Source organism: Barnesiella sp. ET7 (genome assembly GCF_024733785.1).
GTDB lineage: Bacteria > Bacteroidota > Bacteroidia > Bacteroidales > Barnesiellaceae > Barnesiella > Barnesiella merdigallinarum.
On record NZ_JANRHM010000001.1, the window covers coordinates 230,686 to 288,356 of the forward strand.

At 54.0% G+C, this 57,671-nt stretch carries 51 protein-coding genes and 1 tRNA gene (2 of these 52 only partly in view); 19 read left to right on the plus strand and 33 right to left on the minus strand.

Annotated elements, in window-relative coordinates; translation table 11 throughout:
* Positions 1–460: the 5' portion of an NAD-dependent DNA ligase LigA gene (gene ligA / locus NW211_RS00830; RefSeq protein WP_258326588.1), read on the minus strand. It extends 1,544 nt beyond the left edge of the window; 460 of the gene's 2,004 nt are visible here — the first part of the coding sequence; its start codon is at positions 458–460; its stop codon lies off the left edge, out of view.
* A 135-nt stretch (positions 461–595) separates the two neighbouring features.
* Here ligA and NW211_RS00835 point away from each other — a divergent pair, with 135 nt between their 5' ends.
* From NW211_RS00835 to NW211_RS00845, 3 genes are read left to right on the plus strand one after another with little or no spacing between them, the layout of a single operon-like run.
* On the plus strand, positions 596–1,375 hold the full coding sequence (locus NW211_RS00835) for an alpha/beta fold hydrolase (RefSeq protein WP_258326589.1): 780 nt from the start codon (positions 596–598) through the stop codon (positions 1,373–1,375).
* Positions 1,372–2,934, plus strand: coding sequence for a UDP-N-acetylmuramoyl-tripeptide--D-alanyl-D-alanine ligase (gene murF / locus NW211_RS00840; RefSeq protein WP_258326590.1), 1,563 nt, complete (start codon positions 1,372–1,374; stop codon positions 2,932–2,934). Before NW211_RS00835 ends, murF begins: the two co-directional genes overlap by 4 nt.
* A 49-nt stretch (positions 2,935–2,983) precedes the next feature.
* Positions 2,984–4,165 carry a D-alanine--D-alanine ligase family protein gene (locus NW211_RS00845; RefSeq protein WP_258326591.1) on the plus strand — a complete coding sequence of 394 codons (1,182 nt, stop codon included), beginning with the start codon at positions 2,984–2,986 and terminating at the stop codon, positions 4,163–4,165.
* A gap of 92 nt (positions 4,166–4,257) precedes the next feature.
* Here NW211_RS00845 and NW211_RS00850 read toward each other — a convergent pair whose 3' ends face one another.
* The 11 genes from NW211_RS00850 to ruvX form a co-directional block, all read right to left on the minus strand.
* Positions 4,258–4,953 (minus strand): hypothetical protein, encoded by a 696-nt coding sequence (locus tag NW211_RS00850; RefSeq protein WP_258326592.1) that lies wholly within the window; start codon positions 4,951–4,953, stop codon positions 4,258–4,260.
* A gap of 33 nt (positions 4,954–4,986) precedes the next feature.
* A complete protein-coding gene (locus tag NW211_RS00855) occupies positions 4,987–5,649 on the minus strand; it encodes a hypothetical protein (protein WP_258326593.1) in 663 nt (220 codons plus the stop codon).
* Between the two features lie 346 nt (positions 5,650–5,995).
* Positions 5,996–6,145 (minus strand): hypothetical protein, encoded by a 150-nt coding sequence (locus NW211_RS00860; RefSeq protein ID WP_258326594.1) that lies wholly within the window; start codon positions 6,143–6,145, stop codon positions 5,996–5,998.
* A gap of 90 nt (positions 6,146–6,235) precedes the next feature.
* Positions 6,236–7,057, minus strand: a complete 822-nt coding sequence (locus NW211_RS00865) for a hypothetical protein (RefSeq protein WP_258326595.1) — start codon at positions 7,055–7,057, stop codon at positions 6,236–6,238.
* Positions 7,058–7,077: 20 nt separating this feature from the next.
* Positions 7,078–7,524, minus strand: coding sequence for a hypothetical protein (locus tag NW211_RS00870; RefSeq protein ID WP_258326598.1), 447 nt, complete (start codon positions 7,522–7,524; stop codon positions 7,078–7,080).
* A 573-nt stretch (positions 7,525–8,097) separates the two neighbouring features.
* Positions 8,098–8,439, minus strand: coding sequence for a hypothetical protein (locus NW211_RS00875; protein WP_258326599.1), 342 nt, complete (start codon positions 8,437–8,439; stop codon positions 8,098–8,100).
* 39 nt (positions 8,440–8,478) lie between these two features.
* Positions 8,479–8,685: a hypothetical protein gene (locus NW211_RS00880; protein WP_258326600.1), complete on the minus strand. Its 207-nt coding sequence runs from the start codon at positions 8,683–8,685 to the stop codon at positions 8,479–8,481.
* Positions 8,686–8,898: 213 nt separating this feature from the next.
* A complete protein-coding gene (locus NW211_RS00885; RefSeq protein WP_087408217.1) occupies positions 8,899–11,052 on the minus strand; it encodes a leucine-rich repeat domain-containing protein in 2,154 nt (717 codons plus the stop codon).
* Positions 11,053–11,462: 410 nt separating this feature from the next.
* Positions 11,463–13,148, minus strand: coding sequence for an energy-dependent translational throttle protein EttA (ettA, locus tag NW211_RS00890; protein WP_087408218.1), 1,686 nt, complete (start codon positions 13,146–13,148; stop codon positions 11,463–11,465).
* 33 nt (positions 13,149–13,181) lie between these two features.
* Entirely contained in the window at positions 13,182–13,748 is a 567-nt protein-coding gene (gene def / locus NW211_RS00895; protein WP_258326603.1) for a peptide deformylase, read from the minus strand.
* 3 nt (positions 13,749–13,751) lie between these two features.
* Positions 13,752–14,168, minus strand: coding sequence for a Holliday junction resolvase RuvX (gene ruvX / locus NW211_RS00900; protein WP_087408220.1), 417 nt, complete (start codon positions 14,166–14,168; stop codon positions 13,752–13,754).
* A gap of 375 nt (positions 14,169–14,543) precedes the next feature.
* Here ruvX and NW211_RS00905 point away from each other — a divergent pair, with 375 nt between their 5' ends.
* From NW211_RS00905 to NW211_RS00915, 3 genes are read left to right on the plus strand one after another with little or no spacing between them, the layout of a single operon-like run.
* Entirely contained in the window at positions 14,544–16,829 is a 2,286-nt protein-coding gene (locus NW211_RS00905; RefSeq protein WP_258326604.1) for a GH92 family glycosyl hydrolase, read from the plus strand.
* 33 nt (positions 16,830–16,862) lie between these two features.
* Positions 16,863–17,813 carry an endonuclease/exonuclease/phosphatase family protein gene (locus NW211_RS00910; protein WP_258326605.1) on the plus strand — a complete coding sequence of 317 codons (951 nt, stop codon included), beginning with the start codon at positions 16,863–16,865 and terminating at the stop codon, positions 17,811–17,813.
* A gap of 46 nt (positions 17,814–17,859) precedes the next feature.
* Complete coding sequence (locus NW211_RS00915; RefSeq protein ID WP_258326606.1) at positions 17,860–19,305, plus strand: glycoside hydrolase family 125 protein; 1,446 nt, start codon at positions 17,860–17,862, stop codon at positions 19,303–19,305.
* Between the two features lie 482 nt (positions 19,306–19,787).
* Here the strand turns inward: NW211_RS00915 and NW211_RS00920 are convergent, their stop codons facing one another.
* The 7 genes from NW211_RS00920 to NW211_RS00950 all read right to left on the minus strand — a co-directional run bounded on the left by NW211_RS00920 (position 19,788) and on the right by NW211_RS00950 (position 27,245).
* The gene (locus NW211_RS00920) at positions 19,788–21,146 is read right to left on the minus strand and encodes a T9SS type A sorting domain-containing protein (RefSeq protein WP_309249691.1); all 1,359 of its coding nucleotides are present in this window, start codon (positions 21,144–21,146) and stop codon (positions 19,788–19,790) included.
* Between the two features lie 97 nt (positions 21,147–21,243).
* Entirely contained in the window at positions 21,244–21,753 is a 510-nt protein-coding gene (locus NW211_RS00925) for a hypothetical protein (protein ID WP_258326607.1), read from the minus strand.
* Positions 21,741–22,160: a hypothetical protein gene (locus NW211_RS00930; RefSeq protein ID WP_258326608.1), complete on the minus strand. Its 420-nt coding sequence runs from the start codon at positions 22,158–22,160 to the stop codon at positions 21,741–21,743. The genes NW211_RS00925 and NW211_RS00930 overlap by 13 nt, the downstream gene beginning before the upstream one ends.
* A 340-nt stretch (positions 22,161–22,500) precedes the next feature.
* A tRNA-Leu gene (locus tag NW211_RS00935) sits at positions 22,501–22,585 on the minus strand.
* An 87-nt stretch (positions 22,586–22,672) separates the two neighbouring features.
* Positions 22,673–23,707 (minus strand): S41 family peptidase, encoded by a 1,035-nt coding sequence (locus tag NW211_RS00940; RefSeq protein ID WP_258326609.1) that lies wholly within the window; start codon positions 23,705–23,707, stop codon positions 22,673–22,675.
* A 14-nt stretch (positions 23,708–23,721) separates the two neighbouring features.
* Positions 23,722–24,603 carry a DUF3316 domain-containing protein gene (locus tag NW211_RS00945; protein WP_087408224.1) on the minus strand — a complete coding sequence of 294 codons (882 nt, stop codon included), beginning with the start codon at positions 24,601–24,603 and terminating at the stop codon, positions 23,722–23,724.
* 2 nt (positions 24,604–24,605) lie between these two features.
* Entirely contained in the window at positions 24,606–27,245 is a 2,640-nt protein-coding gene (locus NW211_RS00950) for a DNA gyrase/topoisomerase IV subunit A (protein ID WP_375379562.1), read from the minus strand.
* A gap of 251 nt (positions 27,246–27,496) precedes the next feature.
* Here NW211_RS00950 and NW211_RS00955 point away from each other — a divergent pair, with 251 nt between their 5' ends.
* The 3 genes from NW211_RS00955 (at position 27,497) to NW211_RS00965 (ending at position 30,218) form a co-directional block, all read left to right on the plus strand.
* Positions 27,497–29,041, plus strand: coding sequence for a glycine--tRNA ligase (locus NW211_RS00955; protein WP_087408225.1), 1,545 nt, complete (start codon positions 27,497–27,499; stop codon positions 29,039–29,041).
* A gap of 18 nt (positions 29,042–29,059) precedes the next feature.
* Positions 29,060–29,638, plus strand: a complete 579-nt coding sequence (locus NW211_RS00960) for a LemA family protein (protein ID WP_087408226.1) — start codon at positions 29,060–29,062, stop codon at positions 29,636–29,638.
* 61 nt (positions 29,639–29,699) lie between these two features.
* Positions 29,700–30,218: an FKBP-type peptidyl-prolyl cis-trans isomerase gene (locus NW211_RS00965; protein WP_258326611.1), complete on the plus strand. Its 519-nt coding sequence runs from the start codon at positions 29,700–29,702 to the stop codon at positions 30,216–30,218.
* A gap of 122 nt (positions 30,219–30,340) precedes the next feature.
* Here the strand turns inward: NW211_RS00965 and NW211_RS00970 are convergent, their stop codons facing one another.
* Together NW211_RS00970 and NW211_RS00975 are read right to left on the minus strand one after the other, a co-directional pair.
* Positions 30,341–30,760, minus strand: a complete 420-nt coding sequence (locus tag NW211_RS00970) for a hypothetical protein (RefSeq protein ID WP_143241064.1) — start codon at positions 30,758–30,760, stop codon at positions 30,341–30,343.
* Entirely contained in the window at positions 30,744–31,007 is a 264-nt protein-coding gene (locus tag NW211_RS00975) for a hypothetical protein (protein ID WP_258326612.1), read from the minus strand. The genes NW211_RS00970 and NW211_RS00975 overlap by 17 nt, the downstream gene beginning before the upstream one ends.
* Before the next feature lie 94 nt (positions 31,008–31,101).
* Between NW211_RS00975 and phoU the strand changes: the two genes are divergently transcribed.
* The 3 genes from phoU to NW211_RS00990 all read left to right on the plus strand — a co-directional run bounded on the left by phoU (position 31,102) and on the right by NW211_RS00990 (position 33,303).
* Entirely contained in the window at positions 31,102–31,773 is a 672-nt protein-coding gene (gene phoU / locus NW211_RS00980; protein ID WP_162611673.1) for a phosphate signaling complex protein PhoU, read from the plus strand.
* Positions 31,774–31,974: 201 nt separating this feature from the next.
* Entirely contained in the window at positions 31,975–32,673 is a 699-nt protein-coding gene (locus NW211_RS00985) for a DUF4919 domain-containing protein (protein WP_258326613.1), read from the plus strand.
* A 66-nt stretch (positions 32,674–32,739) separates the two neighbouring features.
* The gene (locus NW211_RS00990) at positions 32,740–33,303 is read left to right on the plus strand and encodes a peptidylprolyl isomerase (RefSeq protein ID WP_087408230.1); all 564 of its coding nucleotides are present in this window, start codon (positions 32,740–32,742) and stop codon (positions 33,301–33,303) included.
* A gap of 89 nt (positions 33,304–33,392) precedes the next feature.
* On the opposite strand, the gene NW211_RS00995 is transcribed toward NW211_RS00990, so the two are convergent.
* The 4 genes from NW211_RS00995 to NW211_RS01010 form a co-directional block, all read right to left on the minus strand.
* Positions 33,393–34,103: a DUF3667 domain-containing protein gene (locus tag NW211_RS00995; protein WP_258326615.1), complete on the minus strand. Its 711-nt coding sequence runs from the start codon at positions 34,101–34,103 to the stop codon at positions 33,393–33,395.
* A 77-nt stretch (positions 34,104–34,180) separates the two neighbouring features.
* A complete protein-coding gene (locus tag NW211_RS01000) occupies positions 34,181–34,678 on the minus strand; it encodes a hypothetical protein (RefSeq protein WP_258326616.1) in 498 nt (165 codons plus the stop codon).
* A gap of 5 nt (positions 34,679–34,683) precedes the next feature.
* A complete protein-coding gene (locus NW211_RS01005; protein WP_258326617.1) occupies positions 34,684–35,148 on the minus strand; it encodes a hypothetical protein in 465 nt (154 codons plus the stop codon).
* The gene (locus tag NW211_RS01010; protein ID WP_143240913.1) at positions 35,145–35,549 is read right to left on the minus strand and encodes a hypothetical protein; all 405 of its coding nucleotides are present in this window, start codon (positions 35,547–35,549) and stop codon (positions 35,145–35,147) included. The genes NW211_RS01005 and NW211_RS01010 overlap by 4 nt, the downstream gene beginning before the upstream one ends.
* Before the next feature lie 215 nt (positions 35,550–35,764).
* On the opposite strand from NW211_RS01010, the gene NW211_RS01015 reads away from it, so the two are divergent.
* Positions 35,765–36,754 (plus strand): GSCFA domain-containing protein, encoded by a 990-nt coding sequence (locus tag NW211_RS01015; RefSeq protein ID WP_258326618.1) that lies wholly within the window; start codon positions 35,765–35,767, stop codon positions 36,752–36,754.
* Positions 36,751–39,219 carry a bifunctional UDP-N-acetylmuramoyl-tripeptide:D-alanyl-D-alanine ligase/alanine racemase gene (locus NW211_RS01020; RefSeq protein ID WP_258326619.1) on the plus strand — a complete coding sequence of 823 codons (2,469 nt, stop codon included), beginning with the start codon at positions 36,751–36,753 and terminating at the stop codon, positions 39,217–39,219. The genes NW211_RS01015 and NW211_RS01020 overlap by 4 nt, the downstream gene beginning before the upstream one ends.
* Positions 39,220–39,430: 211 nt before the next feature.
* On the opposite strand, the gene NW211_RS01025 is transcribed toward NW211_RS01020, so the two are convergent.
* Both NW211_RS01025 and NW211_RS01030 read right to left on the minus strand, forming a co-directional pair.
* Positions 39,431–41,005 carry an Rne/Rng family ribonuclease gene (locus NW211_RS01025; RefSeq protein ID WP_087408237.1) on the minus strand — a complete coding sequence of 525 codons (1,575 nt, stop codon included), beginning with the start codon at positions 41,003–41,005 and terminating at the stop codon, positions 39,431–39,433.
* Between the two features lie 350 nt (positions 41,006–41,355).
* Positions 41,356–41,628, minus strand: coding sequence for an HU family DNA-binding protein (locus tag NW211_RS01030; protein WP_025278206.1), 273 nt, complete (start codon positions 41,626–41,628; stop codon positions 41,356–41,358).
* 388 nt (positions 41,629–42,016) lie between these two features.
* Between NW211_RS01030 and NW211_RS01035 the strand changes: the two genes are divergently transcribed.
* From NW211_RS01035 to queF, 3 genes are all read left to right on the plus strand, one after another.
* Positions 42,017–43,297 (plus strand): hemolysin family protein, encoded by a 1,281-nt coding sequence (locus NW211_RS01035; RefSeq protein WP_087408238.1) that lies wholly within the window; start codon positions 42,017–42,019, stop codon positions 43,295–43,297.
* A 242-nt stretch (positions 43,298–43,539) separates the two neighbouring features.
* The gene (locus NW211_RS01040; RefSeq protein ID WP_258326621.1) at positions 43,540–44,223 is read left to right on the plus strand and encodes a queuosine precursor transporter; all 684 of its coding nucleotides are present in this window, start codon (positions 43,540–43,542) and stop codon (positions 44,221–44,223) included.
* Positions 44,224–44,232: 9 nt separating this feature from the next.
* Positions 44,233–44,688, plus strand: coding sequence for a preQ(1) synthase (queF, locus tag NW211_RS01045; RefSeq protein ID WP_258326622.1), 456 nt, complete (start codon positions 44,233–44,235; stop codon positions 44,686–44,688).
* A 153-nt stretch (positions 44,689–44,841) separates the two neighbouring features.
* Here queF and NW211_RS01050 read toward each other — a convergent pair whose 3' ends face one another.
* Positions 44,842–46,590, minus strand: a complete 1,749-nt coding sequence (locus tag NW211_RS01050; RefSeq protein ID WP_258326623.1) for a choice-of-anchor J domain-containing protein — start codon at positions 46,588–46,590, stop codon at positions 44,842–44,844.
* Between the two features lie 72 nt (positions 46,591–46,662).
* Positions 46,663–50,361 carry a T9SS-dependent choice-of-anchor J family protein gene (locus tag NW211_RS01055; RefSeq protein ID WP_258326624.1) on the minus strand — a complete coding sequence of 1,233 codons (3,699 nt, stop codon included), beginning with the start codon at positions 50,359–50,361 and terminating at the stop codon, positions 46,663–46,665.
* A gap of 444 nt (positions 50,362–50,805) precedes the next feature.
* Here NW211_RS01055 and NW211_RS01060 point away from each other — a divergent pair, with 444 nt between their 5' ends.
* Positions 50,806–52,557 carry a tetratricopeptide repeat protein gene (locus tag NW211_RS01060; RefSeq protein WP_258326625.1) on the plus strand — a complete coding sequence of 584 codons (1,752 nt, stop codon included), beginning with the start codon at positions 50,806–50,808 and terminating at the stop codon, positions 52,555–52,557.
* A gap of 12 nt (positions 52,558–52,569) precedes the next feature.
* On the opposite strand, the gene NW211_RS01065 is transcribed toward NW211_RS01060, so the two are convergent.
* From NW211_RS01065 to NW211_RS01080, 4 genes are all read right to left on the minus strand, one after another.
* Complete coding sequence (locus NW211_RS01065; RefSeq protein ID WP_087408244.1) at positions 52,570–53,502, minus strand: TIGR01212 family radical SAM protein; 933 nt, start codon at positions 53,500–53,502, stop codon at positions 52,570–52,572.
* A 2-nt stretch (positions 53,503–53,504) separates the two neighbouring features.
* Positions 53,505–54,863 (minus strand): dipeptidase, encoded by a 1,359-nt coding sequence (locus tag NW211_RS01070; RefSeq protein ID WP_258326626.1) that lies wholly within the window; start codon positions 54,861–54,863, stop codon positions 53,505–53,507.
* A gap of 14 nt (positions 54,864–54,877) precedes the next feature.
* Entirely contained in the window at positions 54,878–55,951 is a 1,074-nt protein-coding gene (aroC, locus tag NW211_RS01075; protein WP_258326627.1) for a chorismate synthase, read from the minus strand.
* A gap of 215 nt (positions 55,952–56,166) precedes the next feature.
* Positions 56,167–56,556 carry an IdeS/Mac family cysteine endopeptidase gene (locus NW211_RS01080; protein ID WP_087408247.1) on the minus strand — a complete coding sequence of 130 codons (390 nt, stop codon included), beginning with the start codon at positions 56,554–56,556 and terminating at the stop codon, positions 56,167–56,169.
* Between the two features lie 527 nt (positions 56,557–57,083).
* Between NW211_RS01080 and NW211_RS01085 the strand changes: the two genes are divergently transcribed.
* A protein-coding gene (locus NW211_RS01085) for an OmpA family protein (protein ID WP_258326628.1) crosses the window boundary here: on the plus strand, positions 57,084–57,671 show its 5' portion. It continues 126 nt past the right edge of the window; 588 of the gene's 714 nt are visible here — the first part of the coding sequence; it begins with the start codon at positions 57,084–57,086; its stop codon lies off the right edge, out of view.

Here is a 57,671-nt window from a genome sequence, read left to right on the forward strand (position 1 = left end):
TGCTGCGTATGGTCTTCACATTCTCGGTCACATCGTCGCCCCGCGTGCCGTCACCCCGCGTCACCGCCTGCACCAGCCGGCCATGCTCGTAGATGAGCGAGATGGAGGTACCGTCGAACTTCAGTTCGCCCACCAGCTCAAACTCCTCGCCCATCAGCCCCGTGCGCACCCGGTCGTAAAAGGCAGCCACCTCTTCGATCGAATAGGTGTTGCCCAACGACAGCATGGGGTAGCGGTGCTCGACCTGCGTAAAGGCCCGGTTGATGTCGTTGCCCACCCGCTGCGTGGGCGAGTTGGGGTCGAAATACTGGGGGTAGGCCTCCTCGAGCTGCTGCAACTCGTGCATCATCTCGTCGAAGGTGCGGTCGTCGATGGTCGGGGCATTCAACACATAGTAGTTATAGTTGTGCTCGTCGAGCTCCTTGCGCAGGCGAGCTATCTTTTCCTGGGGAGATTCCATGTAACAGTGAGGTTTTTAATTCTACACAAATGTAAGATTTTTACCCAGAAAATCGGGTATAATTTGCCAAGAATGTTATACGCCGATAGCCATAAATAACTTATCTTTGCGGGTAAAATCATCAAGCGCAAAAAAATGCTGCAAACAAAAAATTTGTGTGGAGTGACGCTGCAATACAACGTCGAAGGCGAAGGCCTGCCCGTGATACTGATGCACGGCTGGGGGTGCAACCACACCACCGTGGCCTCGATCGAACGGCTGTTGACGCCTCACTTCAAGGTCTATAACCTCGACTTCCCGGGATTCGGCGGCAGCAGCACGCCGCCGGCCGTGTGGGGCGTAGAGGAGTATACTTGCCTGGTCGAGGCTTTTGCCCGGGCCGAAGGCATCGAGCGTCCCATCCTCATCGGCCACTCGTTCGGCGGCCGGGTGTCGATACTCTTTGCCTCGCGCAACGCCACCCGCAAGGTGATTCTGGTCGATGCCGCCGGCGTGAAACCCCGCCGTCCGCTCAAATACTACGTGAAGGTCTATTCGTTCAAACTGTGGAAACGGCTGCTCCCCCTCGTCGTGGGCCGCAAACGGGCCGACGAAACCATCGAGGCCTATCGCCGCAAATCGGGGTCGGCCGACTACAACGCCCTCACCGGCACCATGCGCAACATTCTGGTCAAGGTGGTGAACGAAGACCTCAAGGCGGTGATGCCCCGCATCCAGTGCCCCGTGCTCCTCATCTGGGGCAAGAACGACACCGCCACCCCCCTGCGCGACGCCCGCACCATGGAGCGCCTCATTCCCGACGCCGGGCTCGTGGCCTTCGACGATGCCGGCCATTACAGCTTCCTCGACAAGCCCTACGAGTTTAATGCCGTAGTACAAAACTTTTTACAGCCCGATATAAAACAAAAATCATGACTCAGATACTCTCCATCATCACCTTCCTGGCCCTGCTCTTCTACACCGCAACCGAAGTGAAATTCCAGTTGCAGATGATGCAGCAGAACACCTACCGCAACGACCGCTACAACCGTTGGCTCAAAGGCGAATCGTTCGCCTCGGTATCGCGGCTCGTCGACCTGTTTCTGCTCCTGCTGCTCTCGACCAACTTTCTGCCGCTCTTCGTGCAGATTGTCGCCATCACGGTCGCCCTCTACAAGAGCGTGAACCACCTGAAGGCCAAGTACAAGAAACCGCTGGTATTTACCCGCCGGGCCACCCGCCTCTACGTGGCCGCCCTGCTGCTGACCCTCATCATTGCCGGCCTCTCTGCCGCTACCACTACGCTCAATAACGGCAGCCGCGCCCTGCTGGCTCTGGCCATCCTGGCCCCCTATCTGATGATGGCGGCCAACTGGCTGATGCAGCCCGTCGAGAAACAGATCAACCGCAAATATTACAACGAGGCCAAGCAAATACTGGCCCAAATGCCCGGCCTCACCATCATCGGCATTACCGGCAGCTACGGCAAGACCAGCACCAAGCACTACCTCTACCGCATCTTGTGCGAGCGGTACAACGTGCTGATGACCCCCGGCAGCTTCAACACCCCCATGGGCGTGATACGTACCGTGCGCGAGCAGATGAAGCCCTACCACAACGTATTCATCTGCGAGATGGGTGCCAAGCAGATAGGCGACATCAAGGAGATTTGCGACCTGGTGAATCCGCAGATAGGCATCATCACCGCCGTGGGCGAGCAGCACCTCGAGTCGTTCAAGAGCATCGAGAATGTGCAGCGCACCAAGTTCGAGCTGGTCGACGCCCTGCCCGCCTCGGGCTTTGCCGTGGTCAACAACGACTTCCCCTACATCGCCAACCGCCCCGTCGACAACGTGCCGGTGAAACGCTACACCATCGCCGACACCGGAGCCGACTACCACATCGAGAACATCCGCTACGACAGCGACGCCACCCGATTCACCGTGGTGGGCGGCGGCGAGCGCATCGAACTGAACACGAAACTCATCGGCGAGTGCAACCTGTCGAACCTCATGGCCGCCGTCATCGTGGCCCGGCACCTGCAAGTGCCCGTGCAGTCGATACAATACGGCGTGAGCCGCATCGAGCAGGTGGAACACCGCCTGAACATGAAACGGACTCCCGGCGGCATCTCGATTATCGACGACGCCTTCAACTCCAACCCCGACGGCGCCCGCATGGCACTCGACGTGCTGCGCCGCATGACCCAGGGCAAGCGCATCGCCATCACCCCGGGCATGATCGAGCTGGGCGACAAACAGGTCGAATACAACCGCACGCTGGGCCGCCAGCTCGCCACCGCCTGCGACTACGTGATGGTGGTGGGCCGCTACAACCGCGACGCCATTCTGGCCGGATTGCAGGCCGAGAACTTCCCCGAAGAGAAGCTCTTCGTGGCCGACTCCTTTGCCGAAGCACAGGCCCGCCTCGCCCAGGTAGCCGAAGCCGGCGACACCGTCCTCTACGAGAACGACCTGCCCGACACCTTCAAGTAAACCCGATTATTCACAACACAACAAAACATATCGTTAGCACAGAAAGATTATGAAAACTACCGTTGGTGTTTTTTTCGGAGGCCGCTCGACCGAGCACGAAATCTCCGTCATCTCGGCCCTGCAGGCCATCAATGCCTTTAACAAGGAGAAGTACGAAATCGTCCCCATATACATAACCAAACAGGGCCGCTGGTTCAGCGGCGACGCCCTGCTCACGGTGAAGAACTACCGCGACATGGCCGCCCTGCAAAAGATGTGTACCGAGGTATACATGATTCCCGAATACGGCGACTACAACGTCTACCGCAAGAAGAAACCCCTCTTCGGGAGCGACATCTGGGCCAAACTCGACGTCGTGGTGCCCGTGCTGCACGGCAGCAACGGCGAGGACGGCATCTTCGAGGGAGTGCTCGAGTCGATAGGCATCCCCTATGCCGGTTGCAACACGCTGGCCTCGGCCAACGGCATGGACAAAATCACCATGAAGATGATTATGCAGCAGAGCGGAATCCCCATCGTCGACTACGTGTGGTTCACCGACAAGCAGTGGTTTGCCCAGCGCGACCAGCTTATCGAGGAGATTGAGACGAAACTCGGCTACCCCGTCATCGTGAAACCGGCCAACCTGGGCTCGAGCGTGGGTATCTCGCACGCCGACAACCGCGAGGAGCTCATCGCCAAAATCGACGTGGCCGAGAAATACTCGACCCGCATCGTCATCGAAGATATGGTCGAGGAGCTGAAAGAGATCAACTGCTCGGTACTGGGCGACTGCGACGACTACCGCACCTCGGTATGCGAAGAGCCCATCAAGAGCGGAGACATCCTCACCTATGAAGACAAGTACATGGGCGGCGGCAAGTCGAACAAAGGCATGCAGGCTACCCAGAAACGCATCCCGGCCGACCTCACTCCCGAGGAGACCGCCCGCGTGCAGTTCCTGGCCGGCGAAACCTTCCGGGTGCTCTCGTGCCACGGCGTGGCCCGCGTCGACTTTATGATCGACGGCAAGAGCGGCAACATCTACGTGAACGAAATCAACACCATCCCCGGCTCCCTCTCGTTCTACCTGTGGGAGGCATCGGGCATCCCCTTCGACCAACTCATGGACCGTCTGGTCGACCTCGCCCTCAAACGCAAGCGCGAGTCGGCCATGAAGACCGTCAGCTACGACCAAAATATCTTCAATCTGGGCAAAGGCCTCAAAGGCGGCAAGATGGGAGCGAAATAAGAAACAATCACTATCCTTGTTAAAAAAAAGAGGTCATGGGGATAACAAACGCCCCACGACCTCTTTTTGATTGAAATCCCTATTCAAGCACGTTACTCTCCCGGCGATTCTATCCAGTATTCACGCAACAAGGCCTCGAATTTTATCTTTCCGCAACAAGCCGATTTTTCGGCATTATGAAAACGCCACGAAGCCGGGTGATTTACCAGCTCAATAGCAATTTCCTCCCACACAATCGCTTTTTCTTTACAGTAATTCAAAAAAGAATTGTAGGCCAACTTGCTGAGAAACACAATCAACTCGGGCTCCAAAACCCGGATAATCCCCGTCAGCGCTTCCCCCGCCACATCGAGGTCGACCGGCTGGGGCACAAACTGTTTGCGACGGCCGATATCGTGCGCCGGACGCAAAAAGTAATTGTAAAAGGCCGATTCGCCAAGGGCATATTTATCGTGCGCGATGTGCTGCTCGTCGAGAACCCTGTTCATACAATCATATACCCGGGTGAAAGTCCTGTACCCTTTCCAGTTACTCACATCGGACTTTCGATATTCGGGAATCAACTTTGCATCAGGATTGCAATACCACTCTTGTGGCTTCAAAAAATCGCTATACGGGATATCCGAATCATTGAAATAATTGCTTTCCCCAACCAACAGCATCTTCCTGTGTGCATTATCTTCCCGCCAAAAGCAATCACCTACGGCTGGGACCAACTCGGGGAAACGGACGAAGATGCCCTCTTTGACAATTCCGCCACAACCGATTTCTTCCAACTTGTTTCTCATCACATATTCACAATTAAACGAGAGAGACAGAAATCACAGCTCCGACACCTCTATATAGTAGTTTTCCTCATCGGCTTCGGTCAGCTTTATCAGATAATCGGTTTGATCCATCGTATTCGTCACCGTAAAAGTGGCATACGATTCTTCATCTTTGACCAATACCGGTTTACTCAACACGACTCTTGCATCGACATCCTCGGCCGTATCGAAATAAAACTCGATAAATTCACACACATATCCATCTACGATATCCCCAAAAGGAAATTCTTCTTTGGAAAAATTATTCTTTGCAATATATTGGATTTCTTCCCAAGCCTCACTATACACTTTTTGGGCAGCCTCTTCGACCATTCTCTCATATTTCGCTTGGTCTATATGGTACATACCTCCCGCATAACCACGCAGCAGCCAATTACTTGCATTAGCTTTTCGGGCATATTCTTCTGCAATTCTTCCTCGTATTTCATTATATTTCTCTGGCAATACATCATTCTGATAAATCGTGAGTATAATCAACGGTTTTGCCTCTACCATCATGGAATCCAAATCGATTGTCCCTACCGATTTTAGTGTCATTTGATTGCCACATGAGACTGCGGTCCATGCGACAAATACGACGAATGCGATAAATACCATGCGGTTCATTGCCCGTTTCATAAAAGGCTTGTTCGAACTGGATTCTACATTTATTCCCATATTATTAAATTTTTCGGTTATCATATCATTTCTCACCACTTAAAATTAGTGACAGAGGTGGGCGAGTCTCTCACCCACCTGCTTTTCTCCTACTTTTTAGGAACAAAGGCATAATTCTTTCCACTAATAATTTTTGCCTCTCCTCCCATAAGACGTGCAGCTGTCAATAAATCATTATACGAAGCATAAGTCTGCACATTTCCATTCGGAAAATTCAATGTGTACATAATATATAGATTTAAAATGTCTCCCAATCCCCAAGAGACCTATCCATTAAAGAAATGCAGGATTGCATCACCACTTTATCTGGTAACGACATTTCTATCTCGTAATCTCGTCCCGAGGGCTAAACAGGAGAAGGTTCTATCGTTTCCTGCCGCCGCGCCATCTCTTTGTAAGAAGAGAATTGCTTTTTACCCAAAGAATGTTTAGGAGCTTTAGCATTTAATACATCTGCATCTGTTAATGCTTGGGCAAACTCTTCCATTTCAGGCATGCACTGTGTCCATTTTTGGTCTATAGCTCTTTCTTCTGCAAACCTTTTTTCTTCTGCAATTGAAACCCTCTCATATTCTTTTTGAGCTATTTAATTTAAATAATGCTCTCTTCTGTATTTTTCTGATGCTTCGAAATTACCATATTCATATTCAAACGTATATAGACTTCCTTTATCTTCTCTTGAACCATATAGTTTATGAATATCCATAGAAATAACATTTCCTTTGCTATCGTAACTCAATAATACATCCTTGCCGAGGGGTTCCTCGTCGCTTATGATAGATAATTGACCCTTTGAATTATATTCGTATTTATATTTATAAAGGTTAGCATAACGCTGATCTTCCTGGCGCATAGGTGCTGATTTAATTTCAAAGGCGAATATATAGAGGTAATTTTGTAGATTATGAATATTATCGCCAGGGACTGGATAAGGCTCCCAAAATCCATCATACCGTGGATAGGTATTATATGGAGATAGTCTCCATTCTTCAGTGCCACGCACTCCTTCATAGAGATAACCTACTGTAGTATTATTCTCTTTCACAAGTTTTATTTTGAATTTCAATTCATAATTAGTTGGAGTCAAAACACTGTGCGAATAACAGTCTATAGTAGAAAGAGTTCCATCGTCATTATATTTGTATTCATAAAAATAATTGTATGGATTATCTTCAGACGCAACGTGTAAAAGGCGATGATTTTTGTCGTAATACAGTGTCGCTTTAAGGTTTTTAGTATTATTTACCCGTTCTCCAAATTTAGTTTCCCACCATTGATGGTATATTTTTACGCAGGATACATTCCCATGAAGTCTTAATGCATTTACATAAGGATTTCTTGCTTGACGAGATAGAACTGAGAATATTGTACAAGCAAGTGTAATAAACAAAATTGTGATCCGTTTCATAATTTTATTTGTTAATATAGTTATAGTATTCCAAAATATTTTAAGATAGAATATAGATAATCAGTATATTCTTCATTCGCAATCTCTTGCTTTTCTGGATTGATTTCGTCTTTTTTTAATACGATTGTGGCAAACCTGTCGTATTTCATGGCATCTACAAATGGTTTGAACTTTCGTCCGTGCATAAATCTCATATTACATGCACAGACGATTAGTTCTGCATCAATGTATTTTTCACAACACTCTTGTAACAACTGAGGATAATCACCCCATGTAGATATGATTATCGGTTTTCCCGAGTAATCAGGATTTTTGTAAAAAACATAATCGAAGTCTTTCTGTTGTGGATTTCCTTTGGGAATCTTCTCTTTCAAATATAATCCACTTATTTCAATTTTGTTCGCAAGACTATTAAGGGTAGTGGTCTTCCCACAATTATCTTCCCCTGACAGAATAATAAGTCTCATAATGAAAATATTGTTCGGTCCAACCCCCAATACCGAATTTATATTTAAATAAAGAAAGTGTGAAGTTGATTGCTTATTGAATAGAGGTTCTGGAATAACCTTTGCGTAATAAACAATACCCCACACTTGCTGTTATATATCGGGAATGATATATGACAGAACAAGAGATGAATGTCGTTTCTTCCTTTACGCAATGAAATTTTCCAGATTTCTATTCAAGGGAAGCAATACACTTTCATCAATATGTAATTATCATCTTGCGATGACATTACAAATATACGAAATGTTTTCGACATTCGTGGAGTATTGTAATACAAATTTGCTACTAAATTCGCACAAAATCAATATCGATTTGAATTTTTATTTGGATTCTTTATATTGAAGCATAACCTGCCGCTCTTTTTGCCATCTATTAAAAAAGTGAAGAAAGGGGTAAAGAGGGGGGACTATTATCGAAGGGACCGAGCAAATCACTCCACATCAAAACAAAAAAAAAAATTGCCCGAGGTGCAAGACTGAATATCACCTCGGGCAATCCGTTACGTTGAATACCTAAAACACCTATTTTATCTTTTATCGAAAGAGAGTTTCTACATTTTTTGGGCCTGGCCTGCCCGGTCGGTCTGGTTCGGGTTTGAACCGGAAGGGAGCCATCACCTCATCTTCGAGCCTGAGCCACTGCTCATACTGACCCTTGTCGAGCACCTTCTTCAGCTTCTTGTCGCGCTTCTGAGCCGCTTTCGTCAGGTTCTTGGCTATCTTTTCAGGGTCGGGACGGTCATCATTCCAATCCATTTCTCGAGGAGGCATGGGAGGCCGACCGCCTCCCATACCTTCAAAACCGCCACCTCTGTGCGGTCGGCCGCCTTCCATACGATGGCCCTGGGGCGGCATCTCTCCTGAACCTTTTTCCATACCCCTCTGTGGAGTTGGTCTGTATTTGAATATGGTCTTCTATTCGACAAGCTGAATCTTGTACACCTTCTTGTACTGCTTTTCGGTAAGCCCCAACCGGCTCTGCATGGCCTCGGTAATGAGGCGAGCATTCCGCTCGGGCGAAGGTATATCCTTGTACGATTTGAGCGGTGCATCGGCCCAGACTGCCATCCAAAGGGTCGACAGCACGACGAGTAAAGCTCCTGTTTTCAATCGACTGTTCATCGCGGTTGTCCTTTCTTTTCGCTACAAAGAAATAACAGACTTACGGCCTTTGAAAATAGTTTAGACAACCGGCTCGATTGTCACGACGAACCGTCCCGGGAAGGCCGCAAAACGGGGAATGAAGCCATTCCCCACACAGGCGCCCAATATAACCAAGAGGGCCGTACCCTCAACATAGGATACAGCCCTCTCGCCCTATTCAACAAAAATTATCTACAAAACCACTTTGACAGTCTGCCGTGCTACTTTTACCAGATACATGCCAGAACCCGGGAGTTCGATATTCGAGGCTTCACCCCGATATACCAACTGGCCACCCAAACTGTACACCTCGACCGGCAGGTTGTCGGCAGCGCCCTCTATGCGAATGCGGTTGCCATCGACTACCACCTGCAGGGCAGCATCGGCGCAATTGTCGATACCCGAGGGATTGTTTACCTGTATATTCTTGAACAGTTTCCAGCCATCGCTTGTCTTGTAGGAGTCTACCGAGCCATCGGGCACAAGCAGCTCGGCGGTGTTGTAAACGGTTTCGTCGAAGGCCGACTCGCTCAACACCGGAGCTGTGGTACTCAGCGATACCACCGATGTGATGGACGGACAACCGGCAAACGCCTCGAAACCGATCGCCGTTATCGTCGAGGGCAACTTAACCGTGCGCAAGCCCGTGCACTCGTAGAATACCGAAAAGCCTACCATGGTCGTACCCTCCGGCAACTCGGCCATGGTCAGTCCGGTACACCCGTCGAAGGCTCCGTCGCTGATTACCTTCACCGTCGAAGGCAGTTTTATCGAGGTAAGGGCCACACAACCCTTGAAGAGTTCGGATGAAATTTCGGTTACTCCCTCGGGGATATTCACGCTTACGAGGCTGCTGCATCCTTCAAAGGCGTGCGCACCTATCGACTGAACGGTTTCCGGAATTTGCAGCGAGGTCAAAGCGCTGCAATCGACAAACATATACGACTCGATTGCCGTAAGCGGTGCCTGAATGTCGACCGATTTCAGAGCGCTGCAACCGTTGAATACCGAATAACCCAGCGAACTTACTCCCTTGGGAATTACAATCGACTCCAACTTCGTACAGTTGGCAAAGGCCGACGCACCGATAGAGGTAACCGTAGAGGGAATCGTTATCGACTCCAGCTTGGAACACCCCACAAACACGTTGTAGCTGATGGTCTCCAGCCCCTCGGGCAGGTCGATGCCGGCCAAAGCCGAACAATTCTCGAGCGACGAATACTCCAGTGACTTTATATGAGCAGGCAAATTGATGGAACTCAGCCGGGTACAACCGTAAAAGGTGTGATGCTCCAGGCTGGTCAGCTGGTCGGGCAGGTCAACTTCGGTCAAAGCGATGCAACCGGCAAAAGCCCAGTTGCCTATCGCCGTCACCTTATCGGACAACTGTATGGATTTCAGACTCCGGCACTCGTAAAAGGCCCACTCGCCAATCGAGGTAACCGACTCGCCCATCTCGACCGACTCCAAACCCGTGCAATAATAAAAGACTTCGTCGCCTATCGAGGTAAGGTTTTCAGGGAGCACAATCGACTTCAAACCGGTGCAATCGTAGAAGGCCGAATTGCCAATGGTTCTGATCGAAGTCGGAAATTCGATTTCTTCCAAACCGCTACATCCGCTGAAGGTAGAGGGGGCAATGTGGGCAATGCCATCGGGGATGCGAAAGGTGGTGAGGCCACTGCAATCCCACAAGGCATACTCGCCTATCGAGTCGACACTGGCCGGGAACACCAGCTCGGTGAGCGAACTACAGCCCGAGAAGGCATAATTACCAATCAAAGAGACCCCGTCGGGTACGGTTACATCCGACAGGTTGCCGCAAAATTCGAACACCGAGTCTTCGATTTTCGATACCGTCGACGGCACGGTCACCTTCGTCAGGCTACTGCAACTGGCAAACATCGAGGTGCTAAGCACTTCGATACCCGTGGGCAAAACAACCTCTTCCAACGCCCGGCAGCTATAAAAGGCCGATGGACCTATCGAGGAGACGGCTGCCGGAATGTCCAGAGAGACCATATTGGTACACCCCGAAAAGGCCGACTCGCCAATCGCGGTAACCGACTCGGGAAGGATGACACCAAGCAACGATTCACAATCTTGGAATGCCGTTGCCCCAACTCCCGTTACCGTATACGTTTTACCCTCGAAAGTAACCTCTTCGGGGATTCGCACAGTTCCGGAATAGGCCGGAATCGGGCCCGGGGCCACTTCTACCGTAAGGTCGTCGGCCGAAAGCACATTGTAATATACACCATCGGTCGAGAAGTCGGACGCATTTACAAAAAATCCGATTGACAGGCAGACAGCCACGGAGAACATTTTCAGAATAGATTTTCGCATAATTCAACAATTTAAGGTGGGTTTAAAATAAAGGGGAAATATCTAGCTGAGGATTAGGTTCATAGTATAGAGATTTAGATTTCAATATTTCAAATTAAAATGTTTAGATGATTATTACTATTCTTTTCGATGCCTAAATCTACAAAAAATTATCGAATTGCAAATAATTTTTGTAAAAAAACTGCATTAAGTCAAAAGAAATATACAATAAGACTAAATAATATGAGACTTTCGGGGCCGTATCGGGTGAAAAAAAGATTGAACAGCCACCCGAAAAGGCCGGCCGGAAAGAGCTGTCTCCACAGGGTGAAGGCAGCCATCGGTCCCCTCAAATCCTCCCCTCCCCCCAAAAACAGTCACGGCGAACCTTGCGGCCCGCCGTGACTTTATGCGGTATATAAAACGTATATTTATGCCATAAACTTGCGATAGCGCACCCGGTGGGGCTCCACATCGCCCAGGCGTTTCTTCTTGTTCTCTTCGTACTCGGAGTAGGAACCCTCGAAGAAGAACACCTTCGAGTCGCCCTCAAAGGCGAGTATGTGGGTACAGATGCGGTCGAGGAACCAGCGGTCGTGCGAGATGACAACGGCACAGCCGGCAAAATTCTCGAGACCCTCCTCGAGTGCCCGCAGCGTGTTCACATCGATGTCGTTGGTAGGCTCGTCGAGCAGCAGCACGTTGCCCTCCTCCTTGAGCGCCATGGCCAGGTGCAGGCGGTTACGCTCGCCACCCGAGAGCACCCCGATGAGTTTCTCCTGGTCGGCTCCCGTGAAGTTGAATCGCGACAGATAAGCCCGCGCATTCATGTCGCGGCCTCCCATGCGGAAGGTGTCGAGACCGCCCGACACTACCTGATAGACGGTCTTGGCGGGGTCGATGTCCTTGTGGGTCTGGTCTACGTAGGCAATCTTCACCGTCTCGCCCACCTCGAACGAACCCTTGTCGCACTGCTCCTGCCCCATGATGAGCTTGAAGAGGGTGGTCTTGCCGGCTCCGTTGGGACCGATTACCCCCACGATGCCGTTGGGCGGCAGCACAAAGTCGAGGTTGTCGAAGAGCAGCTTGTCGCCGTAAGCCTTGGCCACACCGTGAGCCTCGATCACCTTGTTGCCCAGACGGGGACCGTTGGGGATAAAGATTTCGAGCTTCTCTTCGCGCTCCTTCTGGTCCTCGTTCAACAGTTTGTCGTAGGAGTTCAGACGAGCCTTACCCTTCGACTGGCGGGCCTTGGGAGCCATGCGCACCCACTCCAGCTCGCGCTCGAGGGTCTTGCGGCGTTTGCTGGCCTGCTTCTCCTCCATCTCCATGCGTTTGGTCTTCTGCTCGAGCCACGAGGTATAGTTGCCCTGCCAGGGGATACCCTCGCCGCGGTCGAGTTCGAGAATCCAGCCGGCCACATGGTCGAGGAAGTAACGGTCGTGCGTGATGGCGATAACCGTACCGGGATACTGGTGCAGGTGCTGTTCGAGCCAGTCGATCGACTCGGCGTCGAGGTGGTTGGTAGGCTCGTCGAGCAGCAGGATGTCGGGCTGTTGCAACAGCAGGCGGCAGAGGGCCACCCGGCGGCGTTCACCCCCCGAGAGGTATTTCACAAGCTGGTCTTCGGGCGGACAGCGCAAAGCATCCATCGCCTGCTCCAGCTTGTTGTCGATATTCCAGGCATCCGAGGCGTCGATATGGTCTTGCAGTTCGGCCTGGCGAGCCATGAGGGCATCCATCTTGTCGGGATCCTCGAGCACTTCGGGGTCGCCAAACGACTCGTTCACCTTTTCATACTCGGCCAGCAGGTCGAGGATAGGCTGCACGCCCTCCTGCACCACCTCCTTCACCGTCTTTTCGGGGTCGAGCTTGGGCTCCTGCTCGAGGTAACCCACCGAGTAGCCCGGCGAGAATACCACTTCGCCCTGGTACGACTTCTCCACCCCGGCGATGATTTTCAGCAGGGTCGATTTTCCCGAGCCGTTGAGACCGATAATACCGATCTTGGCCCCGTAGAAAAACGAGAGATAAATGTCTTTCAATACTTGTTTGTGGGGCGGGAACATTTTGCTCACGCCCACCATCGAGAATATAACTTTCTTGTCGTCGGCCATATAAAAGCAGATAAGAAGATTTTGAAATGAGTTTTATTTTTTGACGGGTGTCGCTTTCACCCGATAGTCGCAACGTACGCGTCCCTTGATGATGTTGACCAGCTTCGACTTGATGAGCTGCTTGCGTATGGGCGAGATGCGGTCGATGAAGACCTTGCCCTCCAGGTGGTCATACTCGTGCTGTACCACACGCGAGAGGTAGCCCTCGATCACCTCGTCGTGAGCCACAAAATCCTCGTCGAGCCACTTAAGATGAATCTTCTCGATGCGGGGCACCGGCTCGTGAATGCCGGGCAAGCTGAGGCAACCCTCCTCGCGGGTCTGTTTGGGACCATCCTCGAGCACCTCGAGCACGGGATTGATAAGGGTCAGCTTCTTGCCCTCGCAGTCGGGGAAGTATTCAGCCATGGGGCTGGCATCGATGACGATGAGCCGTATCGACAGACCTATCTGCGGAGCTGCCAACCCGATACCCTCGGTGGCATACATCGTTTCATACATGTTGGCAATCAGCTCTTTGAGCTGAGGGTAAGAAGCATCGATCTCTTCGGTCTCCTTACGAATGACGGGGTGTCCGTACAGGTAAACAGGTAATACCATATCTTATTGTTTTTTACTTTCCAAATAATCTCTGAGGATAATCGTAGCGCTTATCTCGTCGACAAGCTCCTTGTTGCGGCGGGCCATCTTGGGCAGACCGCCGTCGAGCATGGCCCGATGAGCCAGCACCGAGGTGAACCGCTCGTCGAAAAACTCGACAGGCACCTGCGGGAACAGTTTCTTGAACCGGTTGACAAAGGGGGTGATGTAGCGCATGCTCTCCGACGGCTCGTTGTTCATCTGCCGCGGCAGCCCCACGACCACCCGCTCGACCTCCTCGCGCTGCATGTATTGCGTGAGGAACTCGATGAGTTGCGACGAAGCGACGGTAGTCAAACCGTTGGCGATAATCTGCAGCGGGTCGGTCACCGCAATACCCGTGCGCTTTTTCCCATAATCTATTGAAAGTATTCTGCCCATAATGCTGGTGCAAAGATAGTGAAAGGCGAGAGCAAAGCAAAGTTGCTTGCAAAATTTGCTTGGCCGAGCCGCATCCTGTCTTCGTGGAACAAAGATACAAAAAAGGCGAGAGCAGAGGCAAATGGAAAACAAAGTTTTCAACATTTGACTATGCCGAGCCGAATCCTATCTTATGAAAAGATAGTGAAAGGAAAAGACTGAAACAAACAGAAATCACCGTTTTCATTTGCCTCGGTTCGTCTCTTTCATTATCTTTGAACACTCGTTTGCGGTTGCCTGCCAAGGGGACGGCCGCCTCACCGGCTGCCCACAACCGGGGCTCGTTGAGAATTACAACATTTTTCGCTTATTTTATATTACTTCAATTATCACGCCATGAAGCGACATTCGATTTATCGTAAATTGTTTTTTATCAGTGCTCTCATTTGCGGGCTCCCGCTTTTTGCCAAGTTTTCGCCCGTCGACTATGTGAACCCGCTCGTGGGTACCCAGTCGAAATTTGAACTCTCTACCGGCAACACCTACCCGGCCATTGCCATGCCGTGGGGCATGAACTTCTGGACCCCCCAAACCGGCGATATGGGCGACGGCTGGGCCTATACCTACACAGCCGACAAGATAAAGGGCTTCAAACAGACCCACCAGCCCAGCCCCTGGATGAACGACTACGGACAGTTCTCGATCATGCCGGTGACCGGCGGCGTGGTATTCGACCAGAACCAACGGGCCAGCTGGTTCTCGCACAAGGCCGAGGTGGCCAAACCCTACTATTACAGCGTCTACCTGGCCGACCACGACGTGACGACCGAGATGACGGTGACCGACCGGGCGGCTCTCTTCCGCTTCACCTTCCCCGAGGAGGCCAACTCGTACGTCGTTGTCGATGCCTTCGACCGGGGTTCGGCCGTGAAAATCATTCCCGAGGAGAACAAAATCATAGGCTACTCGACCCGCAACTCGGGCGGTGTTCCCGAGAATTTCAAAAACTACTTTGTCATCGTCTTCGACAAGCCGTTCAAGTTCACGGCCGTGGCTCTCGACAACGCCATCAAGACCAACCAAAACGAGGCCCGGGGCAACCACGCCGGAGCCATCGTGGGATTCTCGACCCGCCAGGGCGAGCAGGTGCACGCCCGGGTGGCCTCGTCGTTCATCAGCCCCGAACAGGCCGAACTGAACCTGAAGGAGCTGGGCGACGGCAACTTCGACCGCATGGTCAAGCTGGGTAAGAAACGGTGGAACCAGGTGCTGTCGCGCATCGAAATCGACGACACCCGCATCGACGACCTGCGCACCTTCTACTCCTGCCTCTACCGCTCGGTACTCTTCCCCCGCACCTTCTACGAAATCGACGCCGTGGGCCGGGCCGTCCACTACAGCCCCTACAACGGCCAGGTATTGCCCGGCTACATGTTTACCGACACCGGTTTCTGGGACACCTTCCGCTCGCTCTTCCCGCTGCTCAACCTCGTATACCCCTCGATGAACCACAAGATGCAGGAGGGGTTGGTCAACGCCTACCGCGAGAGCGGATTCCTGCCCGAATGGGCCAGCCCGGGCCACCGCGACTGCATGATTGGTAACAACTCGGCCTCGATTGTAGCCGACGCCTACGTCAAGGGCATACGCGGATACGATATTGAGAAACTGTGGGAGGCCCTGAAACACGGAGCCAACGCCCACCTCGAGGGGACGGCGTCGGGCCGCGTGGCCTTCGAGGCCTACAACCGCCTGGGCTATGTGCCCAGCAACATAGGCGTGGGGCAGAGCGTGGCCCGCACGCTGGAGTATGCCTACAACGACTGGTGCATCTACACCTTGGGCAAACGGCTGGGCAAACCCGACAGCGAAATCGGCATCTACAAACAGCGCAGCCTCAACTACCGCCAGGTATACAACCCGCAGGAACGGCTCATGGTGGGCCGCGACGACCAGGGCCGCTTCAACCCCCAGTTCCAGGCAACCGACTGGAGCGGCGACTTCTGCGAGGGGAACAGCTGGCACTGGAGCTTCTGCGTGTTCCACGACCCGCAAGGGCTCATCGACCTGATGGGCGGTGCCTCCGTCTTCAACCACATGATGGACTCGGTATTCGTCATGCCCAGCTACCTGGGTATGGAGAGCCGCGACATGATTCACGAGATGCGCGAGATGCAGGTGATGAACATGGGTCAGTATGCCCACGGCAACCAGCCCATCCAGCACATGGTCTACCTCTATAACTACTCGGGCCAACCGTGGAAAGCCCAGAGCCGCATCCGCGAAATCATGCACAAGCTCTACGCCGCCACCCCCGACGGCTATTGCGGCGACGAGGACAACGGCCAGACCTCGGCCTGGTACATCTTCTCGGCCCTCGGTTTCTATCCGGTTTGCCCCGGCACCGACCAGTACGTACTGGGCACGCCCCTCTTCCAGAAGGCTCTCCTCCATCTCGAGAACGGCAAAACGCTCACCATCGAGGCCCCGGACAACAGCGCCGAAACGCCCTACATCCGCTCCATGAAGGTAAACGGCAAGGGCTACGACCACAACTACCTCACCCACGAGACCCTCAGCCAGGGCGGACGGGTGCAGTTCGTCATGGACTCGAAGCCCAATCGCAAGCGGGGAACCAATCCGGCCGATGCCCCCTATTCCTTCTCTTTGGAGAATGAGTAAAATGTCGTATATTTGAACACCAATATTCACATTATGCCAAACCGTATTGTCAAGTGGACGGGAATCGTGTCGGTTCTCGTTCTGGCGCTGGGCCTTTACGGCTGCCAGCCCAAAAGGAGCTGCACGTTTACCGTGGCCTCCTACAACCTGAGAAATGCCAACGCCGGCGACTCAGCTCAGGGCGACGGCTGGGGCCAGCGCTGTGTAGTCATGGCCGACCTCATCCGGTTCCACGACTTCGACCTCTTCGGCACGCAAGAGGGGCTCAAGCATCAGCTCGATACGTTGAAGAACCGCCTGCCGGGCTTCGACTACATAGGTGTGGGCCGTGACGACGGTGGAGAGCGGGGCGAACATGCCGCCATCTTCTACCGCACCAGCCGTTTCGAGCTGCTCGACCACGGCGACTTCTGGCTCTCCCAGACGCCCGACACCCCCAGTGTGGGCTGGGATGCCGTCCTGCCCCGTATCTGCACGTGGGGTCACTTCAAGGATAAGGAGAGCTCGCTCGAGTTCCTCTTCTTCAACCTGCACATGGACCACATCGGCAAGGAGGCCCGCGTCGAGAGCGCCTACCTCGTGCAACAGAAAATGAGGACGCTGGGCCAGGGGCTGCCTGTCATTCTCACCGGCGACTTCAACGTAGACCAGACCCACCGCTCCTACCGGGCTCTCACCGAAAGCGGTGCCCTGCGCGACGCCTTCGAGGCGGCTCGGCTGCGCTATGCCCTCAACGGCACCTTCAACGGCTTTGCCCCCAATAGTTACACCCGCAGCCGAATCGACCACGTGTTCGTGTCGCCCGATTTCCAGGTGCAGAAGTACGGTGTGCTCACCGACAGCTACCGCACCATCCGCCACGACAGCGGCAAGGCTCAGGTCGAGGACTACCCCGAGGAGATCGACATCGAGGCCTATCAGGCCCGCACCCCCTCCGACCACTTCCCCGTGATGGTGGTGCTCGAGACACCGGGCCGTCATTAAACGAAATCTCTATTTACTAATCATTATTTTCACTAACCTATTTTTTATGAAAACTATCGCAAAAATAAGCTGCTTGTGCGTAGCCCTCGGTTGCGGGGTATCCTACACCCAGGCAGCCACCGCTCCCGTGGCTGTTGCCCGTCAGGACAACACCCGCGTGCAGTACACCAGCCAGCGCCCGCAAGAGCGTCTGTTCGTGTCAAGTGCCGTAGAGAAACAGATCAAACGGGTGAAGGCCCTGCTTACCAACGCCCGCCTCGCCTGGATGTTCGAGAACTGTTTCCCCAACACGCTCGACACCACCGTACACTTCGACGGCAACGACGACACCTTTGTATACACCGGCGACATCCACGCCATGTGGCTGCGCGACTCGGGTGCCCAGGTATGGCCCTACGTACAGCTGGCCAACGAAGACCCGCAGTTGAAGAAGATGCTGGCCGGCGTCATCAACCGCCAGTTCAAGTGCATCAACATCGACCCCTATGCCAACGCCTTCAACATGGGCCCCACCGGCGGCGAATGGATGAGCGACCTCACCGACATGAAACCCGAACTGCACGAGCGCAAATGGGAAATCGACTCGCTCTGCTACCCCATCCGCCTCGCCTACCACTACTGGAAGGTGACGGGCGATGCCTCGGTCTTCGGCGACGAGTGGATCAACGCCATCACCCACATCCTGCGCACCTTCAAGGAGCAACAACGCAAAGAGGGCGTGGGCCCCTATAAGTTCATGCGCCGCACCGAGCGGGCTCTCGACACGATGACCAACATGGGTCTGGGCAACCCCGTGAAACCCGTGGGGCTCATCTGCTCGGCCTTCCGCCCGTCGGACGACGCCACCACCTTCCAGTTCCTCATCCCCTCCAACTTCTTCGCCGTCACCTCGCTGCGGAAGTCGGCCGAGATTCTGCGCACCGTCAACCACAACGAAGCGCTGGCCCGGGAGTGCACCGACCTGGCTCAGGAGGTAGAGACCGCCCTGCAGAAATATGCCGTGTACAACCACCCGAAATATGGTAAAATCTACGCCTTCGAAGTCGACGGTTTCGGCAACCAGCTGCTCATGGACGACGCCAACGTGCCCAGCCTGCTGGCCATGCCTTACCTGGGCGATGTAGACGCAGACGACCCCATCTACCAGAACACCCGCCGCTTCGTCTGGAGCGAAGACAACCCCTACTTCTTCAAAGGTAAGGCCGGCGAAGGCATAGGCGGCCCCCACATCGGCTACGACATGGTATGGCCCATGAGTATCATGATGAAGGCCTTTACCAGCCAGGACGACCAGGAAATCAAAGCCTGCATCGAGATGCTGATGAAGACCGACGCCGGTACGGGATTCATGCACGAGTCGTTCCACAAAGACGACCCCAACAACTTCACCCGTCCCTGGTTCGCCTGGCAAAATACACTGTTTGGCGAACTCATCCTCAAACTGGTGAACGAAGGCAAGGTCGATTTGCTCAACAGCATCGACATCCAATAACTCCACGAAAATGTTAAGAGAAATGTTCCCGACCCCAAAATCGGGAGCATTTCTCTTTCTTTCTTTTAAAACAGAGCTCTTATCTTTAAAAAAGAGTTAAACAGAGAAACTTTTTCGCCAAAAATATGTTGTACAACATATAAAAGCACTATATTTGCACTGTGTTTTTCATGGTATTAGATTTAAGGTTAACAAAGATTGGTTGTCGTGAGACAATCAATTTTTTTTTGTACCTGCCCCAACGACATTTATCCCTGCACAAATACCCCCCTCTGACCCGAAGCGGCCAGATGCCCTCACCGGGTGATACACCGGTCGTATCATTCTGTTCCCGATACCACATGCTGCAAGAAGATGCAGTTCCCCTTGTCGCCCACCGGTATATCCCGGCACATGCACCTCATCGCATAGACCTACACACCCCATAAAAAAAGAGACGGCCGCTTGACAGCGGCCGCCCCTCCAACAAAAAACACTACTTGCTATTTACGTATAACTCTATACGTGAAGCTGTTTACCTTCAACAGATAGTTGCCCGGTTTGCAATCCGAGAGGTCGATGGTCTCGCGCATGGCCGAGAGATGGTCGCGGCGCAATACCAGACGGCCGTTCATGTCGTAAACCTGAATCGTCTGTATCGGCTCGGCCAGCTCGATATTCACCAGACCGTCGGTCGGGTTGGGATAAACGGTCAAGGCCTGTTCGGTCTGCTCGATACCCGTTATCACCGTCGAAACGGTTTCGGTAGCCGGCTCGGTCTCGTAATCGCCATACACGGCCGTTACGGCATAGCGATAAGTCTTGCCCGCTTCCAGACCGGTATCGGTATAGGTGGTCTCCTCGACCGTCTCGAGCAGTTGGTCGTCGCGGTATACGTTGTAGCGAGCCGCAGCCTCAACCCCCTCGGGAGCTTCCCAAGCGAGCACCACGGTGTTGTTGCCCGGCTCCAGGTTCCAGAAGGCAAACACACCGTTGTAGTCGTTGTCGACCGTATACTCGCCGCACAGCGAACCCGAGTCGTCGTAGAGCGACACGTGGGCCCCGTTCAAGGGCAGATACTGGTCTTTCGAACCGTTGACATAGGGGGTGTAGAGTTTCTCGGTCAGCCGCTCGTGTGCGTCGCGCACGTCGCCGCACAGCACGCCGGTCTCGGGGAAGTCGGCCCCGAAGTAGTCGCAATAGAAGTAGTAGAAGCGCAGCGACTCGAGGTGGCGGTAGTCCTCGTTGAGCAGACGGTGAGTCTCGGGCTTGTAGTCGTGAAACTCACCCTCCGAGAGAAATCCCGGCACGGTGAGCGCCGTACCGATAACCGTGTAGCTGGTTACGAAGGCTGCAATCTTGGTATTGGTAGCGGTGTAGTGGGTCCACACCGTGAGCGGGTTGTTCCAGATGTGGGGCCAGGCGGCATCGGCAAGCGCCTTGGTAGCAGGGTCTCTGAAGTTCTGGTCACCCTCGCCGCCGTTGCCGGGACACATCAGGTAGAGGTAGTTCACGGCCGAGGTGCTTCCCGCCGCATTGCTGTGGATGGAGAGGAAGGCATCGACGTTGTTGGCCGAGGCCTCTTCGGCAATCGTACTCAACGGACGGTCGCCATAGCCGGTGTCGGTAATCTGCTGGTCGTCGGGCAGATACTGATTGTCGCGGTATCCGCTTCGGTTATCCTCGCGCGACATGTACACCGTGGCATTAGCCGCCTCGAGCAGGTCGCGCAGATAGAGCCCCTTCGAGAGGTTCGACGACGATTCCCAGAAGCCCAGCGTATCGCCCAGGGCATGGGTAAGGGTCTCGATATTCCGGTCGTTCTCGCCGTTCCAGCCGCCGTGACCGGGATTGATATATATCCTTACATCGGTAAGGTCGGCTGCCGTCGCGGTTCAATGCCAACAGCGAAGCTGCAGCCAGTGAGATTATTTTTTTCATGGGAAATGATTGCTAAGGTTAACGTACTCGTAGTTTCATCACATAGATCTGCCCGTTGGCCTCGTATGCCACGGCATCAGTCGAAGCGGCAGGATACATGGCTATCTTCGTATCGGGGGTAGGCAGGTCTTGACGCAGAGAGCCGTCGATGCGGGCCGCCTTCAGGGTCGACGAGATGGTCTGGTGGCCGTCGTCGATGTCGACCATGCCCACAATCCAGTCGTTGCCCAGCCACACGGGAGCACCCAGATAGCCCAGGTTCACCTTGTTCTTGCCGTCGAGGTCGCACACAAAGGTGTTGCAACCGTCGTGCAGCGCCATGTACACGATGTGTTTGTTGTCGGGCGAAATCGAGGGCCAGATGTAGCTGCCGTCGCCGTTGGGGTTGAGTACGATGCGCTTGTTGCCCCGGTAGAGCACCAGCGAACGGTCCTCGATGGCGACAATCAGCGACTCCTCTACCGGTGTGCGCATGTCGGTAGCCAACCGTTTGCTCTTGATCGATTTGCCCTTGGCTATGCGCAACATACCCCCGACAAGGTAAAGGGGTATAACTGGCGCGAAGCCTTGTCGATCCGGCTCACCTTGCCGTTCTCGAGATTGATGCTCTTGATCGAGGTGAACCGGCGGTTCTTCTTATACTCCACTTCGCGGAATACCACCACCTTGCCACCATCGGAAATCTGCGGATAGTACCCGGCATTCTCCACATCGGTGAGCCGAGTCATCTGCCCCGATGACAAATCGTATTTCGTAAGCCCCTTGAAGTTGGCTCCCGTCAACAACAGATAGTCCCCCGTTGGTGAAAATGTCGGGTGATAAAACCCCTTGCCCTGTGTCTCCGGCAATGGTGTAATCGACAGAACGTCGATTTGCGCGGTGGCCAGTTGACACCCGCAACACATGGCCATTAGTGCAATGGCCAATTTTTTCATGATAACTGTGTTTGATTGAGATTAAGTATTAACTACATTTTTTTGATGTTTCGTAAAACTATAAATTATTTTTTGTAAATCAAATTTTTACTTTTTTTTAATTTCATATTTGGTAATACAATTTAAATAAAGAAAAGATTTTCATATCCATTGTTTTCAACCGGGAGCCAATAATCCCCTATCCCTCAAGAAGTAACGTTCCCAGCGCAATCGGTTTCCCCGCTACACCTATTCCTCCCCCCCCCTGTCGGTTTTGTAAACGACACAAAAAAAGCCCGCGAGAGAAATTCTCGCAGGCTCTATAACATACAAGGGGTATCTCAACTCTCCCCTTCCTCTCTGGTGCGGACGACGGGACTCGAACCCACACGTCGCAAGACACTAGATCCTAAGTCTAGCGCGGCTACCAATTACGCCACGTCCGCAAACGACAGCACAAATATACAAGAAGTTTACCTATTATACAATGAATCGGGTTACAAAGTTTACCCGCGGCAAGGGTGCACCGCCCCTCACGCTCCACCCGTAGCGATATAGGCGATGGCCCGGTCGAGAATGGAGTCGTGCCCTTGGGTGGCCTGTTCCAGATCCATATCCATCTTGAAGCCTTCGGTAGGAGCCACTCCAAACTCGGTGTGCTCGCGATTCACGTCGTATATGGGCGAGGCCGAGAAGCGGATGCTCCAGCCGTTGGGCAGCTCCGACGAAAAGGGCAACCCGCTGCCGCCGCCGGTAATATCGCCCATGACTACGACATTGGGCAACGCCTTCATCACCGACACGAAGTTGTTGGCCGCACTGAATGTACCCCGGTTGGCCAGTATCACCACCGGCTTTTGGTACCGGATGCGGTTCGAAGGTTTGTATTTGATGGGATAGAGTTCCGAGAAATCCTGATGCCCGGGCCCAGTCTTGTGCGAGATATAGCCCACAAGCGTCTCCTGATTGATGAAGCGCGAGACGAGAGTCTCGACATTCGACAGCGAACCGCCACCGTTGCTGCGCACATCGATAATCAGTCCCGTCGAAGTGGCCAGATAGGCCAGTATCTGGTCGAGGTTACCCTCGCCGATAGCACTCGAGAAGCTGCCGTAGTACATGTACCCCACGTTCTGGGGCAGAATCTTGTATTTGATACCGCTCGTATAACGGTAGTCGAAGTTGAGGTAATACTCGTCGACGAGCCGCTCCTGATAGTTCTCGGGCGAGTTGTTCAGCCAATCCCAATAGCGCGACGTATTGTGGGCCGAAACCAGATTCACATGGCCGTCTTTCAACTCCATGAGCATGTCGCCGCACACGTCGAAGAGCTCTTCCGAGGTCATCCGCTCGGTCAGTTTCTTGCGGTATTTCATGCCCACCTGGCTCCAGTCTATATCCTTATATTCGAAGAAACAGTACCGCTCGTCGAGAATGGTCCACAGCGCATCGAAGTTGCCGTAGGGGTCGTCTTCGAAAACCTCGACCTTGTGGCACGACGAGAGCAGAAGGAGCGAGAGAATCGACAGCAGCAATCCTGTTTTTACCGATATGTGTTTACGTTTCATAACCTATTTTCCTTTTAATAATAGAGCGACACTACCCGACGGGCCGGAGGGGCCGAACGGAATATCTCGCCCGAGATACCCAACACGAACATGTGGTTGAGCACCTGGGTGTCGATGTGGTTGACGTGGGTCGTGCGCATCAACTGCCGGTATCCCAACCGCAGAGCCATCTTGCCCAGGTGAAGGTCTACCGAGAGGTAGTTGCGCAGGTCTACCCGGTTGTGCCACGCCCCGAACTGGACAATACCGCCGGTATTGCCTATGTAGAACATCTCGTAGTAGGATTGACCGAAGGCCGGCGAGAAGTAGGCACCCACCACCGGCAGCGACACCTGATAGCGGAAGGTGAGCGGCAGCCGCCCCACCCGCAGGTGATACGAAGCCATAGCCGTGGCGCCCAGGTCGATAGCGGCCTTGGCCGTAGCCGGATTGTTGGAGTTGCGCTGGTTGTAGAGCCCGCCCAGCGTGAGGGCCGCCTCACCGCCACCGGCCAGCCACAGGCCGTCGAGCAGTTGCCAGCGACGCAACATGGCAAACGAATAGTCGAGGTAGAACGAGAGCATGGAACCACTGCCCGACTCGTTGGTCATCGTGGCAAAATTGGCCAGCACATTGTGACGGGTAAACCATTTTTCGGGAGCGAAACTCGCCGCCCGCAGCCGTTCGTAACCCAACGCCACGTCGAGCCCCCGATAACGGATAGGCGACAGATAGGTATCGAGCGCGCTCTGCCGCCCGATTTCGAAGGTAACGGCAGTCGCTACGGGGCGCAACGGCTCTTCCTCTTGCAGCTTTTCCTGCAACGGTTCCGAGACCGGTTCCCCGGCCCGCAGGCAACCCGGGAATAAAAGCGCGGCCCCCAACAGAGCACACAAAAGTGACTTACGTGTTGTCATAATCAAAACAGTGACATTTGTCCCGAGGGATTATCCTCCGGGGTATCTACCCGATTTTCGGGGTTGGTTTCGTCGGTCGGGGTTTCACCCTCGGCCGTCTCATCCTCCTCGCGACGCAGCGGTTCCAGTTCGCGAATCTCGGCCACCGCATAGGTGGTGAGCCGCTTGCCCTTGGCCTTGAAACCCTTCACGGCAATGAAGTCGGTAGCCTCGACCACCAGCGGCTCGCGGAAGGCATCGCCCTCGCCGAAGGTCACCTCGATACGCGGATAGGCGGTATCGGTCATCAGCAACAGACGCGAGGCGGGATTGTCGCCCAGGAAACTCTGCTTGCGGCTGCTCGGCTCGAAAACAAAGCGCTTGAGGTAGGGATACCCCTGCGAAGCGTCGAAGAGCGCCACGGTCCACACCTTGTCGGGCTCGAACTTCTCGATGCGCAGGATATTGGCGTCGTAGTGGTTGGTGGCGTCGGAGGTAGTGGTGCAATACTCGCCGTTGTCCAGCACCACCAGCACCTGGTCGTCGCCGTGGAACTCGCCCAGGTATTCGCCCCGGCCGTCGTAGTTGAGGCGCAGCACGTCGCGGTCGAACCACACCTTGCGGCCGCCCAGCGTAGAACCGCCCCGCTCCTTGAGCGAGATGCGGTGAATCTCGTTTTTGGTCAGGATATTGCCCATCGACTGGCGCCCCTTGATGGCGATTTCGCTGAAATCGCGGTCGACAAAGAGGGTCTTCATGCGAGGCTTGGGCACGAAGGTAACCCGCAGCACCTCGGCCTCGCCGTTGGGATTGGCCGAGAACCACACGACCCGCGACCCGGGCTTGCCCTGCGTGAGGTCATACTCCTTGTCGCGCGTCACGCCCGTCACGGCAAACCGCTTCATGTAGTGGAGCCCCGCCTTGCCATCGCGGTAGACCACGTTGTAGATGGTGCGGTTGTCGTTCTTCTTGAAGACGGCGATATGCAGCAGATTCTTGCCCACAAACATCTTTTCGCTCACCTTCACCACCTTGTACTTGCCGTCGCGGTAGAAGAGGATGATGTCGTCGATGTCGGAGCAGTTGCACACAAACTCGTCCTTCTTCAGCGAAGTACCTATGAAACCCTCCTCGCGATTGATGTAGAGCTTCTCGTTGGCCTCGGCTACCTTGGTCGCCTCGATGGTATCGAAGCTGCGCACCTGAGTGAGGCGCGGATAGCGGCTGCCATACTTCTCGCGCAACGAGTCGTACCACCTGATGGTGTAGTCGACCAGATGCTCGATGTCGTAGTCGATGCTGGCTATCTGCTCACGCTTGGCGGCAATGAGCTCGTCGGCCTTGTCGGAGTTGAATTTGAGGATACGCGCCATCTTGATCTCCATCAGACGGAGAATATCGTCGCGCGTCACCTCGCGGATAAACGAGGGTTTGAAGGGTTCGAGCCGGTGGTCGACGTGGGCAATGGCCTCGTCCATCGTGCGGCTCTCTTCGAACTCGCGGTCCTTGTATATGCGGTTTTCGATAAATATCTTTTCGAGCGAAGCAAAGTGCAGCACCTCCTGCGCCTCGCCCTTCTGGATGAGCAGCTCCTGGTGCAACAGCTCCTTGGTATTCTCGACACTGATGCGCAGCAGGTCGCTCACGCTCATGAAGTGCGGCTTGTCGTCGTTGATGACACAGCAGTTGGGCGAGATGCTCACCTCGCAGTCGGTGAAGGCGTAGAGGGCGTCGATGGCCTTGTCGGACGAGGTGCCGGGAATGAGGTGAACCAGAATCTCGGCGTGCTGCGCCGTGTTGTCGTCGACCTTGCGGATTTTGATTTTGCCCTTCTCCTGCGCCTTGAGTATCGAATCGATGAGCGACGAGGTGGTTTTGCTGTACGGAATCTCGACAATCGAGAGGGTGCGGTTGTCGATTTTCTCGATTTTGGCGCGCACCTTCACGCTACCACCCCGCTCGCCGTCGTTGTATTTGGTCACATCGATGTAGCCGCCGGTCTGAAAATCGGGGTAGAGATGGAACTCCTCGCCCCGCAGATAGGCCACGGCCGCCTCCAGAATCTCGTTGAAGTTGTGAGGCAGAATCTTCGACGACAAACCTACGGCAATACCCTCGGCCCCCTGGGCCAGCAGCAAGGGGAATTTCACCGGCAGTGTCACCGGCTCCTTCTTGCGGCCGTCGTACGAGAGTTTCCACTCGGTCGTCTTGGGATTGAACACCACGTCGAGCGCAAACTTCGAAAGGCGCGCCTCGATGTAACGGGGAGCTGCGGCCGAGTCGCCCGTGAGGATATTACCCCAGTTTCCCTGGCACTCGACAAGCAGATCCTTCTGCCCCAATTGCACCAGCGCATCGCCGATAGAGGCATCGCCGTGGGGGTGGAACTGCATGGTATGGCCCACGATATTGGCCACCTTGTTGAAACGCCCGTCGTCGAGCAGTTTCATGGCATGGAGGATACGCCGCTGTACCGGCTTCAAGCCGTCGGACAGGTGCGGAATGGCCCGCTCGAGAATGACGTACGAGGCATAATCGAGGAACCAGTTCTGAAACATGCCCGAGAGTTGGAATTTGGTATCGGGCTTGTCCGGTGTAGGTACTTTGTAAGTCGAGTGCGACGCTGTCGAATCTTCGTTTTCGCCAGCGGGTACTTGGGGCATATCTTCTTCCTGCGGTGTGGTTATATCGTCGCTCATGGGCAAATTTTGGATTTTGAAACGGGGAAAGCGCATGCTCAAGTGCATGCCCTTTTTATTTTTTAAAGAAATGTATTGCTACATTCCCCTGCAAAAATACAAATTTAATCGAAAAAAATCATTTACTTTGTGCTCTAAAATAGCCCGATTAAGCGATAAATCGAGCCAAAAAATGCAAAGATAACACGAAAAGCAAGCAATAAACCTACAAAGAAATGGCACAAGAAGACGTTTTCAAAAAATTGGTATCACACTGTAAAGAGTATGGTTTCGTATTCCCCTCGAGCGAAATATACGACGGTCTGGCCGCCGTGTATGACTACGGTCAAATGGGAGTAGAACTGAAAAACAACATAAAGAAATACTGGTGGGACAGCATGGTGCTGTTGCACGAAAACATCGTGGGCATCGACTCCGCCATCTTCATGCACCCCACCATCTGGAAGGCTTCGGGTCACGTCGATGCCTTCAACGACCCTCTGATTGACAACAAGGATTCCAAGAAGCGTTATCGCGCCGACGTCCTCATCGAAGATTGCATCGCCAAGATGGACGAGAAAATCGAGAAAGAGGTCGAGAAGGCTGCCAAACGGTTTGGCGACTCGTTCGACGAGAAGCTCTTCAGAGAGACCAATCCCCGCGTGCTCGAGCACAAAGCCAAACGCGACGAGCTGCACGCCCGCTATGCCAAGGCGATGAACGACGTCGACTTGAACGAACTGCGTCAAATCATCCTCGACTACGATATTGTGTGCCCCATCAGCGGCACGAAAAACTGGACCGAGGTACGCCAGTTCAACCTGATGTTCTCGACCGAGATGGGCTCGACAGCCGACGGTTCGATGAAGGTCTACCTGCGTCCCGAGACGGCTCAGGGTATCTTCGTCAACTTCCTGAACGTACAAAAGACGGGCCGCATGCGCATCCCCTTCGGTATTGCCCAGATAGGCAAAGCTTTCCGTAACGAAATCGTAGCCCGCCAGTTCATCTTCCGCATGCGCGAGTTCGAACAGATGGAGATGCAGTTCTTCGTACGTCCCGGCGAAGAGCTCAAGTGGTTCGAGCAATGGAAACAGACCCGTCTGAAATGGCACAAGGCTCTGGGCCTGGGCGACCAGAAATACCGCTTCCACGACCACGAGAAGCTGGCCCACTATGCCAACGCCGCTACCGACATCGAGTTTGAGATGCCGTTCGGGTTCAAGGAGGTAGAGGGTATCCACTCGCGCACCAACTTCGACCTGAGCAACCACGAGAAGTTCTCGGGCAAGAAGATTCAATATTTCGACCCCGAACTGGGCGAATCGTACACCCCCTACGTCATCGAGACCTCGATTGGCGTAGACCGCATGTTCCTGAGTGTGATGGCCGCCGCCTACTGCGAGGAGCAGCTCGAGGGTGGCGACAGCCGCGTAGTGCTGCGCCTGCCGGCCCCGCTGGCTCCCGTGAAAGCTGCCGTGATGCCGCTGGTCCGCAAGGACGGTCTGCCCGACAAGGCCCGCGAAATCATCAACTCGCTGCGCTTCGACTTCAAGTGCCAGTACGACGAGAAGGACTCGATCGGTAAGCGCTACCGTCGTCAGGATGCCATCGGTACTCCCTTCTGCATCACCGTCGACCACCAGACTCTCGAAGACAACACCGTGACCGTACGTTTCCGCGACACCATGGAGCAACAACGTGTGGCCATCGACCAGCTGCAGAGCCTCATCGGCGAACAGGTGAGCATGAAATCGTTATTGAAAAAAGTAGCAGAATAAACTATAAAATTGTTGAATATGAGAAATTTCATTCGAGCCATTTTTGCCATCGTCATCGTTGCCTCGTTCTCGTCGTGCAGCTACAACAGCATAGTCGAAGCCGACGAAAACATAAACGCGCAATGGGCGAAAGTAGAGAACCAGTATCAACGACGTGCCGACTTGGTGCCCAACCTCGTCAACACCGTCAAGGGATATGCCTCTCACGAAAGCGAAACGCTCGAAGCCGTGATTGCTGCCCGCGCCAAAGCGACGCAAGTCACCGTCGACCCGGCCAACCTCACCGAAGAGAACCTGCAAAAATACCAGGCCGCTCAAGGCGAGTTGTCCAGTGCATTGGGTAAACTGCTGGCCATCACCGAGAACTATCCCGACCTGAAGGCCAACCAGAACTTCCTGGAACTGCAGGCCCAGCTCGAAGGCACCGAAAACCGCATCGCCACCGAGCGGTCGCGCTACACCGATGCCGTGAACGCCTACAACCAGAAGATTCGCAAATTCCCCGCACTCATCACCGCCAAGCTCTTCGGGTTCGACCCCAAGCCGCAGTTCAAGGCCGAAGAGAGTGCAGCCCAGGCACCTGTCGTAGAATTTTAATCAATAGCTCTAAATATTCATTATGAAGAAGTTACCTGTTTTTCTATTACTCGCTCTCCTTATGGGAATTATCTCGTGTAAGGAGACCGAGGACTATTGGACCCAGTATGAAACGTGGCGCAACAACAACGACGCCTGGTTCATCGAACAGCTCGGGGCCAAGGATGAAGCCGGAAACCCCGTCTACACCAAGGTGGTGCCCAGTTGGGACCGCAGCATCTACGTGCTGATGAAATACTACAACGACACGAGCCTCAACCGCGACGCCCAGTCGCCCTACCAGACCAGCACGGTCGACGTCATCTACAAGGGCATGCTCTACAACGGCACTCCCTTCGACTCGTCGTACCAGCAGACCGACAGCATCTACCGCACCCGCGTAAACCAGAACATCAAGGGATGGATTATCGCGCTCGAACAGATGAAGGTGGGCGACAGTTGCCGGGTAATCATCCCCCAGACACTGGGCTACGGTTCGCAATACATGTCGTCGCTGATTCTCCCCTACACCACGCTGGTGTTCGACATGAAGCTGGTGGGTATCCCAGGATTGGAGAAACCGGTCATCGACGAGGAGTAAAGGCGCATCTGATCTCAAACAAATAGTTACCTATTAAAAAAATAGAGAGGCCATTGTAATGGCCTCTCTATTTTTTTTATCTAAATTCAATAATCTACACACCAACAATTTAGAGTCAGGTATTATTGCTCTTTCGAAAGAACCCAAGGAGAACCATTGAACTGCAAAAGCAATGTGTTCCCTTCAAACTTATATGGATAACTTTTCTTCCATTCCCATCCACTGGAACCTGAGCCATCGTAATTCAACCATCCGTCAAAAGAAATCTCATCACTTAAAACAGTATATTTCCCATTGAATCTTTCAGTACCCCATGCATCCCCATGTTTTGACGTAAGACTCACTGTCGCATCTTCTCGAAATACCACAGTACACCAACTCTCTTCATAGTTCTTCATACTCCCTTTCCACGTACCAATAAGTTTAGTCGTAATAGTCGCAATATCTTCAGAAGACGGTTCATCATCACTACGACACGCCGAAAGGCAAACAACAAGACAAAGGCTCAATAGCCCGAAAAACAATTTACTTTTCTTTTTCATAATCATTTTTTTTATGTGCCAAAGAGACTCTCCGAACTTCAAACATTCTTAAAAAAAGAAAGCGTGTCCGAACCACAATCTCTGTAAAAAAGCCTCTAAATGCAAACTTAGCTAAAATTTTTAAAATACCAAATTTTAATAAAAAAAAATCCAATAAAAATTTACACCCAATGCCATGCCTTGCATTAACAAGACATAAAGAACTTTTACCTATGCAGATAAAGAGCATAATCACAATTTTTGTCATATATTTGTAAAACCGATGTAACGAGGAGGAAACAACAACCGCTTTTCTTTGTTCCATTAAACAGATTATCAACACTTACGTCTAATATACTACCATCATGATATACATCGAAAAAGAACTCGACGACCTGAAAAAAGAGGTTCTCGAAATGTGGGACTTGGTAAACTCGCAACTCAACCGTGCCGGCGAAGCCCTGCTCTCCATGGACAAGGAGCTGGCCCACGAGGTCACTTATCGCGAGAAGAGAGTCAATGCCTTCGAGTTGAAAATCGACAGCGACTGTGAAGACATCATCGGCCTCTACAACCCCGTAGCACTCGACCTGCGCTTCACGCTGGCCATGATGAAGACCAGCAACAATCTGGAACGCATTGCCGATTTCTGCGACGGCATTGCCCGCTTCGTCATCGACTACCCCGAGGTGAACATCGAGTCGGAACTCTTCGAAAAGACCGGCATCAAAGAGATGCTCGACATCGTGAAGGCCATGATGACCCAGGCCGAAAACGCCCTCATCGAGGAGAAGTCGTCCGAAGCCATCGCCGTCTTCAACAAAGACAACCGGGTCGACGAGCTCAACCACGCCGCCGTGCCCATCATTGCCGAGTATCTGCAACAGTTCCCCGAGCGGGCCATCGAGTGCCTCAACCTCATCAGCATCATCCGCCGGCTCGAGCGCATAGGCGACCACTGCAACAATATCGCCGAGGAGATTGTATTCTACCTCGATGCCAAGATCTTGAAGCACGCCGGCAAACAGGGCTGATTCAGCCCCTGCACACGCGGGGAGTGGTACAGGCTGTAAAATGTTTTATCATCTTTTACGGTAAAAAATCGACCTATTGTCGAAAGAAAAGGTTATCTTTGTCTATCAGAATGAGCCCGATGCCTCACTCTGATAGACAAAACATATATCGCCCGGGCCGGGCGAAGGGGCTACGGCCCACCAGCTAATAAATCGTAAACGATGAAACATTTTTGCGCCATACTCATATACCTGCTCGGGTTGAGCGTTCTGCCGCTCAGCGCGGCCGAGACACACCCGTACGAAATCCCCGATATGGAGAAAATCGAAGAGGCCGTGCGCGACAGTCGGTCGCCCTACTACTACCCCGACCTGCTGAAAAAATACTTCAGCAACGACACCACCATGACCTTGCAGGAGTTTCGCCACCTCTACCTGGGATATGCCAGCCAGGAGGATTACAACCCCTACCACACCATCGAGGTGCCCAACCACATCGAGCAGATGTATCTGCAAACGGTACACACCGAGTCGGAGTGCGACTCGCTCATCAAGTATGCCCGCAAGATACTGGCCGATGTCCCCTTCGACCTGCGGCAAATCAACTTCCTCGTCTACGGTCTGCGCCAGAACGGCAAGAACCGCGAGGCCGACCTGTGGGAATATAGGCTCAAAGGCATTATCAATGCCATCCTCTCGACCGGCGACGGCAAGGCTCCCGAAACGGCCTGGTTCGTGATAAGCCCTACCGACGAGTACAACATCGTCAACCGGCAGGGATTCACCGCCACCGAATTTATCTTTGTCGAGCCCTACTTCGACTACATCTCCATCGAGAGCAACCCCCTCAAAATCGAGGGCTTCTACTTCAACGTCAAGAAACTGCTCAAGGAGTATAACCGCAAGTTCTACGACCGGTAGGCCCGCGAGTGGTTATCTGGATTCCCAACCGACAAATATCTAACCATTTAATCGATACAAAACCTTATGGAAATTAAACCCGGTAAATTTGTGGTTCTCACCTACGACCTCTATGCAGGCGCAGGCGAACCTGAAGAGACTTTGATGATGCGTGCCACCGACGAAATGCCCGACCAGTTCGTTTACGGTGTGGACCAAAATATCCTCCCGGCCATGCTCAAACGGCTCGACGGCCTGAAAGAGGGCGACAAGTTCGACTTCGTGCTCACCAGCGACGAGGCTTTCGGCGAGCGTAACGAAGAGCATGTAATCGAGCTCGACAAAGAGATTTTCATGGTCGACGGCAAGTTCGACGACCAGACCGTATTCGAGGGCAACACCGTGCCCATGATGACTGCCGAAGGCTACCGCATCAACGGCTCGGTACTGAAGGTCTCGGACGACAAGGTGCTCATGGACTTCAACCACCCGCTGGCCGGCGAAAACCTGCACTACGTAGGTGTAGTGAAACTGGTACGCGACGCCACCGACGAGGAGCTGCACCCCCGCCACAGCTGCGGCTGCGGTTGCGGTCACGACCACGGAGGTTGCGGCGACGGCTGCGGCGATTGCTGCGACGGCTGCCACTAACCGGCACCCGCATCCAACCCTAACACGAGGGGGAGAACCCGCCAACCGGCCGGTCTCCCCCTCGTTGTATCTCTATCGCGCCTCGCTGCCTAATCCACAAACGGGTAAATGAGAGCGACGCCGATTACCGCAAAAAACAGCAGATAGAGCACCGCGGCCCACAGGGTGCGCCTCAGGGTTATCCAGAACTTGTCGGGGAAGAGCGAATAGGCGGCCCAATAGGTAGGAATCAGACTGAGCACCATACTGCCCCACTGATAGGCCTGATAATACGAAGCATCCAACACCCACCCGACCGGTATCAACACCAGCGAAAGCAGAATGTACAGCACCGACAGGTAGCAGCAACCCAGCAGATACTCTACCCAGTTGTACCTCGCCGAGCCGGCCTTGCGGAAGGCTATCTTCACAGCCAACACCATGAACGGCACCGTAGCGATGGTGAGCAGGGTATAATGCTCGACGATCCAGTTGTGCATGGCCGACGTCTCAAGGGTCGAGATGCTCCCGGGCAACCCCTTGATGTGTCCGAAAAAGAGCAGAATCACACACCACACCGCCAGCAGCGGGATGGGAGCCATATATCCCTTGCGACGCCCCTCGAAGTAGTCGCTCAGCAGCCGGTCGGGGTGGACAATCAACATGCGCGTGGTCTTGACAAAAGTATTGTCGACATGGAAAATACCGTGCAACAGGTTATCCCACACACTCTTCCAGGTCAATCGTCCCACCGTGGCCTTCTGCCCGCACTGGTTGCAGTAGTTTCCTTCGAACTCGGTTCCGCAGTTTTTGCAAATCATCGCTCTATCCAGATTAAAATCAGTGCACAAAGATACATCATCCCTCCCTGCCCGCCAACAACCTCAAGCCCGAAGTTTCAAAAATAGTTCGTCGGGCGATGCGGGCGGCGGTTGCGGGCCAGCCCGATGTCGCTCTTGACGGCCGACAGGGCACCCTCGTACTGCAACTGCCGGCGGGCACTCTCGTCGGGCAGCTTGGTGGCAAACCATTGCGCCAGCACATGGTGCACGATGGCCCGCTCGAGCTGGTGGCAAATGGACTCGTCGAGCCCCTGCGCCCGATGCTCGGGCAACACGATGGCAAAGACCACCCGGTTGTCGGTCGAGGCAAACTCGCCCGACAGGTAGGCCGACAGGGAACGCGTCATCGCGTCGCGGGCATCGGAAAGCCAGCGGTCGAGAAACAGCCGGTCGTCCTCGGTCACAACAATCGAGCGACTCCACCCCGGTTGCAACTCGGCAGTGCCGACCAGACTCTTGGCCACATACGAACTCTCGGCTGTCAGCTCACGCAAAATCTCATCTTCGGAAAACGAAAACAGTACCGTCTCCCACACTTTTTTCTCATCTTTCATCTCTCTCATCTCCTTTTTATTATGATGTAAATAATCGATAGAACTACAACGATTGCCCCGACCAACCCCAGAAGCGACAGGCCCGGGGTGCGGGTTTGGCGCGTGTCATGCGCAGACTGCTCGCTCCGCCCCTGCACCTGCCCCTTCGACCGCACGGCCAGCGAGTCGCCCACCGCACTCTCACGACGGGCCGCTACCGAGGCCGTGCGGGTGAGGCGGGTCACCCGCAAGCGAGGGGCAGTTGCGTCGGGACGCACGGTATCGAGCGAACAGTCGAGTTGCGTCCACTCCCACCGGGAGCTCCCCTCCAGTTCGTAGCGAAGCACCGAGTCGACCACGGCCGTCAGCTCACGCTCGACCTCGCCCTCCCACTGCGCCCGCTGCGACGCCGTGCTTTGCCGGACACTCTTGCACCCGGAAGCCTCGGCCAGCAAAATCAGCAGGCACACGCAACGGACCAGGCGCCTCATGAGGCACCTCCCCTCTGCATGCGGTAAATGATAAGCAGGGCCGACCGCTCCGACAGATAGAAACGGGGTGCAGGCTTCTCGGCCAACACCGCGCAAAGCGCTTCGTTGAACGTAGCCCGGGGCCGACGGCGCAGGTAGCTGGCCAGCAGGTTGGCCAAGTCGTTGTACATCGCAATGCGGACAGCCGAGGCACAACGAGGCGACTGCCCGCTGAAGATGCGCTTCACATTGCGGCGAGCCTCTTCGTAACTGATGTAGAATCGGGGGGCTACCGAATAGACCACCCGGCGGATTACCTTCTCGCGAGGGGTATCCAGGGCGGCTTTTCCCAGCGACTTGAGGGCGGCATTGTAGGCCCGGTACAAATCGCGATCTCGTTCTTCCTTGTAATATAATTCCATACTCTCTTATATTGCAGGAAGAGCTACAAACGGGGGTGCTTCACACGCACCCGGCAAAACAGGTAGTGCAAATATAATTCAATTTTGGTATTTTTACAAGAATAATGTGGTTATTTTACCATCATGTTATATTTTTTTATTTTTTCAGATGTTAAAACAGTGTGTATATCGGTAAGAAAATAACTATTTTTGAAATTAAAAATCGAGCGAGAGTTATGAATTTCAGAACCGTCATCGACCCGCCGCGACACCTCGGCTATCTGGACCACAGGCAACACCTGTTGCTGCTGGGTTCGTGCTTTGTCGAGAATATGGGTGCGTGGTTGCAACAGCGCAAATTCGATGTCGACATCAACCCGTTCGGCACACTGTACAATCCCGAGTCTATTGTCCGCAACTGGGAGCGCATGGTCTCGGGCGCACCCTTCACAGCCGACGACCTGTTCCTCTCCGGCGGGTTGTGGCACAGCTACGACCACCACTCCCGCTTCTCGAGCCCCGACCGCGACAGCGCACTGGCACACATCAACCGCCGCCTGGCTGCGGCACACGACCGTTTGCCGGCAACCGACCGCATCGTCGTTACCTGGGGCAGCGCCTACGTCTACCGGCTCAACGCAACCGGCCAGGTAGTGGCCAACTGCCACAAGCAACCGGCCTCGACCTTCACGCGCGAACTCCTCGCGGTCGACGACATCGTGGCCCGCTGGCTCCCCATCGTGCGCTACATCGAGAGCTCCCTGCCCCAATGCCGCCTGCTCTTCACGGTGAGTCCCATACGCCACCTCCGCGACGGAGCTCACGGCAACCAGTTGAGCAAGGCTACCCTGCTGCTGGCCATCGACCGGCTGCAACGCGAGAGCCGCATTTGCGACTACTTCCCCTCCTACGAAATCCTCATGGACGACCTGCGCGACTACCGCTTCTACGACACCGACATGACGCACCCCTCGGCCTCGGCCATCGCCTACATCAGCGAGGTGCTCACCGAGTCGTACCTCACCCCCGAGAGCCGCGAGATAGCCACACAATGGTACAAGATATACACCGCTCTGGCCCACCGCCCCCTCACCGGCGACACCGAGGGCTACCGCACGTTCCTGCAAAAGACGCTCGACCGGGTCATACGCTTCCATCAAGCCTATCCCTACATCGACGTCTCCCATGAAATCGAAGAATTAAAAACAAGAATCAAACAGATATGAACTACACGACTACCGAAATAGCCACAATCGTCAAAGCCCAGAAACGGGACTATCGGGATCATATCATCACCGCCCTGCTCACCGACAGCCGGTCGCTCACCTTTCCCGAAGAGACTCTCTTCTTCGCCCTCGTGACCGAACGTAACGACGGCCATCGCTACATCAAGGACCTCTATCGCAAAGGAGTTCGCGACTTTGTAGTCGAACATTCCATTCCCGGCGAAGAGGAGATGGACGATGCCAACTTCATCGTCGTAAAGGACACGCTCGACGCCCTGCAACAACTGGCTGCCGCACACCGCCGCCGCTTCCAGATACCGGTGATAGGCGTCACGGGCAGTAACGGCAAGACCACGGTCAAGGAGTGGCTCTACCAACTGCTCCAGCCCGACTACAATACCGTGCGCTCGCCCCGCAGCTACAACTCGCAAATCGGTGTTCCCCTCTCGGTATGGCAAATCGGTCCCAAGACCGAGATGGCTATCTTCGAGGCCGGTATCTCCCAACCCGACGAAATGGTACACCTCGAGGAGATTATCAAACCCACACTGGGTCTCATCACCAACATCGGCGAGGCTCACCAGGAGGGGTTCCAGACCATACAGCAGAAATGCCTCGAGAAGCTCATCCTGCTGAAAGCCTGCGACTGCATCATCTACGACGGCGACAACGAGCTCATCGGCGAGTGCGTCGAGAAGCTCTGCTTCGGATGCCGCGAAATAGCCTGGTCGCGCAAAGACCGCGACAAACCGCTCTACATCTCGAAGATTACCAAGGGCAGCGACTCGACCCGAATCGAATATACCTACCTGCAATACCATTGCAGCTTCACGATACCGTTTGTCGAGGATGCCTCGATCGAGAATGCCATACACTGCCTGGCCGTGATGCTCTACTTCAACCGGCCGCCCGAAGTCATTGCCGAGCGCATGGCCCGGCTTACCCCGGTGGCCATGCGTATGGAGGTGAAAGAGGGGATAAACAACTGTCTCATCATCAACGACAGCTACAACTCCGACATCAACTCGCTCACCATCGCCCTCGATTTCCAGAACCGCCGCGCCGCCGCCAAGGGCATGCGCCGCACCCTCATCCTCTCCGACATCTACCAGACGGGGCTACCCCCCGCCAGCCTCTACCGCAAGGTGGCCGACATCGTCCTGCACAAGGGCATCGAGCGGCTCATCGGCATCGGCCCTGTCATCTCGGATAACGCCTACCTCTTCAACCTCAAGAAGGAGTTCTACCCCTCGACCGAGAGTTTCCTCGCGCAACTCGACCCGGCCGACTTCCACAACGAGTTGATATTGATCAAGGGGGCCCGTGAGTTCCACTTCGAACTCATCTCCGAAACCCTCGAGCTGAAACAGCACGAGACCATTCTCGAGGTGAACCTCGACGCCATCGTACACAACTACAACCTGTTCAAATCGAAGTTACGCCCCGAGACCAAGGTTATCTGCATGGTCAAAGCCTTCGGCTACGGGGCCGGCTCCTACGAACTGGCCAAGACCCTGCAAGATCGCGGGGCCGACTTCCTGGCCGTGGCCGTGGCCGACGAAGGGGCCGAGCTGCGCAAGGCGGGCATCACCATGCCTATTCTGGTGATGAACCCCGAGATGAGCAGCTTCCGAACCCTCTTCAGCTACTACCTCGAGCCCGAGATTTACAGCTTCGAACTGCTGAAGGCCATCATTGCCGAGGGCGAAAAGCTGGGCCTGGCCGGCTATCCCGTGCACATCAAAATAGACTCGGGCATGCACCGTCTCGGCTTCGAAGAGAAAGACATACCCCGCGTAGTCGAGATTCTCAACGACCAGACCGTAGTGCTGGCCCGCTCGGTATTCTCGCACTTTGCCGGCAGCGACGAACCCCGCTTCGACGAGTTCTCGCACCAGCAGATCGACACCTTCACCCGCTGTGCCGACTACCTGCAACAGCACTCCAAACACAAGATACTGCGCCACATACTCAACACGGCCGGTATCCTGCGGTTCCCCGAGTACCAGATGGACATGGTGCGCCTGGGCATCGGCCTCTACGGCGTGTCGCCCATTGCAGAGCCCTGCGGACTGGAGACCGTGAGCACCCTGAAGACCACCATTCTGCAAATCAAGTCGCTGCCTGCCGGCGAAACCGTGGGCTACGGCCGCAAAGGCGTGCTCTCCCGCGACTCACGCATCGCCGCCATTCCCATCGGCTATGCCGACGGACTGGACCGTCACCTGAGCAACGGCAAAGGGTGCGTGGTGGTGAACGGCAAACGGGCCCCCATCGTGGGCAACATCTGCATGGATGTGTGCATGATCGACGTGACCGACATCGACTGCCAGCCCGGCGACCGAGTAGAGATATTCGGCGAACAGTTGCCCGTCGACGAGATTGCCGAGACCTTGGGAACCATCCCCTACGAGATACTCACCTCGGTATCGACCCGTGTCAAACGCATTTATTACCGGGAATAGACGAGACCGTTCGTCTACTCCCCCGGCCCTCCTTCCCCCGACAGCCCTGCAGCACCCCTGCGGGGCTGTCTTTATATCCGACCCATTCCACCTACGCTGCACAGAGAGCCCCTCCCAGACAAGAGAACCAACCGCCCTGCCTCCCGCACAAAAAAAAGAGAGCCCGCCGTCAGGCGAGCCCTCTCACAACCGGGAGACCCGAACGGGTCTCTCATTTCTTGATTTCAATCTCTTCTTTCAGGTCAATCTCGTTTTTCTCGGCATCGAAGAACTTATATTCGAGATAAGCGAGCGACTGATTGGGTATCACCTTCATCTGGAAGGTATATTTGCAGCGCCATTTCATCTTCAGCGAGAAGACTCCCTGATTGATGTAAGCAGCTACGAAAGGATGCACGTGTAAAGTGAATTTTCTGATTTTCAACTTGTACACCAAATAATGGATTTTCGACTCCAACAAATCGGTAAAGAGCAAGGAGGGAGGAATAGTGCCTTTGCCGTGGCAAGTCGGACAATCTTCGCTGGTAATGATATCGAGGGCCGGACGTACCCGCTGGCGGGTAATCTGCATCAACCCGAACTTGCTCAAGGGCAAGATATTGTGACGGGCACGGTCGTTGGCCATCAGTTCGCGCATGCGATCATACAGTTTCTGACGATTCTCGGCCTCGTCCATATCGATATAATCGATCACGATAATTCCGCCCATATCGCGCAACCGCAGTTGCCGGGCAATTTCTTCGGCAGCGTTCATGTTTACATCGAGGGCATTGCTCTCCTGGTCGGAGGAGGCTTTGGAGCGGTTGCCGCTGTTCACGTCGATTACGTGCAACGCCTCGGTATGCTCGATGATTACATACGCTCCGCTTTTGAAAGATACGGTCTTTCCTAACGAAGATTTAATTTGTTTCGTAATGGCAAAGTTGTCGAAAATCGGTAATTCGCCCTCGTAGAGTTTGACAATATCCTTGCGTTCGGGAGCGATGAGACTCACATAGTTGTGAATCTGCTTGTAGGTCTCCTTGTCATTCACATAGATATTCTCGAACGAAGGGCTGAAAATATCGCGCAGCAGCCCCACGGTACGCCCGGTCTCTTCGTAGACGAGCGAGGGGAGTTGCGCCTTCTGCAACTTCACCAGCATATCTTCCCAACACTTCACCAGAGTCTTGAGCTCGTTGTTCAACTCGGCCACCCGTTTGCCCTCGGCCACCGTGCGCACAATCACCCCGAAGTTGCGGGGCTTGATGCTCTGTATCAACTGGCGCAGGCGCAGCTTCTCCTCGTTCGACTTGATTTTTTGCGATACCGAAACCTTGTCCGAGAAAGGAATCAGCACCAGAAAGCGGCCCGCAAAGGAGATTTCGGCCGTCAATCGCGGGCCCTTCGACGAAATAGGTTCCTTGGCAATCTGTACCAGAACCTCCTGGCCCACCTTCAAGGCATCGTTTATCGTGCCGTCCTTTTCAATATCGGGCAGCAGATTGAACTTGGGGAGCGACAACACCCGCTTGCGGTCGGCAAGCGACTGTTTCAAGAACTTGGCACTCGAGTTGAATTGAGTACCCAAATCGAGATAGTGCAGGAAAGCATCCTTTTCGTAACCTACATCGACAAACGCAGCGTTGAGTCCCGGCATCAGCTTCTTGACCCGACCCAAATAGATGTCGCCCACCGAAAACGATATGTTCCGAGCCTCCTTCTGGAGCTCGACCAACCGTTTGTTCTCGAGCAGTGCAATAGAAATCTCTTTGGGTTGTACATCTACTACAAGTTCGCTGGTCATAATTTGTGATTTATAGATTACTGTTAGTTCGGCGGGGGTACCGGCAGTTTGCAAACCGCCCGGTCTTTCCGCCCAAAAAATTTCAACAAGCCCCTTTCGCACATACGACGAACGGGGCCGATAAAGCAGAAAGAACAAATCCAATGCCTCCTCGAAACGAAACGCATCAAATTTGTTCTTTATGTGCTGTCATTCATTGAGAGCAGACAGACATTATTTCTTCTTATGTCTGTTTTTTCTCAATCTTTTTTTGCGTTTGTGAGTAGCCATCTTGTGGCCTTTTCTTTTCTTTCCACTCGGCATAACGATATGTTTTAAAGATTAGTATTTAATTGTGTTTGTGTCGTGCTTTATTTTACCTCGCCCATGAATGTTTTAGCAGGCTTGAAAGCGGGGATGTTGTGAGCCGGGATGATGATCGTCGTATTTTTGGAAATATTGCGAGCTGTCTTTTGGGCTCTTTTCTTTACGATGAAGCTGCCGAAGCCTCTCAGATATACGTTTTCACCCTTTGCCAAAGAACCTTTTACGGTTTCCATAAATTTTTCAACGGTTTCAAGAACCACAGCTTTTTCGATACCTGTGTTTTTAGAAATTTCGTTTACGATGTCAGCCTTTGTCATTTTTGTATAAATTATAATTATGTACTAATATATTGTTTTTAATTTTTTGGACTGCAAATATATAGCTTTTTGCCCATCTAAAAAAGCAAAAGCCTCTTTTTTTCTCAAATAAACACTTCTTGAGGGAGCCTCTCCGGTTTAGTGGTGCAAATATCGCACTTATTTTTCATTTTCGCTTCATCGTTTACCATTTAATTCTTTCGAATCTGCTGTTTTTCACTCATCAGAGGTTGCGGCAACCGCTGCGAAGCTGCCTTCGGAGAATCAACAGGGAGACAGAAATAGCCAATTTAACTAAATAAAATTAAAAATAAATTCCTACCCTCATATTCCTGCCGCATTCCCATATATATTTTGTATCTTCGACCTGTAATTTTTTAATTCTCACATGGAAATCTTTATCATAGTACTCCTCATTCTTTGTAACGGAGTGCTCTCTATGTCCGAAATCGCCTTGGTTTCGGCCCGAAAAGTCAAACTCGAAAACAGTGCCAAAAAGGGGAGCAAGGCCGCACAGTCGGCCCTGAAACTCTCGCAAGACCCCGACCGATTCCTCTCCACCGTACAAATAGGCATCACCCTCATCGGTATCCTCACCGGTCTCTACTCGGGCGATGCTCTGGCCCAAGACCTGGCCGGCGTATTGGCTCAAAGCCCGGTACTGGCCCCCTATGCGCTGGTTGTCTCCAAAGCGATTATCGTCATAGCCGTTACCTACCTCACCCTCATCATCGGCGAGCTGGTGCCCAAGCGCATCGGTATGGTTGCAGCCGAGCGGGTTGCCAAAATCGTATCGCGACCCATGTCGTGGCTCTCGCTCATTGCCGCTCCTTTCGTATGGGTACTCACCAAGAGTACGGCAGGGGTATGCAAGTTTCTGGGTCTCTCGTCACAGAAGGAGGCTATCACCGAAGACGAAATCAAAGCCATCGTGCGCGAAGGTACCGAGGACGGCAGCGTGCAGGAGGTCGAGCAGGATATTGTCGAACGGGTATTCAACCTGGGCGACCGTAACATCTCGTCGATCATGACCCACCGCAGCGACCTCGTCTGCCTCGACATACAGGACGACAACGCCACCCTCAAGTCGAAAATCATCCACGACCTGCACGCCGTCTACCCCCTCTGTGAGGACAGCCTCGACGACATCATCGGCATCGTGTCGCTGAAGGAACTCTTTGCCAAAATCGACGACCCCACCTTCAACATCAGGGAGGCGGCCGAGACTCCCTACTTCTTGCCCGAGAACATGAGCGTATATACTGCCATGGAACGGCTGCGCAACGAGAACCACCGTTACGGTCTGGTGACCGACGAGTTCGGCAGCATCGAGGGTATCGTCACCATCAGCGACATTCTGGGGGCCCTGGTGGGCTCGGCCTCGGCCGGACCTTCGGCCGACATCGTCACCCGCGAAGACGGCTCGTGCCTTATCGACGGACAGTGCTCGTTCTACGACTTCCTCGACCACTACGACATGACCGACCGCTACCAGGAGTTCAACTACAACACCCTGAGCGGCCTCATCCTCGACCTGCTCCAGCACATCCCCACCGAGGGCGAAAAAATCGAGTGGCTCTGCTTCTCGTTCGAGATTGTCGACATGGACGGGGCACGCATCGACAAGGTACTGGTACACAAACACGAAGAGCCCAAGCCCGAAGAGTAACCGAATCACAATCGCCATACCCACAACCGAGGGGTGAACCGCGGCCTCACACCGGGATTCGCCCCTCGTGTCGTATCCGGGGGGCACCCGACCGACAACACATCCTCGCTACCCCTCCCGACAAACCGGTTTGCGAATGTGCAAAAAAGTCGTACCTTTGCAGCCGAAATTTTTGCAGAACCTGTGAGGCGGACCTGCGTGCGCCTCCCGTGTGCTTGAACACCACGTAAAAAACAAGACCTATGAACCGTACCGTATCTCTGCCCTTTCTCGTGATGGGCATCGTATTTTGTGTGTGCCTCATCTGCTCCAACCTGCTCGAGGTGAAAATGGTTTCGCTCGGAGGCATCACCGCAACCGCCGGACTCATCGTCTTCCCCATCTCCTACATCATCAACGACTGCATCGCCGAGGTGTGGGGTTACCGCAAGGCGCGGCTCATCATCTGGATGGGCTTCCTCATGAATCTGCTGGCGGTCATCTTCATCCAGCTGGCCATCGTCCTACCCGCCGCCCCCTTCTGGGAAGGCCAGGATGCCTTCGTGGCCACCTTCTCGTCCACCCCACGCATCCTGCTGGCCAGCTTCATCGCATTCCTGGCCGGCTCGTTCCTCAACGCCTATGTGATGAGCAGGATGAAAATCTCGAGCGGAGGCAAACACTTCTCGCTGCGGGCCATCGCCTCGACCGTCGTAGGCGAGAGCGCCGACTCGCTGCTCTTCTTCCCCATCGCCTTCGGCGGGGTAGTCCCGGTCAAGGAGTTGGCCGTGCTCATCGTCACCCAGGCCTGCCTCAAGACCGCCTACGAAATCATCATCCTGCCCGTGACCGTACGGGTGGTGCGCCTGGTCAAGCGCATCGACGGCAGCGACGTGTACGACCGTCAGGTATCGTACAACATCTTCAAGATAAAAGATTTACAATAATTCAATCTTATGGAATCGAAAGAACCTCAACTTACTTTGCTGGGGCATAAGACTACCTATCGGCAAGACTATGCCCCCGAGGTGTTGGAAACCTTCACCAACAAACACCCCGAAAACGACTACTGGGTGCGCTTCAACTGCCCCGAGTTTACCAGCCTCTGTCCCATCACCGGACAGCCCGACTTCGCCACCATACAGATCGACTACATTCCCGGCGAGCGTATGGTCGAGAGCAAGAGCCTCAAGCTCTACCTCTTCAGTTTCCGCAACCACGGAGCCTTTCACGAAGATTGCGTCAACATCATCATGAAAGACCTCATCCTCCTCATGGAGCCCAAATACATCGAGGTGACCGGCTTCTTTACCCCCCGCGGCGGTATCAGCATCTACCCCTACTGCAACTACGGGCGCCCCGGCACCGAGTATGAGCAGATGGCTCGCCAACGGTTGCAAAACCACCAGTAACACGAAACCTCCCGCCTGGTCGGGAGTCCCTACCCTCTATACACGTGTAAGCCCTATCGGTTGCCTTTACAGCTCCGACAGGGCCCACACGTTATGAAATTTGACCGGTCGTCCTCCTGCTCTCCAGGACAGCAACTGGTCGTCAAAAAAATACTATCTCACCATCTTCCCCACAGGCCTACCGCCAATACAAACCACATAGACGCCACTCGAAAGGCCCGACAGCGATACGACCGTTTCGGCCTCATCCGTAGCACCGGTGGCCACCATACGGCCCGACAGGTCGAACACGCGATAGAGGTCACCGGCAACGGTTCCCCGTATATACAGTGTTTCGCCCGTCATACTCAGCGAGAGGGCCGAGTCGTTTGCGACATTCTGAACCGCCGAAACCGCTACAAACCGATAGCGGGGCGAAATCATCGACGACAGATTGGCGCCGCCATAGAGGCTGTTCATCGCATACCAGCGGCCCTGATAGTTGGCATAAGCCGTGCAGTCGTCTTGGGTACGGCTCTTCGTCGAAACCAACCCGAGCATATTGTCGGCATCGGGTGTAATCTCGGGGAATTCCAGCACCACGAAGAAACTGCCCGTCACCTCTACGGCCGGGAAGAATGCCGTACAGAACTGGCCCACCGAGTTTTCACTCCCGAAGAGTTCGCCCAGGCGCCCCGAGAACGAAGCGACAGCTTCGCCCGGCAGTCCGTCGGGACCCTCGTCATAGATACTCAAAATCAAACTCTTCTCCTGGTTCGCGGCATCCAGAGCATAGAGGTAGGTATAGATGACCACCTCGTCGACCTCGCCCCGGGCATTGTCGGGGAGGGTAAACTTCTCGGCAATCGTCGTGTAATTCGAGTTCAAGCCCAGCATGAAACCATACTCGCTCACCTGATAGGTCGTCAGCTCGTCCGATTTCCGACGGTTGCACACATAGTCCATCACGGCAGGCGACAGGTGCACGACCCCGGTCTCCAGCGTATCGCTGGCCGTCCCGTTCTCATTGGTGGCTGTCACTACACCCTGTTTCACCCCATCGGTGACATACACGACCGAGGCCGAGGCTGCCTGTACCGACGCGGGAGTGGCATCGGTACCGAACTCCCAGCTGTACGAATCGACGTTCTGCCCGGTAGCCCCGTAGTTCAACGGCTCCGAATCGCCCACATAGACCGTATCGGCCGTAAACGACCAGAGGCCGCCCGTATAGTAGGCCTCGACCGACGGCAACTCCACGAGAGGTTCACTCGATACCGTAAAGTCATCGAAGCCGACCGCATTGCCCTGCGTCCCGGCCGGGGTACAATGGTGTATGGCAAAGTAATACTCGCCCGCCGTCTCGGGGGTAAATACCCCTTCTACCTTGGTCCACTCGGTACATATCTCGGCCTGCTCGCCGGTGCGGTCGACCAGGCGCTGCGTCTGCGCGGCTGCCGAAGCCTCGGAGCCCACCGTAATCTCAAACTGGTCGGCCACACCTTGGTAACCGGGGGCAAAACAATACAAGGCAATATAATACGGCTTGCCCGCCTCCAGACTCAAGGCCGGCGAAAAGGCCCAGGCATCCCGGGCATTCCCGCGACTGTCGGGACCCGAAACCAGATAATACTTGCCCGAGTGTGCCGTAATTCCGCTCAACGCATTTACCTGTATGGTGAACGCCGCGGTAGCACTCGCGTCGGATACGCTCCAGCCCGCGGGCAAAACGGTCGACACATCGGGGGTGTCGAAATTCTCGGTATACGGCAGGGTGGCACCCGCCGTCGAATAACAGATGACTTTCGAATCCAACGGACGCTCCCGGAGCAACGTGTTTATCCGGGGCAACTCATACATCGGTTGCGCCGAAACTCCCAGGCTCAACGCCATGGCGAGCCCTGCAAAACAAAACTTATTCATGCGAAAATCCAATTAAATACGAGAGGGGCATGCCTGTGAGAGCATACCCCTCTCTTGCTTAGTTATCTGAAATTATGGAACAAGTATCTTTCCCGAAATTACCCGGTTGCCGGTAAGCAGTCGGACAATATAGACTCCGGACGAGAGGCTGCTCAAATCGATAATCGACTCGTCGCGATAGGTACCCATCGCAACACCCCGACAGTCGTAGAGCGCCACCTCCGTATAGTCGCCCACGATGTGAAGCCGCTCGCCATCGAAGAAGAACGAGGCTGCATCGTTATTCACATTCTCCACACCCGATACGGTATGAGTGCGCTCCATATCGAAGGCGTAGATGCGCATCAGGGTAGCCGAGAACTCCGGCGGGCAATCGGCCTTCACACCAAAATAGTAGATGCCGTCGTGAGGAATGCAAACCGTACCCGATACCTCGCTGCGTTCGTCTATCACATCGCCCTCAGCCACCAGCGTGGTATAGGAGTCGGGGGTATCTTTGTCGGCCATGTAGATCTTCAGGTTCTGCCCGTGGTTGCTCGAGGGGTCGTCGATCATGATCATGTAATCCATCGTCACCTTCACCGAATCGCCGGCCGACAAGGCCACCGAGGGAGCCACCAGCAGACCCGGCAGCGCATTCGACTCCACGTCGTAGTCGTACCAGATATACATCGACTCCATGAAGGTCTCGTCGCCCTCGGTCTGGGCCGACCACTGCTCGATGTTGGAGGCCGGGCTGTAGTGGTACCACTCATCTTCGTGTGTCAGGAAGTCGGAACTGTACGGGAGGGTCGTCTGGGCCTCAGAGGTCGGCTTCAGTTCAATATCGTCGAGATAGAGGCAACCGTTACCCTTGGGCGAATAGCAGTTGATGACAATATAATAGTTACCGTCGGCAGCTACCGTTACCGGTACCAGCAGCTTGGCATAATACTTGTCTTTCACAATCACGCTGTCGTTGTCGTACAGCAACATGGCCTGCGACATATCGTCGGGGTCGGTCGACAAATAGACTCTGAATCTTTGTACATAAGACAGAGGGCTTTCAGGAGACGAGGGTTGATTCAACATCGTACGATAGAACATCGAGAACTCATACTCGCCGGCCGGTATCTCTATGCACTGCGACCGGGCCCAGGCATCGACATCGGCACTCATCTGATCGGTGCATCCCAGCAATCCCATTCCATCGTAGGCCGAGCCCGAACCCCACTGGGAGTGGGCAATCACCAGAGTGGCCGACGTAGACGAATGCAGGCTCCAGTACTGGTCGGTTGTAGCATCTTCGAAATCCTCTTTATACGGCAGGGTAGCATTGGGCCAGTTTTGCAAAGTAGCACTCGGCAGAGCATCGTTGTAGCTGTCGGTATCGGCCGAACTCTTCGCCGAGCAGGTAAAGACGTAGCTTCCCTTGGCCGAAATATCGGCCTTTTGGGTAAAGGTATAGACGGCCGTATCGCCGGGAGCCAGCGGACCGGCAAACAGCTCCGACACGGCGGTCTCGCTGTTATTTACCGTATACGAGACCTTCACGTTCTCCTGAGGCGAAACACCCGCATTGACAAAGCGCATGGTCACGGCTGCCTCGCTCAAGTTGAACCCGCTCTGGCAGTCGAGCGAAACCGAGGTCATGGCTATATCGTCGGCGGCATCGATACGCACATCGTCGAGAATCACATTGCGGCCCGTACCTTCGTTGTAGAAGGCGAAATAGTAATTGCCGGCCTCGGGTATATCGAAACTGGCATACCCGTAATGATACTGCCCGGCCACATCCAGCGGATAAGAGCACAGGAGCGTAGTCATCTCGTCGGGGTCGTCGCTGCGTCCCATATAGACCTGCAGCGAGCTTTCGCCCGTCGTGTAGACGGTTGCATAGTAGAACGAAATGCGGGCTTTTCCCTGCGGCATCGCAATGGCCGGACTGATGTACCAGTCGTTGTGCGTGATGCCTGCAAAAGAATCGATGTAACCTATACCGCTCCCCTCTTTGGGCAAACCTTTCGTGGCATTCAATACGGGTTCCCAGTAAACCCCGTCCTGGTCGGGATTATACGACGACCAGTAAATCACGTCGGACGAGTCGTCGTTGAATCCCATATCGTGCGGGAAGGGGCGCGCCGTATATACCTCCACGCGGGTAGAGACGGTATCATTCGTCAAGTCACCATCGGCAGCCATGGCCGACCATACTTTCACCACCTTCTCGCCCGGGGTGCTCCAGTCGCACGTAGTTTCAAATACATACTCCTTGCTTTCGTTGGCAGCCAACTGGTCGATCTCGCCCGATACGATTTCACCGTTGTCGACCTGGAAATAGACCGGGATATGGCTTTGTGCCATCTTGCCGCCATTCTTGAACCGGGCCGCAACCGTCACCTGGTTGTTGACCAGCTTGGCCGACAGCTTGGGCGAGGTGATGCGCTCGGCGATAATATCTTCGTAGGGGTCTTTTATCTGGATATTCTTCACGACAACCTGAGCCTCGGTGTTGGCCTGCAAAGCCAGCGAAACCAATCCGGCCTCTTCGATCGAGCAGACAATCGCCGCTTTGGCAAATTCGGTTTCCGATGCCGGCAACTTGTCCGATACACCCACCTCGACATACTCTTTCTTTACGAAATAGCCGGTCTTGACCGACATGGTAAAGTCGAGACTCGACATGTATTCAAATTCGACCCGCACACTCCCGGCCGGCAGCGAGATACAGTTGCTTCTCAACAACGCCGTGTTGCCTTTATACGGTACCGAAACCCAACCTTCGTTATCGGTGCTGTATGCCCAATAGGCCGAGCGCATGGAGGGTGTACTGGAACTCGAGAAATCGGTCGTGGCATTCTCGGTATTCATCTCATACGGGTACTCAATCGACGGTCTCACCTCAATCTCGGTCGAAAGGGTATCGTTCTCGACATTCAAGTCGTTCGAAACACCATCGACCCAAGCCGTTATCACACTCGTCTCATTTTCTACACACAGAGCTTTCAGGGCAAAGAGATACGTTTTATGTTCGCCGGAAAGCAACGGCTCCGTCACTACCTCCGAAACCACGTCGCCATCGCCTACCCGATAGTTCAGCCGATACGAGGTGACCGACAAACCGGTATTGACAACTTCGACTTGGACAGGGTGTTCCGTATCGCAGGATGTGCCCAACCCCTCTACCACGTAGATAGCCATGTCGGCACCCGGATTTCCATCGATGTTCACATCGTCTACATAGGTCAAATTGGAAACAAAAGAGTATCCTCCGTGACCTCTTTCATGGAATGCCACATAGATAGACTTGCCGGCATACTTCGACAGGTCGAACACATAGGCGCCCCACGGCAATAAATTCTGCGGCGAGATGCACATCAGGGTATCGGTAAAATTGACTCTTGCCGTATCGGACTGGGAAACAAGCACCTCAAACGCCCGCTCTTCGGACTCAATACCGGATGCCCAATTGGCACCCAACATGAAGTGCAAATACTCTCCCGCTTTGATTTCGACTTGAGGGGTCACCAGCCACGAGTCGGTCTCCAGTCCTTCGCCGAAACCACCCGACCTGGAATAGGCAGCATAGCCGCCGGTGGTGTATCCCAATACAAACGGATCGATGACATCCGTCGAGCTCCATTGGGGATAGTCGGTCAACGTGCTGGGCTTACTCGTGGTAGTCCAACCCTCAGGTGGAAACACACCTCCGTCGAATGTTTCGTGCAGCCCGGCAAACCCGAGACCTGCATTCAATACGACAAGAACAACAAAGAGGAAAATCTTTTTCATAAAACAACCATTTAAAAAAACAAATTCTTATTGCCTACATCATATATACGGGGATATACAAAACGTAATCATACCGATTCGTTAGCTCTTTACAAATGAAAACAAAATCTCACAGACCGTAAAGTTTTGTTCCCCCAGCCAACTACTGCAATCCGGGACCAAACGTAGAAAACACTACGGCATTAGCCCGTATATAGATATAAACCAATTGTTTAGCAATCCTTTTAAAATAGCATTTTCAAGTAAGAAAAATTATTGTCAGCCCCGAGAGAGGTAAAAATCTATTTTTCACACCCCGAGTAAAATAATAAATTATAAATATTTCGTATCTTTGTCATACACATTCAAAGTGCTACGATCATGAAAGAACCCTATCGAAAACCTCTTCCCCTGAAAATTATCTTATGCGGAGTTCTATTTCTTGTTTTTCCCGTTCAATATGGCATGGCTCGAAATTACTCGACCAACTTGAAACAGTTTCTGAAAGAGGCCCGGCAAATATACGACCCAAGCATCCATAAATCAGTTTCATATACTCCACAAGACCAGTCCGATATAGACTCGACCATGCACCTGTTGCAAACGGCATCGCTCCCCGACTCGACTGCGATAGCCACCCTGTACGACATGGCGGTCAAGCTCAGTGAGAGCCGACTTTACAACCCCACCATCGAATACACCAAACTGGCCCGGCGCTTCCTGCAGGAGAACTTTTCCGACGGGCTCGACAAGGAGAAGGCCATCGTCAATCTGGCTCTTATCCAGGCTTCGGCCTATCAGTCGTTGGGCATGTCGACCCCGGCCATCAACATCTACTTCAACACCCTCGAAGAGACCAAAAAGTATCGCATGGACGATATGACGGCCATCATCTACAACAACCTGGGCAGCACGTTTCAGCATCAAAAAGAGTATGCTCAAGCCGATACCTTTTTCAACAAGGCGATACAACTCAACGAGGCTCATAAAGACAAGCAGAAACTGTTTGTCAACTACAACAACCTGGCTATCACCTACGCCAAACAGCAAAATCACGACAAGGCCCTGGAATACGCCTTCCTGGCCATACACCAGCTCGATGCCGAGAAGGACAAAGACATGATTATGCTCATGCAACAGAGCATTGCCTCGATCTATCTCAATCGCAACGAACCGCTGCTGGCTCTGAAAATCATACAAGAGGTGGAGAAATACCAGCTTCAAAAGGGGCAAAGTCCCTTTCTCATCTATACCTACCGGCTGCTGGCTCAAATATACCTGCAGCTCAACCGCACCGACGCGGCACTGGAGGCCCTGCAAAAGGCGAAACAACAAGCCGACCTCTGCCACAACGACAAGGAACTGGTTCCCCTGCTGAACCTGTTTGCCAAAATCTATGCCGAGAAAAACGAATATGCCAACGCCTACCGCAACCTGGCCCGGGCCGTATCGATCAAAGATTCCCTGTCCGACATCGAGAACCGACACCAGGTTACCGATATTGAAGAGATGTATCTGGCCGGGCAGGAGCGCAACCGGCAAGAGGCAATGGCGGCCGAGCAGGCGCGAGAAAGAAATATTATCGTCTACACGCTGTTGGGAATCATTATCGCCGTGATGGTGGTCGTTCTGCTCCGTTACCGAACCAACTTGGCACACAAACGAGCCGACAAAGAGGCTTCGATACAAAAGACTCACCAACAGTTCAAGAGCGAATTGCAACAGAAAGAGGGCGAAAAGGAGCAGTTGGAAGAGCAGATTGCCATCCAGGACGAACAGTTGATGCAACTGAAAAAAGAGCTGACCTCGCTCTCGATTCAATCGGTACAGAACGAAAACTACATCGAGAAACTAAACGAAGAGATGAAGAGACTCCTACTCGAAATCAATGTCAAGGAGACCGAAAAACGGAAACACATCAAAGAGATTATCTCGAAAATAAACCAATACAACACCCAAAGCAGCTGGGAGGAGTTCCGCTACCGATTTGAAAACGTACAAGACTCGTTCTTCCAAAAGCTGTCGGCTCAATACCCCGACTTGACCACCAACGACCAGCACCTCTGTGCCCTGCTGAGGCTGGGCCTCTCGACCAAGGAGATTGCCGCCATCACCTTCAAGGAGGTGCGCAGCATCGAATCGGGCCGAAACCGGTTGCGCAAAAAGCTGGGACTCTCCGAAAAAGAGGACCTGGTCAAATTCCTGACCCGGTTTTAATCTCGCGGCTATTCACACACCCTCCTCGCACAAGCGTCCCTGCCAGGTATCGCGTTCGCGCATGCGACGCAACAGACGGGCGGTAAACTCGTGGTTCTTGAGCCCCCAGTTGGGGGCAATGAGCAGCGAGGCAGGCGACTGCGACACAAACCGCTCGATGGCGATGCGGGGCGACAGCCGTTCGGCAAAGTCGATAGCCAGGTCTATGTACTCGTCGACCGCATAGAGGTGGAAATCCTGCGGCCGCTCCTCATACTCGCGAGCCATGCGGGTGTGCCTGATGAGCTGCAACTGATGCAGCTTGAGGGTATCGAGAGGCAACTGCGACATGCGGCGGGCATGGTCGAGCATCTGTGCCCGGGTCTCGCCCGGCAATCCCAGTATCAGGTGGGCACCCACAAGCACCCCGGCAGCCGCAGTGCGACGAATGGCATCGGCCGAGGCGGCAAAGTCGTGTCCGCGGTTGATGCGTCGCAGGGTCTCGTCACAGGTACTCTCCACCCCATACTCCACCAGCACGAAGGTGCGGTGCGACAGCTCGGCCAGATAGGCGAGCAGGTCGTCGGGCATGCAGTCGGGGCGCGTACCGATGATAATGCCCACCACACCGGGGTGAGCCAGCGCCTCCTCGTACTTGCGTTTCAGCTCCTCAAGTTCTCCATACGTATTGGTATAGGCCTGGAAATAGGCCAGATAGCGCATATCGGGATATTTACGGGCAAAAAAGGCGATACCCTCGTCGATCTGGCAGGTAATGCTCTTGCCCGTATGGCAATAGTCGGGGCTGAAAGTCTGGTTGTTGCAATAGGTGCACCCCCCTACCCCGATAGTGCCGTCGCGGTTGGGGCAGGTAAAGCCGGCATGCAACGAGATTTTCTGCACCTTGCCGTCGAAGCGAGAGCCCAGGAAATCGGCAAAATCGCGATAGCGCTTCCGCTCCATCATCCTCAATGCCCGAAACGGTTATAAAACTCGGTCACGGCCACGATACCCTTCTCGTACATCTCCATGAGGAAGTTCTCGTTGGGCGAGTGGGTGGCGTCCGACTCCAGGCCGAAGCCCATCAAGACCGATTTCACGCCCAGCACCTTCTCGAAGGTGGCGATGATGGGGATACTGCCCCCGCGACGCACGGCCAGCGGCTGTTTGCCGAAAGCCAGCGTATAGCCCTGCTCGGCAGCCTTGTAGGCCGGCAGGTCGATGGGACATACATAGCTCTCGCCGCCGTGCATGGGGGTAACCTTCACCTTCACGCTGCGGGGAGCCACCGACTCGATATAGTCGATAAACATCTGCGAAATCTTCTCGTGGTTCTGGTGGGGTACCAGGCGGCACGACACCTTGGCATAGGCTTTCGAGGGGAGCACCGTCTTGGCACCCTCGCCCGTATAGCCGCCCCAGATACCGCAAATATCGAACGTGGGGCGAATGGCCGTACGCTCCAGCGGAGAGAATCCGGCCTCACCGGCCAGCTCTTCGACATCGATAGCCTGCTTGTATTTCGTCTCGTCGTAAGGCACGGCACCCAGCATGGCCCGCTCCTCGGCCGAGACATTCTCTACATCGTCGTAGAAGTGCGGGATAACGATACGCCCGTTGCCGTCGACCACCCCGGCCAGCATCTTGCACAACTCGTTGATGGGGTTGGCCACCGTACCGCCGAAGATACCCGAATGCAGGTCGCGGTTGGGACCGGTCACCTCGATTTCCCAATAGGCCAGACCGCGCAACCCCGTCGTAATCGACGGCGTTTCGAGCCCCACCATACTGGTGTCGGAGACCAGAATCACGTCGCACCGCAACAGGTCGAGGTGCGTTTTGCAAAACTCCTCGACACCGGGCGAGCCAATCTCTTCGCCACCCTCGATCAGGAACTTCACGTTGCAACGCAGCAACCCTTCGCGCACGGCAATCTCGAAGGCCTTCAGCTGAATGAAGCCCTGCCCCTTGTCGTCGTCGGCACCACGGCCCCACAGGCGCCCCTCCTTGATGACCGGCTCGAAAGGCTCGGTGTGCCACAACTCCAGCGGCTCGACGGGCATCACGTCGTAGTGGGCATAGACCAGCACCGTGGGATAAGACGGGTCGACCAACTTCTCGGCAAAGACCACCGGCGAGGCCGACGTAGGCATCACCTCGACCCGGTCGGCACCGGCTTCGAGCAGCAACTCGCGCCACCGCTCGGCGCAGCGCAGCATGTCGTCCTTATGTTCGGGCAAAGCGCTTATCGAAGGGATGCGCAACAACGAAAACAGCTCGTCGAAGAAGCGATCGCGATGATCGGCTATATACTTTCGTGTATCCATATCGGTTATGTTTTTTATAGTTTATGACTTTGTGCCAACAGATAGTAATCGAGCATCACCATGGCCGCCATGGCCTCGACCACGGGCACGGCCCGCGGCAGCACGCAAGGGTCGTGACGCCCCTTGGCCTTCAACACCGTGGGGTTTCCCTGCACGTCGACCGTCTCGATGTCGCGCAACAAGGTAGCCACCGGCTTGAATGCCACCCTGAAGTAAATATCCTCGCCGTTGGAGATACCCCCCTGGATACCCCCCGAGTAATTGGTGCGCGTGGCGATGTGGCCGTCGTGCGACTCGAACACGTCGTTCACCTGCGAACCCCGGCATTTCGCCCCGGCGAAACCCATGCCATACTCAAACCCCTTGGCGGCATTGATGCTGAGCATGGCACTGCCCAGAGCAGCGTGCAGCTTGTTGAAAACCGGCTCGCCCAGCCCCACGGGCACATGACGGATAACCCCGGTGATGACTCCGCCCACGGTATCGCCCTGCGACTTCACCTCGGCAATCAGCTGCTCCATCTGCCGAGCCATCCCGGCATCGGGGCAACGCACGGCATTCCGCTCAATCTCGGCCGGGTCGTAATCGCGATAGTCGCCGGGCAGCGACAGCTCGCCCACCTGCGAGGTATAGGCCCACAACTCGATACCCAACTGCTTGAGCACCAACTTGGCCAGAGCCCCGGCCACACAGCGGGCTATCGTCTCGCGGGCCGACGAGCGGCCTCCGCCCCGGTGGTCGCGCACCCCATACTTGCGGGTATAGGTATAATCGGCATGCGAGGGGCGGAAGAGCTCCCGCATGTTGTCATAGTCGGAGGAGTGCTGATTCTCGTTCCACACCACAAACCCGATAGGGGCACCGGTGGTCTTGCCCTCGAAGATTCCCGACAGGAATTCGACCCGGTCGCTCTCCCGGCGGGGAGTCACCAGAGCCGACTGTCCCGGACGACGCCGGTCGAGCTCATGCTGTATAAAATCCATATCGACCGATATACCGGCAGGCATACCGTCGACAACGCCCCCGATGGCCGGGCCGTGCGACTCGCCGAACGAGGTGAGCGTGAAAAGATTTCCTATCGTATTCATCTATCCGTCTATGCTGGTTATACATATATGCTATACAAAGATAGAAAAAAAGTCCGAATAGATAATGCTCCGACAAAATTCAACAACCCGAAACCACCATTTCTCTCTCTCCGCAAGCTACAGGCAGGGCAACCGATAAAAGAAGGCGGGGACTGCCTCATCGAGAGGAGCCCCCGCCCTGTATGCGATACCGGTGTTATCCCGGCGGATGTTCATTACTCTACATCACCAAAAGCCTGCTTCCAGATATCCTGGCGCAAGTCGACCAGAACAAGCGCCGTGATAAGGGACGTTCTCCGCGACCCGCCAAAAGGTTTAGGCAATTGAATGGTATAAGCCACGTCGCCCATGGAAGGGATTGCCGGATTCTCATCATAGGTAATACCAAGTCGGATAATGGCGGCCCCGTTGGCATCCTGATCGACCAGGTTGTTGTCGCAATAGTAGATGTGCGACACATATCCCTCCTCGTCGAACTCGGCACCCCAGATGGTCATGGCGTGCAGACTCTCGCCTCCGGTGGTAAATTTATAGGCCGTAAACCCGATTGCCTTGTTCTCGGTGAAGGCCCGTTTCATCATCTCGTTGAAATTCTCCTTGGACATGTTGCGACTGTCCTCGATAATAGTCGCCGTTCTTGACCACGACCGAGAAGTCGGTCGAGTTGTCGCTTCGCAGCAAATACTCTACCTCGTCCATTGCCACACTCTTGCCGGTATCGGTATCCATATACCACCGATACGAGGCTCCTTGAGCCGACGATACCCAACAAAGGGCACAAACGAGCACCATGAAATAAGGGAATCTGAATTTTCTTATTCGTTTTTATTTAAATTGATTCATACTATACACTTGGTCACATCGCAGCCATTCGACCACATTTGCATCGCTGCACAACAGGGAGAAATCCAGGATGGAATCACCACCATCCGATATTGGAATCGGCACATACACAACCGTTTCGGTCAGTCCGAAGGGCAGACAAGCCACCCGTTCGCCGGGCAAAGATAAACAAATTTCCCAAAATCTGCCGAAAGCAAACAATTTTCTCCCTCATTTATTATAATTATTATCAAATACCATATCGTTTTTTTTCTTACTTTTGTGAAGCAAATTCTAAAACCCAAATGATATGAAACCTATTAAAGTTCTGTCTTGTATTCTGATAGCCGGTATGCTGTTTACAGGTTGTAACATGTCAAATACCGGCAAAGGAGCCCTCATCGGAGGCGGTAGCGGTGCTGCCGTAGGTGCCGGATTGGGTGCCATCTTCGGAAAAGGCAAAGGTGCTGCCATCGGTGCCGCCGTAGGTGCTGCCGTAGGTACGACCGCCGGAGCCCTCATCGGTAAAAAAATGGATAAGGCTGCCGAACAAGCCAAACAGGTAGAAGGCGCACAGGTCGAGCAGGTAACCGACAATAACGGTCTGCAGGCTGTAAAGGTAACCTTCGACTCGGGCATCCTCTTCTCGACAAGCAGCTCTACCCTCAGCGCATCGGCCAAAGCCGCTCTGAGCAAGTTTGCCAACAACGTGCTGAATCAGAACCGCGACATGGATGTCGCCATCTATGGATATACCGACAATCAGGGCTGGAAAAACTCGACTGCCGAGCAAAGCTACCAGAAGAACCTGAACCTGTCGCAAGAGCGCGCACAGAGCGTAGCCAGCTACCTGCTGGGTTGCGGTGTGTCGTCGATACAAATCAAGACCGTCGAGGGC

What these genes read in the sequence shown, in the direction of transcription:
- NW211_RS00835 (WP_258326589.1), top strand. Translation starts at nt 596, where the DNA reads ATGCTGCAAACAAAAAATTTGTGTGGAGTGACGCTGCAATACAACGTC.
- murF (WP_258326590.1), top strand. Translation starts at nt 1,372, where the DNA reads ATGACTCAGATACTCTCCATCATCACCTTCCTGGCCCTGCTCTTCTAC.
- NW211_RS00845 (WP_258326591.1), top strand. Translation starts at nt 2,984, where the DNA reads ATGAAAACTACCGTTGGTGTTTTTTTCGGAGGCCGCTCGACCGAGCAC.
- NW211_RS00850 (WP_258326592.1), bottom strand. Translation starts at nt 4,953, where the DNA reads ATGAGAAACAAGTTGGAAGAAATCGGTTGTGGCGGAATTGTCAAAGAG.
- NW211_RS00855 (WP_258326593.1), bottom strand. Translation starts at nt 5,649, where the DNA reads ATGGGAATAAATGTAGAATCCAGTTCGAACAAGCCTTTTATGAAACGG.
- NW211_RS00860 (WP_258326594.1), bottom strand. Translation starts at nt 6,145, where the DNA reads ATGCCTGAAATGGAAGAGTTTGCCCAAGCATTAACAGATGCAGATGTA.
- NW211_RS00865 (WP_258326595.1), bottom strand. Translation starts at nt 7,057, where the DNA reads ATGAAACGGATCACAATTTTGTTTATTACACTTGCTTGTACAATATTC.
- NW211_RS00870 (WP_258326598.1), bottom strand. Translation starts at nt 7,524, where the DNA reads ATGAGACTTATTATTCTGTCAGGGGAAGATAATTGTGGGAAGACCACT.
- NW211_RS00875 (WP_258326599.1), bottom strand. Translation starts at nt 8,439, where the DNA reads ATGGAAAAAGGTTCAGGAGAGATGCCGCCCCAGGGCCATCGTATGGAA.
- NW211_RS00880 (WP_258326600.1), bottom strand. Translation starts at nt 8,685, where the DNA reads ATGAACAGTCGATTGAAAACAGGAGCTTTACTCGTCGTGCTGTCGACC.
- NW211_RS00885 (WP_087408217.1), bottom strand. Translation starts at nt 11,052, where the DNA reads ATGCGAAAATCTATTCTGAAAATGTTCTCCGTGGCTGTCTGCCTGTCA.
- ettA (WP_087408218.1), bottom strand. Translation starts at nt 13,148, where the DNA reads ATGGCCGACGACAAGAAAGTTATATTCTCGATGGTGGGCGTGAGCAAA.
- def (WP_258326603.1), bottom strand. Translation starts at nt 13,748, where the DNA reads ATGGTATTACCTGTTTACCTGTACGGACACCCCGTCATTCGTAAGGAG.
- ruvX (WP_087408220.1), bottom strand. Translation starts at nt 14,168, where the DNA reads ATGGGCAGAATACTTTCAATAGATTATGGGAAAAAGCGCACGGGTATT.
- NW211_RS00905 (WP_258326604.1), top strand. Translation starts at nt 14,544, where the DNA reads ATGAAGCGACATTCGATTTATCGTAAATTGTTTTTTATCAGTGCTCTC.
- NW211_RS00910 (WP_258326605.1), top strand. Translation starts at nt 16,863, where the DNA reads ATGCCAAACCGTATTGTCAAGTGGACGGGAATCGTGTCGGTTCTCGTT.
- NW211_RS00915 (WP_258326606.1), top strand. Translation starts at nt 17,860, where the DNA reads ATGAAAACTATCGCAAAAATAAGCTGCTTGTGCGTAGCCCTCGGTTGC.
- NW211_RS00925 (WP_258326607.1), bottom strand. Translation starts at nt 21,753, where the DNA reads ATGTTGCGCATAGCCAAGGGCAAATCGATCAAGAGCAAACGGTTGGCT.
- NW211_RS00930 (WP_258326608.1), bottom strand. Translation starts at nt 22,160, where the DNA reads ATGAAAAAATTGGCCATTGCACTAATGGCCATGTGTTGCGGGTGTCAA.
- NW211_RS00940 (WP_258326609.1), bottom strand. Translation starts at nt 23,707, where the DNA reads ATGAAACGTAAACACATATCGGTAAAAACAGGATTGCTGCTGTCGATT.
- NW211_RS00945 (WP_087408224.1), bottom strand. Translation starts at nt 24,603, where the DNA reads ATGACAACACGTAAGTCACTTTTGTGTGCTCTGTTGGGGGCCGCGCTT.
- NW211_RS00950 (WP_375379562.1), bottom strand. Translation starts at nt 27,245, where the DNA reads ATGCCCCAAGTACCCGCTGGCGAAAACGAAGATTCGACAGCGTCGCAC.
- NW211_RS00955 (WP_087408225.1), top strand. Translation starts at nt 27,497, where the DNA reads ATGGCACAAGAAGACGTTTTCAAAAAATTGGTATCACACTGTAAAGAG.
- NW211_RS00960 (WP_087408226.1), top strand. Translation starts at nt 29,060, where the DNA reads ATGAGAAATTTCATTCGAGCCATTTTTGCCATCGTCATCGTTGCCTCG.
- NW211_RS00965 (WP_258326611.1), top strand. Translation starts at nt 29,700, where the DNA reads ATGGGAATTATCTCGTGTAAGGAGACCGAGGACTATTGGACCCAGTAT.
- NW211_RS00970 (WP_143241064.1), bottom strand. Translation starts at nt 30,760, where the DNA reads ATGAAAAAGAAAAGTAAATTGTTTTTCGGGCTATTGAGCCTTTGTCTT.
- NW211_RS00975 (WP_258326612.1), bottom strand. Translation starts at nt 31,007, where the DNA reads ATGACAAAAATTGTGATTATGCTCTTTATCTGCATAGGTAAAAGTTCT.
- NW211_RS00985 (WP_258326613.1), top strand. Translation starts at nt 31,975, where the DNA reads ATGAAACATTTTTGCGCCATACTCATATACCTGCTCGGGTTGAGCGTT.
- NW211_RS00990 (WP_087408230.1), top strand. Translation starts at nt 32,740, where the DNA reads ATGGAAATTAAACCCGGTAAATTTGTGGTTCTCACCTACGACCTCTAT.
- NW211_RS00995 (WP_258326615.1), bottom strand. Translation starts at nt 34,103, where the DNA reads ATGATTTGCAAAAACTGCGGAACCGAGTTCGAAGGAAACTACTGCAAC.
- NW211_RS01000 (WP_258326616.1), bottom strand. Translation starts at nt 34,678, where the DNA reads ATGAAAGATGAGAAAAAAGTGTGGGAGACGGTACTGTTTTCGTTTTCC.
- NW211_RS01005 (WP_258326617.1), bottom strand. Translation starts at nt 35,148, where the DNA reads ATGAGGCGCCTGGTCCGTTGCGTGTGCCTGCTGATTTTGCTGGCCGAG.
- NW211_RS01010 (WP_143240913.1), bottom strand. Translation starts at nt 35,549, where the DNA reads ATGGAATTATATTACAAGGAAGAACGAGATCGCGATTTGTACCGGGCC.
- NW211_RS01015 (WP_258326618.1), top strand. Translation starts at nt 35,765, where the DNA reads ATGAATTTCAGAACCGTCATCGACCCGCCGCGACACCTCGGCTATCTG.
- NW211_RS01020 (WP_258326619.1), top strand. Translation starts at nt 36,751, where the DNA reads ATGAACTACACGACTACCGAAATAGCCACAATCGTCAAAGCCCAGAAA.
- NW211_RS01025 (WP_087408237.1), bottom strand. Translation starts at nt 41,005, where the DNA reads ATGACCAGCGAACTTGTAGTAGATGTACAACCCAAAGAGATTTCTATT.
- NW211_RS01030 (WP_025278206.1), bottom strand. Translation starts at nt 41,628, where the DNA reads ATGACAAAGGCTGACATCGTAAACGAAATTTCTAAAAACACAGGTATC.
- NW211_RS01035 (WP_087408238.1), top strand. Translation starts at nt 42,017, where the DNA reads ATGGAAATCTTTATCATAGTACTCCTCATTCTTTGTAACGGAGTGCTC.
- NW211_RS01040 (WP_258326621.1), top strand. Translation starts at nt 43,540, where the DNA reads ATGAACCGTACCGTATCTCTGCCCTTTCTCGTGATGGGCATCGTATTT.
- queF (WP_258326622.1), top strand. Translation starts at nt 44,233, where the DNA reads ATGGAATCGAAAGAACCTCAACTTACTTTGCTGGGGCATAAGACTACC.
- NW211_RS01050 (WP_258326623.1), bottom strand. Translation starts at nt 46,590, where the DNA reads ATGAATAAGTTTTGTTTTGCAGGGCTCGCCATGGCGTTGAGCCTGGGA.
- NW211_RS01055 (WP_258326624.1), bottom strand. Translation starts at nt 50,361, where the DNA reads ATGAAAAAGATTTTCCTCTTTGTTGTTCTTGTCGTATTGAATGCAGGT.
- NW211_RS01060 (WP_258326625.1), top strand. Translation starts at nt 50,806, where the DNA reads ATGGCTCGAAATTACTCGACCAACTTGAAACAGTTTCTGAAAGAGGCC.
- NW211_RS01065 (WP_087408244.1), bottom strand. Translation starts at nt 53,502, where the DNA reads ATGATGGAGCGGAAGCGCTATCGCGATTTTGCCGATTTCCTGGGCTCT.
- NW211_RS01070 (WP_258326626.1), bottom strand. Translation starts at nt 54,863, where the DNA reads ATGGATACACGAAAGTATATAGCCGATCATCGCGATCGCTTCTTCGAC.
- aroC (WP_258326627.1), bottom strand. Translation starts at nt 55,951, where the DNA reads ATGAATACGATAGGAAATCTTTTCACGCTCACCTCGTTCGGCGAGTCG.
- NW211_RS01080 (WP_087408247.1), bottom strand. Translation starts at nt 56,556, where the DNA reads ATGTCCAAGGAGAATTTCAACGAGATGATGAAACGGGCCTTCACCGAG.